Raw genomic sequence first — 56,685 nt, forward strand, 5'->3', positions numbered from 1 at the left:
CCTCGATCTTCGACAAGCGGGCCGGCCGCGAGCTGGTCAACGGCGACGCGGCGGGCGGTTTCGGCCAGTACGTCTACGACCGCTACGCCACCGCCCCGCACTTCAACCACCTGTCGGGACACGTGGGCGCGCACGACCGCACCCTGCTCGGCGACCGCGCGATCGGCACCCACGCCGCCATCAAGGAGGTCAAGCGCACGGCGGTCGGCGAGAAGCTGGTCGTGGAGCTGCGCGGCAAGGGCGTGGACTGGATCCGCACGACGATCGAGCTGCACCACGGCGTGCCCCGGCTGGACCTGACCTACCAGCTCGCCAAGCAGGGCACCCCGGCCAAGGAAGCGGTCTTCCTGTCCTTCCCGTTCGCCGCGGGCAAGCCCGGCGCGTGGGAGCTGACCGGCGGTGTCGGCGGCCCCGACGTGCCCAGGGTGCCGGGCTCGGCCGAGTACATGTTGCCGATCAGGCACTGGATCGCCTTCGAGGACCCCGAGCTGACCATCGCCTGGGCCACGATGGAGGCGCCGCTGGTGCAGCTCGGCACCATCCACATGCCGTACGCGCCGTTCCCGCCCACCCTCGACCAGGAGGACGGCACGGTGTACTCCTGGGCGCTCAACAACATCTGGGACACCAACTTCCCCGCCCAGCAGCAGGGCGAGACCACGTTCCGCTACGCGGTGACCTCGCGGGCGGGCGCCCCTGCCACCAGGCTGGGGGCGGAGCTGGCAGCCGGGCTGACCGAGCCGTTCGTCGGCGCGCTGATCACCGACAGCCCCGAGGTCAGCGAGACGTACGTGTCGGTGGACCATCCCGACGTGCTGATCACCTCGCTGGGCTGGGAGGGGGTGCGGCTGCAGTCGCTGGCCCCCGAGCCGGTCACGGTCAGGGTGTCGGTGAAGGGGAGCGAGAGCACCGAGGTAACGCTGCCCGCGTGCGGGGTGGCCGTCGTCAGGGGGACGCGTCAGTGAAGATCGTCGACATCCGGGCCACGACGGTCGCGGTGCCGCTGGAGGCGCCGCTGCGGCACAGCAACGGCGCCCACTGGGGCCGGTTCGTGCGCACGATCGTCGAGGTCGAGGCCGACAACGGGCTGGTCGGCCTGGGGGAGATGGGCGGCGGCGGAGAGAGCGCCGAGTCGGCCTTCCGCGCGCTCAAGCCGTACCTGGAGGGGCACGACCCGTTCCACCTGGAGGCGCTGCGCTTCAAGATCGCCAATCCGACGGCCTCGCTCTACAACAACCGCACGCAGCTTCTGGCCGCGATCGAGTTCGCCTGCCTCGACCTCGTCGGCCGCCACCTCGGGGTGCCCGTCTGCGACCTGCTCGGCGGGCGGTTGCGCGATGAGGTGCCGTTCGCGTCGTACCTGTTCTTCCGGTACGCCGCCGACGGCCATCCCGAGATCCGCACCCCCGAGCAGCTCGTCGAGCACACCGCCCGGCTCAAGCGGGAGCACGGGTTCACCGTGCACAAGCTCAAGGGCGGGGTGTTCCCGCCGGACTACGAGCTGGAGTGCTACCGGGCGCTGGCCGCCGCGTTCCCGGACGACCGGCTCAGGTACGACCCGAACGCCGTGTTGTCGGTGGCCGAGGGGCTGCGTTTCGGCCGGGCCATCGAGGACCTGAACAACGAGTACCTGGAGGACCCGGTCTGGGGGCTCGAAGGGCTCAGGGCCGTGCGTGAGCAGGTCAGGGTGCCGCTGGCGACCAACACGGTCGTGGTCAACTTCGAGCAGCTCGCCTCGAACGTGTTGCGCAGAGGCGCGGACGTGGTGCTGCTTGACACGACGTTCTGGGGCGGCATCAGGCCGTGCGTGAAGGCGGCGGGGGTGTGCGAGACGTTCCAGCTCGGGGTGGCGGTGCACTCGTCGGGGGAGCTGGGGATCCAGCTCGCGACCATGTTGCACCTGGGCGCGGTGCTGCCGAACCTGACCTATGCCGCCGACGCGCACTATCACCAGCTCACGGACGACGTGATCGAGGGCGGCAAGCTGGCGTACTCGGAGGGCGCCATCGCCGTGCCGTCGGGTCCCGGGCTGGGAGTGGACCTGGACCCGGAGCGGGTCGCCCGCTATGCAGAGCTCTATCGGGAAATAGGGGGCTATCCGTATGATCGCGATCCGGGGCGGCCAGGCTGGTACGCCACGGTCCCCAACGAGCGTTTCGCCGATCCGGAAATATCCATAGAAGTAGGGCCATAATTAACCGATATGTCTGAAGAGTCCAAGCCTGCCGCTCCCGCGGACAACCTGGTCACCACCTCCCACACGCTGCCGTCCGGCCAGTCGTACACGGCCACCACCGGCACCATGGTCCTGCGTGAGGAGGTGATCACCGACGGCAGGTTCGAGGGGCTGCGCCCGAAGGCGGAGATGTTCGTCACCGCGTACACGCTGGACGGGGCCGAGCCGCTGAGCAGGCCCGTCACGTACGCCTTCAACGGCGGGCCCGGCTCGTCGAGCGTGTGGTTGCACCTGGGCGTGCTCGGGCCGCGCCGGGTCGTGATGGGGGACGCGGGAGCGCTGCTGCCGCCCCCGTACGGGCTGGCCGACAACGAGGAGAGCCTGCTCAAGGAGAGCGACCTGGTCTTCATCGACCCGGTCTCCACCGGGTACTCGCGGGCCGCCGAGGGGCAGAAGGCGGAGCCGTACCACGGATTCAAGGGCGACCTGGAGTCGGTCGGCGAGGTGATCAGGCTGTGGACCACCAGGAACGGGCGGTGGATGTCGCCGAAGTTCCTGGCCGGCGAGTCGTACGGGACCCTGCGCGCCGCCGGCCTGGCCGACCACCTGCAGTCGCGTTACGGCATGTTCCTCAACGGCGTGATGCTGATCTCCTCGGTGCTGGACTTCCAGACCATCCGCTTCACCAAGGGCAACGACCTGCCCTACAGCCTTTTCCTGCCGACTTATACGGCCATCGCGCACTATCACGGGCTGCACGGGGACCGGCCGCTGGCCGACGTGTTGCGCGAGGCGGAGCAGTACGCCGAGCGCGAATACCCGTGGGTGCTGGCCCGCGGCTCCCGGCTCACGGCCGAGGAGCGCTCGGCCGCGGTCGCCAGGATCGCCGCGCTGACCGGGCTGAGCGAGGAGTACGTCGACCGGGTCAACCTGCGCATCGAGCACCACCGCTTCTTCACCGAGGTGCTGCGCCCGCGCAGGCGGACCGTCGGCCGCCTCGACGGCCGCTTCACCGGCTCGGACCCGGACGCGGGGGCCGAGCGCTTCCAGGCCGATCCCAGCATGAACGCGATCATGGGCCCCTACAGCGCCGCGCTCAACCACTACCTGCGCACGGAGCTGAACTACAACAACGACCTGCCGTACGAGGTGCTCACCTCGCGCGTGCAGCCGTGGTCGTACAAGGAGTTCGAGGGCGCGCACGTCACCGTCGTGGACAAGCTGGCCAGTGCCATGCGGACCAACCCGCACCTGCGCGTGCACGTGGCCTGCGGATACCACGACGGCGCGACGCCGTACTACGCGGCCGAGCACACCCTGTCCCACCTGCCGGTGCCCGCCGAACTGGCGGCGGGCATCGAGTTCAAGTACTACGAGGCAGGTCACATGATGTACGTCCACGAGCCGAGCCGGCTGCGGCAGTCAGCCGACCTTGCGGCCTTCGTGCTGGGCGAGCAGGTGTGAGGCCCGGCTCAGGCGCTGCCTGAGGTTGGCGCGCAGGGCGCCGAAACGGTCGGGGTTGTCGCGGATGACGGCCCGCTGCAGGTCGGCGTCGGCCGCGTACCAGGCGGTGACCAGGCCCGACGACCACTTGCACACGGTGTCGGCGGTCGCGGTCTGCTTCTCCTCCTCGCTCACGGCCGGCTCGTCGAGATCCCAGCGGCTGTCGGCGATGGCGGCCTCGGGAGCCGGATAGGAGTGGCCCGCCCGGCCCATGCACGACTGCCAGCGCTTGACCGCCCCGGTCACGGAGGGGTCTTTCGCGGCCTGCTCAAGAGTGAGCGAGTCCTGCAGGGCCAGCCACGGCCAGTCGGCCTTGCGCGCCCCCTTGTCCAGGGTGTGCGTGGCACGGTCCAGGCAGCCGCGGTCGGCCGCGGTGCCGTACAGGCGGTGGCGGGCGCGTCTGGGCAGCTTGCCGGCCCAGGCGCCGGTCGTGTCCGGAGAGGGCGGCCTGGCCAGGTGGTATCCGTGGGTCCTGGCCGCCGAGGTGTCGGTGACGCCGTAGCGCCGGGAGTTGCCGGGATCGACCGCGGCGAGCGTGGTCGGGTCCTCGGCGGGTGGGGCGAGGGTGATGCCCAGCTTGCGCATGCACCGTACGACGAGCTGGTTGTGGGCGTTGCCCAGCACGGCCCGCTGCCCGGGAGCGGTCTTGTAGGCGTCGAACGGCAGCACCAGCTCCGAGACGGAGGTGACGCCCCTGGCGGGCGCCGGTGGTGCGGGCTGGTCGGCGCCGCAGGCCGCGGCGGTCGTCATCAGCAGCAGCGTGCTCGCGAGAACAACTCCGCGGCAGCCGGTTTCCGGCGGCCAATCCCGGAAACCGGCACTCCCTTTGTTACTCAGTGGCACCAGATGTCGATCGCGCTGGTGCGGTTGTTGCCGACGGCGTTGTTCGCCAGGAAGCCGTCGTTGGAGTTGTTGGTGAACGTGCTGTGCGCGCCGGTGTAACCCGGGTGCTGCCAGAGCGTGGTGTTGCAGCCCACGCGGTTCCTGATCGAACTGGTCTCGTTGTTCATGCTGTGCCAGGAGTTGCTGAAGTCCCAGTTCAGCCAGTTGTTGTCTTCGAGGTTGGAGTCGTCCTTGACGAAGTCGCGCCAGTGGTCGACCTGGCCGCGGTTGTAGTCGAAGCCGGCGTACAGGCAGACGCGTCCGCCGTAGCAGGTGGAGCGGGGGCTCGCCACGGCGGTGGCGGCGGGGGCCACAGCGGCGAACAGGGCGGCCGCGGCGACGAAGCCGGCGGCCTTCTTGGATAGCCTCACAGGTCTCTCCTCGATCAGTGAGTCATTTCGAGCCGTAACTTAGCGCGCCGAATCGAATACGAGCCGTTATGACTCGCCGATCCATTGAAGAGCTTCGCGCCCGGGTGAGGGTCGCGTGCCCCGGCCCGCACAGTCACTCGTATCAGCGTGATGACGTGCGAGTTCGGCGCATTGACGCAACTCTTGCCAGCTCGGGTGATCGAATGGAGGAACCCGTGGGCCTCCCATTGTTGAAATTGCTATTCGGGAAGTGCGGCGGGGTTCTGCGCGAGCAGGCCGCCGTCCACGCGGTGCTCGGCCCCCGTGATGAACGAGGAACGCGGCCCGGCCAGGAACGCCACCATCTCCGCCACCTCCTCCGGCCGCGCCACGCGGCCCAGCGGATGGGCCCGGCCCCACTGCGCCACCTGCTCCTCCTGCGACAACTCGCCCCGCCAGAGGTCGGCCGCCCAGCGCAACATGGGGGTGTCCACCGAGCCGGGGCAGACCACGTTCGCCCTGATGCCGTCGGCCGCGAGGTCCAGGGCCATGGACCTGGTCAGGCCGTTGAGCGCGGCCTTGCTCGCGGTGTAGGCGGCCACCCGCGCCTGCGAGGAGAACGCCTGCACCGAGGACATGACGACGATCGAGCCGCCGCCGCGCTCGCGCAGCCTGGGGACGGCCGCCCGGCAGGTGAGGTAGACGCCCTTGAGGTTGATGTCCATGACCTCGTCCCAGACGTCCTCGGAGGTGTCCTCGACGCTGCCGTAGCGCTGCACGCCCGCGCAGGTCACCACGATGTCGAGCCCGCCGTACCGGCTCACGGCCAGCTCCACCAGGTCGCGCATCTCCCCGGCCCTGCGCACGTCGGCGATCCTGCCGGTGACGCGCCCGCCGTCCTTGTCGGTATCTGTGTCGGCGTCCTTGTTCACACCACAGAACACCACCGACGCCCCGCCGGCGGCCAGCCGGTCCACCACCGCCCGTCCGATGCCCATCGAACCGCCCGTGACCAGCGCCACCTTGCCGTTGAACTCGCTCATGCCATGACCTCCGCGCGCCACGTCAGCACCTTTGTCTCATGCGGTTCCAGGGTGAGCGCCGTGCCGCCTGCCACGGCGGCCGCCAGGCCGTCGGTCGGCATGCTGGAGAACGGCTCAAGCCCGACCGTGTAGGCCCGTCCCCACCAGGGGTAGCCGGTGGACGCGCCCAGTTCCTGCCACATCCACAGGTACGGCAGCACGGACGCATCCCATTCCACCCGCATACCGATGTGCCCCGAAATTTCGTACCAACCCTCTTGGAAGCCGGTCACGTAGACGATGTCACTCGGCGAGCCGGGCTCCTGCACCACGCTCAGATCCGTCTCGCCGCCTCCGTCCGCGGGCACCGTGGGCCACTTCCACGGCCCGCCGGCCCTGACCCTGCGGGCCGGCGGGTTGATCGCGGTCTCGTGCGGGATCACGCCGACGCCCTGCGGCAGCCGGATCCTGGCTCCCGCGTGCAGGAACGGCCGCCCGTACACGATGTGCTGGCCCCACATGGCGTGCAGCCGCTGCCCCGACTCGTTCGTCGCCCGGCCCTCGACCTCCAGCGCCGCCGTACCGGACCGGAGCCTCATGATCTTCTCCATCCGGTACGGCAGCCGCCGCGTGCGCACGCTGAGCCGTACCGCGACCTCCTGCGGCGAGTCGGCCACGACCTCGCACTCCCACGGCAGCGCGGACACCTCGCCGTGCTGCGCCAGCCGCGCGCCCCGGTACTCGCTGGGCGCGCCGCCGTTGGGGAAGATCTCCTGCCAGCCGCCCTCGTAGTGGTCGATGAACTGGGCGACGTCGTCGGCCGCGCCCTGGAGATGGTCGCGCGGGTCGCGCAACCCCTGCGGCGAGAGCCAGACGAAGTCCGTGTCGGTGGGCTTGTGGAGGAACTCCACCACGTCGCCGCCCTTGCCGGGCAGCACGGTCACGCGCAGCCGTTCGTTCTCCAGCGTGACCGCCCGTATCCCGCCGATCGTGCCCTGCCGCAGCCGGGCCGCCCAATTGCGCCTCACCCGAAGGTCACATCCAGGAATCTCGGCCGGTAGATGGTGACGTCACGGTAGTGGTCGGTGTTGACGAAACTGTTGACGTTGTACGACACCACCAGCCCGTTTCCGGCCACGTCAGGATGGGCGTGGGCGTTGTAGGTGAAGATGTTCCCGCTCGTCTCGGGGGTGGTGTAGACGTGCTGCTTGCCGGTGAACGGCCCGAAGGGTGAGCACGAGGAGTAGGCCACGATCTCCGGGTTCAGCGGCACGGACGTGTCATGCGTGATCAGGACATATCCCGATCCGACCTTGCTGACGCTGTACTCGTTGGCCACCCCGCTCATCACCCGCGCCGAGTCCGCCTCGTTCGCCGACCAGGTGCCGTCGGCCTTCAGGTACTCCCACCGGCCGAGCAGGCTCTGCCCCTTCACCTTGGCGATGTGCATGTACTTGGTCGAGCCGAGGTCCTCGACCCCGTACACGTAGGTGTAACCCCCGTCCTTCAGCGTCGCCGAGGCCCACGCCACCTTGTGTCCCGAGGGCAGGTCGTGCACGCTGATCGGCTGGTTGAGCCGGCCGGGCGCGAACCTGGCCACCACGTTGCGGTGCCAGCGCCAGTCCCACGTGCCGGACCCGAAGCGCTCGTACTCCTGGTAGGTGACCTCGACCATGCCGCCGGCCAGGGTCGCGTCCCCGGCCCAGAACCAGTGGTCCTTGTCGCGCGGCGGCATCACGGCCGTCGGCTTCGCCGTGGTCCCGTCGTGGATGGTGGACAGGCGGCCGTTCTGCTCGACGGCGAAGGAGTTGTTCAGGAAGACCGTCGTCCCGCCCTCCTCGACCACGGGCGGGCGCGACCCGTCGGGGTTGACCCGGCCGAGGAAGGTGTCGGAGAAGATCCACAACTCCCGCCCGCTCGGCAGCCGCAGCGAGTAGGTGCCGTCGGCCCCCGTCCAGTCGTCCAGGCGGCTGTTGTCGTTGCCGTAGTTGGTGAACAGGCTGGTCAGGCGGGCGTTGGTGGTGGCGCCCTTGACGGTGGGCGCGCAGGCCGCGGTCGCCTGCGTCACGGGGGTCTCGGCCCAGACCGGCGGCGGCGCCGCCGTGAGACCGAGCAACGCGATGGCCAGGGGTGCCAGGGCGGAGCGAAGTCGCGTCATCACTTGTCCTATGGGGGGAGGGGATTCCCTACAGTTCTAGTCATTAGATCACTTACTGTCTAGGGCCCATTCGCGCCAACGGACGTGTGGCAGACGGGCCGGAACGTAGACTGACGCCATGAGCGCGATACGCGAGGAGCTCCACTCACTGGTCGACCAGCTTCCCGAAGATCGGGTGCAGCCGGTGATCGCGCTCGTCCGCGAGAACCTTCTGGCGAGCCGCCGTATGGCAGCGGCCGAGGCCCTTGAGCGAATCCGCGACAAGATGCGCGATGTGACGGGCGTCGATGAGGAGTTGGACCGGCTGCGAGAAGGGTCCCGTGGCTGACGCCTCCGACACACCTTGCGCATGTACGACGCCGTTTTCGCGCAGTTGGCACTTGATCGCAGCATCCCGCTCCTCACCACGGATGTGAAACTGTGTCATGCGATCGCGGGTCTGGTGGAGACGGAGCCGTTGCGGGGGGCTGCTCCCTGATCGGCCGGTCGAAATTGGGGTGCCGAGGGGGGAACGGGGCGGCTAGCCTGCGGGGATGGGCCATGTAGAAGTAGGACATCTGACGTACGTGCTGCCCGACGGGCGGCCACTGCTCGATGACGTGTCCTTCAGGATCGGCGAGGGTGTCAAGGCCGCGCTGGTCGGGCCCAACGGCGCGGGCAAGACGACGCTCATGCGCCTGATCGCCGGCGACCTGCAACCCGTCGAGGGCAGTGTGGCGGGCTCCGGCGGGCTGGGTGTGATGCGGCAGTTCATCGGCAGCGTGCGCGACGGCAGCAACGTCCGCGACCTGCTGCTGGGCGTCGCGCCGCCCGCCGTGCGGCAGGCGGCGCAGCGGCTGGACGAGGCCGAGCTGGCGATGATGGAGCGCGACGACGAGAAGACGCAGCTGCGTTACGCGCAGGCCATCAGCGACTACACCGACGCCGGCGGCTACGACATCGAGGTGCTCTGGGACACCTGTACGGTCGCCGCCCTCGGCACCCCCTTTGAAAACGTGAAATATCGGGACGTGTCCACGCTGTCGGGCGGCGAGCAGAAGCGCCTGGTACTCGAAGCCCTGCTGCGCGGCCCCGACCAGACCCTGCTGCTCGACGAGCCCGACAACTACCTCGACGTCCCGGGCAAGGAATGGCTGGAGCGGCAGCTCAAGGAGACGCCCAAGACCGTGCTGCTGGTCAGCCACGACCGCCAGCTCCTGGCCAACGCCGCCGACCGCATCATCACCGTCGAGTCCGGCAACATCTGGATCCACGGTGGCGGCTTCCGTACCTATGCCGAGGCCCGCAAGGCCCGTAACGAGCGCCTCGACGAGTTGCGCAGGCGCTGGGACGAGGAGCACGCCAAGCTCAAGACCCTGGTCAACATGCTCAAGAACAAGGCGCGCTACAACGACGGCATGGCCCCGGCCTACCAGGCGGCCCAGACCAGGTTGCGCAAGTTCGAGGAGGCGGGACCGCCCGAGGCCGCGCCGAACGACCAGAACATCAAGATGCGCCTGCGCGGCGGCCGTACGGGCAAGCGCGCGGTGATCTGTGAGGGGCTGGAGCTGTCCGGCCTCATGCGCCCGTTCGACCTGGAGATCTGGTACGGCGAGCGCGTCGCGGTGCTCGGCTCCAACGGCTCTGGCAAGTCCCACTACCTGCGCCTGCTGGCGGGGGAGCAGGTCGCCCACGAGGGCAGGGCCAGGCTGGGCGCCCGCGTGGTCCCCGGACACTTCGCCCAGACCCACAGCCGGCCCGACCTGCTCGGCCGTACCCCGGTCGAGATCGTCATGACCGAGCACGCCAGGCTCAAGAACGAGGCCATGAAGATCCTGGCCCGCTACGAGCTGGCCGGGCTGATCGCCGACCAGCGCTTCGACACGTTGTCCGGCGGCCAGCAGGCGCGCCTGCAGATCCTGCTGCTGGAGTTGTCGGGCGCCACGCTGCTGCTGCTCGACGAGCCGACCGACAACCTCGACCTGGCCAGCGCGGAGGCGCTGCAGGTGGGCCTGGAGGCGTTCGACGGCACGGTGCTGGCGGTCACCCACGACCGCTGGTTCGCCGCCGACTTCGACCGCTATCTGGTCTTCGGCTCCGACGGCACGGTCTACGAGTCGGCCGAGCCCGTCTGGGACGAGACCAGGGTGGTCCGGCCGCGTTGATCGTCCAAAGAGGTTGAACGTCTAAAGAGTTGGTACGTCCGGCGCGTGTCCCGTGCCAGGCGTACCATGCTCGGGTTATCACGGCAAAGTGATCCCGCGCAGCCGAACCGTCAGCCTCCTCGCACTCGGGGCAATGTGCCTGTCCGCGTGCGCCACGGAGGAGAAGCCCGTACTGGAGCTCAAGCCGCTCTCTCTCAAGGAGCAGGCCTCGAACATCGTCAAGTCCGCCGACGGGTACACCGTCAACTGGTCGGGCGTGCTCGACAACGCCAACCCGTGGCACTTCGGCGAGCACGTGGTGGCCACGATCGTCGGGCACGACGCCAAGGGCGCCGAGGTGCTCAAGATGGACCAGCCGCTCGACGCCGTGCCGCCGGGCGGCTCGCTGCCCTTCACCGGGCAGTCCAGCGTCGCGCAGAAGCCGGAGAAGGTGACGATCCAGTACCGTCCCGCGCGGTGGCGGCCGGCGGCGCGGATCGCCTCGGCCTTCCAGCGGTTCCCGATCACGCGCGTCCAGACAATGCGCCAGAAGGACGGCACATACCTTATTACGGGATATGTCGATAATCCTTATCAAATATCGGCGAGTACGCTCGTGGTGAACGCGCTGCTGCGCGACAAGGCGGGCAAACTCCTCGGCGGCGGCAGCACGTTCGTGGACGAGGTGGAGGCGGGCAGCCCGCCGCGCTTCATCCTCACGGTGAGCGGGCTGCCGAAGGGCACGCAGGTGGCCAAGACCGAGATCGCGGCCAGGACCTGGGGCTCCACCGGCCGGCCTTTCGAGGACCTGGCGCTCGGCGGTGCCGTGCCGATGCACACGGTCAAGCCCACGAGTGAGCCGTTCGCGGTGGACCGGAGTACGGCCATCGTGTCGGAATATAAGCAGTAATCTGTGCAATTAGCGCGATTTATCCGCACAGAATTCTGGTGCGCTCGCCGACAAGCCATGCCATCAGCCTGGAACCGGTAGAACTACAAGTTACCGATCCATTACCTTCGGTAACATGAATGATCGCGTCCTGGTCGAAGCACTTCGCGCCCGTGACCCAGGAGCGCTCACCGCGCTCTATGACGCGTACGCGGGGCACGTCTACCGCTACTGCTGGTCCCTGCTGCTGAGCGCCGACAGCGCCCAGGTGGCGCTCCGCGACACGCTGATCGCCGCCGAGGCGCACGCGAGCGCGCTGGCCGACCCGGACCGGCTGCGTGCCTGGTTGTACGCGCTGGCCCGGGCCGAGTGCCTGCGCCGCAGTGCCGCCGCGCCGCCCGGCGCGGCCGAGGCCCTGGCGGAGGCGCCGGCGCCGGACGACCCCGGGGACGCCGACCTGCGCGTCATGGCCTGGAACGCCGTGCGCGGCCTGCCCATGGCCGACAGGGAGGTGCTGGAGCTCGTCCACCGGCACGAACTGCCCGCCGCCGAGCTGGCCCAGGTGCTCACGATGCCGCCGCGCCAGGTGGAGCTCCTGCTTGAGGGGGCACGCGAGCGGCTGCGGGACGCGATCACCGTCGAGGTCCTGGCCAGGAAGGCGCCGTACGACTGCCCGCGGCGCGCCCGCATCATGGCCGGTTCCGCCGGCGAGCTGACCGACGAGATGCGCGAGCACCTGGTCAGGCACCTACCGCGGTGCGAGATCTGCGCGCCGCACCGCACCCGCGAGGTCTCGCCCGTCAAGGTCTACGAGCTGCTGCCCGCGGCAGTGCTGCCCGAGGCCCTGCGCATCCGGGTGATGAGCTGCTTCCTGGATCCCGAGTTGCTGCCCTACCGGCGTTATGTCGCCAGGCGTACGGGTTTGCTGGGAGCCGCCGGGTTTCCCGTTCCCACCGAGAAACCGGTTCGGAGGTGGCCCCAGGCTGTGGCGGGCGCGGTGGCGGCGGTCGCGACCGTGGTGGCGATAGCGATGATCTTCGACCAGATCGGCAGGGACAACGGCGGGCTCAGCGGCGTGGCCACGGCCGCGTTCCCCGCGACGGGGGAGCCGCCCGGCATCCGGCTGCCATGGGAGGGTGATCCGCAGGACATGCCGCTGACCGTGGTCCCCATCGTCGACGACACCGCGGCGCATCCGCTCATGATGACCGCGCCGCCGACGCAGGGGCCGCCCTCCCTCCTGCCCCCCTACCTGCGGCCACGGCCCACCGCCGGGCCGCCACTCTCGCCCGTCACCGGCGGCCCCGAGCCGGCCCGGCCCTCAGCAGAGCATCCTCCGTCTGGGGAAGGGCCTGGAGAGGGGCCTGGAGAGGGGCCTGGGGAAGATCCGCCTCCGCCGGGAGAGCAGGAGCCACCTGGAGAGGGGCCGCCGCCGAAGCCGACGTCGCCCGAGGAGCCGCCGCCGTCCGGCCCCGCCACCCGTACCCCCTGCCCGACCCCCACCCCCACCCCCGCGCCGACTCCCACCCAGACCCCCACCCCGACGGCCACGCCGACGGAGCCGGCCACCCCCACCCCCACCGAGGCGGCGCCCGGCACGGAGCCCTCCACCAGCCCTGGCCAAAACTGATCAAGCGTTCGGATAATTACGTTACGTGAGGGCATTGCCGGGAACTGTGTGCATAGAGTTACCATTTGCTTTCAGGGGGACCTATGCGCGCATTTCGGGCCGGGCTCCTCGCGGGCTGCGTGCTCGTGACCTGGTGCCCGCCGGTCGAGGCCGACCCCGACCCCACCTCGCGCGACGTCCAGAAGGCCCGCCAGACCGTACACCAGCGCTCGCGGGAGCTGGGCAGGACGACCGCCGAACTGGCCACCGCCCAGTCCCGGCTGGACGAACTGGCGGCCGAGGTGGGACGGCTGGTGGAGGCGTACAACGGGGAGGTCGTCCGGCTGGGCCAGGCCGAACAGGCCCACCAGCAGGCCACGGTACGGCTGGCGGCGGCCGACGCCGAGGTCGAGACGGCCCGGCAGGACGTGGCGCTGCTGGCCACCGAGGGCCACGGCGGGCTGGGCACGGTCGAGCCGGTCGTGGGCATGCTGCTCGACGAGGGCGGCATGGACGGGTTCCTGCACCGGGCGGGCGTGCTGGGCCACCTGAAGGGCGAGCGGTCGGCGATCCTGGCCGGGATGCGCGACGCCCAGGAGGTGGCCGCGATCCTGCGTACCCAGGCGCGGAACGCCTACGCGGCCCGCCAGGCCGCCTCGGAACGCGCCCGGCTGGCCAAGCTCGCCGCCGAGGCCGCGGTGGCCGCGCAGCAGCGCGAGACCAGGCAGCTCACGGCACGCAAGGACGACCTGCAACGCGCGGTGGACGCGGCGCGCAGCCGCGCGGAGCTGCTGGCCAGGCGGCGCGACGCGGCCCTGGCCGGGCTGGTCACCGGCGGCTCCGCGATGGGCGACGTGGCCGCGAACTGGGCGCTCACCCAGCTCGGCAAGCCGTACGTGTGGGCGGCGGACGGCCCGGCGACCTACGACTGCTCGGGGCTGTCGATGCGCGCGTGGGAGCGGGCGGGCGTGCGGCTCGACCACTGGACGGGCACCCAGTGGACCTCCGGGCCGCACGTGCCGCTCAACCAGCTACGCCGCGGGGACCTGCTGTTCTTCGCCCACGCCGCCGCCGACCCGTCGACCATCCACCACGTCGGGATCTACGTCGGGCGCGACCAGATGGTGCACGCCCCGCAGACCGGCGACGTGGTGCGGGTCACCTCGATCTGGAGAGGGGACCTGGTGGGCGCCACCAGGCCCCGATGACGGACGGCCGTCAGTGGTGTCCCTCTTCCTTGGCCCGGCGGAAGGAGCGCTCGATCTCGGCCTCGGCCTCGATGCGGCCCACCCAGTTGGCGCCCTCGACGGACTTGCCGGGCTCCAGGTCCTTGTAGACCTCGAAGAAGTGCTGGATCTCCAGCCGGTCGAACTCCGACACGTGATGGATGTCCTGGATGTGATGCATGCGCGGGTCGGTGGACGGCACGCACAACACCTTGTCGTCCCCGCCCTTCTCGTCCGTCATGCGGAACATCCCCACCGCCCGGCACGTGATGTAACACCCGGGGAAGGTCGGCTCCTGCAGCAGCACCAGGGCGTCCAGCGGGTCACCGTCCTCGCCCAGGGTGTTCTCGATGAAGCCGTAGTCGGCGGGGTACTGCGTGGAGGTGAACAGGAGCCGGTCAAGCCTGATCTTCCCGGTCTCGTGGTCCACTTCGTATTTGTTCCGTTGCCCCTTGGGAATCTCAACGACAACGTCGAACTCCACCGCGGTTCCTCCGCTCAGGCCCCCGGGCACCCCCGGCTGGGCGTTAATGTCTCGTAGGCGAACACAGCAGAGAGGGCGGGCGACGTGGCGCGGCACGACCGGTGGGTGATGCTGACCACGCTCGCCGTGCTCCAAGCCCTCACGATCGTCATCGGCGTTTACGCCATGACGACCGAGCTCAACCTGAGCGCGCTGACGAGCGGGTCTTCACCGACCAAGCCGACGGCGTCCCCGGCGGAAGGTTCTCCCCCCATCCCCGTGGTCACCGCGGGACCAGTGCTGGCCCAGCTTCCGGTGAGGTCAGGAGACGGACCTCTCCCGACTAAGGGTACTTTGACGCGGCAGTTGGCCAGTGCGCTGGGTGACAAAGCACTGGGTGGCCGGGTGGGCGCCGTCGTGATCGACACCGTCACCGGCGAACAGCTCTACGCCGCCAACGCCGACACGGCCGTCACGCCCGCCTCCACCACGAAGATCATCACCTGTGCCGCCGCGCTGGCCGCGCTGGGCCCCGACGCCCGCCTGTCCACCAGGACGGTCCAGGGGGACAAGCCCGGCACCGTCGTCCTGGTCGGCGGCGGCGACCCCCTCCTCGCGGGCCCCGCCGCCAAGCAGGAGGACTACCCGGTGCAGGCCCGCCTGTCCGACCTCGCCGACCGCACCGCCGCCAAGCTGAAGTCGCAGAACGTCCGCAAGGTCACCCTCTCCTACGACTCCACGCTCTTCACCGGCATCACCAAGGCCCGCGGCTGGAAGCCCAACTACATCCCCGACGGCGAGGTCGCCCCCGTCCACGCCCTGACCATGGACGTGGGCCGCGCCGACCCCCGCAACAGGGCCCCGCGCGTCGCCAACCCGGCCCAGTACGCCGCCACCGCCTTCGCCAGGCTCCTGGCCAAGGAGGGCATCACCGTCTCGAAGTCGGTACGCCCCGCCAAGGCCCCGGCCGGCGCCCCCGAACTCGGCAAGGTCGAATCCGCCCCCCTCTACGCCCTTGTCGAGCACACCCTGACCCGCAGCGACAACGACATGGCCGAGGCCCTGCTGCGGCACGTGGCGCTCAAGGAGGGCCAGGAGGCGTCCTTCGCGGGCGGCGCCAAGGCCGTCGCCGCCGTGCTCCAGCGACTCGGGATCGCGCGGGACGTCTCACTCGACGACGGCAGCGGCCTGTCCACCCGCAACCGCATCAGCCCCAACGCCCTGGCCAAGGCCATCGCCCTGGCCGGCTCCGCGAACCAGCCCGGCCTGCGCGCCGTCGCCTCCGGGATGCCGATCGCCGGCTTCTCCGGCACGCTCGGCAACGGCCGGCGTTTCGTCGGGAGCGACAGCAAGGGCCAGGTGGGTCTCGTACGCGCCAAGACCGGCACGCTCAACCACGTCAACACGCTGGCCGGACTGGCCACGACGAAGGACGGGCGGGTGGTCACGTACGCGTTCATGGCCGACCGCGTACCGATCAACGCCGAGCCCGTGCTCGACCGCCTCGCGGCGATTGTGGCGCGCTCGTAGCGAACGACTGGCGCAGCTCCTTCGCAGGCTCGACCCGAACCACGTACGGTGGACGGTATGCAGGTGATCGACTGGGATCTGGCCGTCACGACCGGGACGCGCCTCGTGCGCCCCGGCCCTCAGGTGAGCCGGGAGGAGGCCAGGCAGGCCGTCGCCGAGCTCCGTACCCTGTCGCGCGAGGCCGAGGGCCACGTCCGGCAGTTCACCAAGATTCACACCGAGACCGCGCCGCAACCGGCGACGGTCGTGGACCGGCCCGGCTGGATCAAGGCCAACGTCCAGGGCTTCCGCGTGGTGCTCGAACCGCTGACGCAGCGGATGGGCGCCAGCGCCAACCAGGCGCCGGCCATCGTCTCGGCCGTGGGCTCCCGCATCACGGGCGTCGAGGTCGGGGCCGTGCTGGCCTTCCTCGCCTCACGCGTGCTCGGGCAGTACGAGCTGTTCCTGCCCCCTGACCCGACGGGCCAGGAGCCAGTCGGCCGGCTGACGCTCGTCGCGCCCAACATCGTGCACGCCGAACGCGAGATGGGCGTCAACCCCCGCGACTTCCGCCTGTGGGTGTGCCTGCACGAGGAGACGCACCGGGTGCAGTTCACGGGCGTGCCGTGGCTCCGCGAATACGTGCGCGGGCAGATGACCGAGTTCCTGCTCGCCTCCGACCTCGACCTGCCCACGCTGCTCGAACGCCTGCGCACCGCCGCCGACACGGTGGCCGACGTGGTGCGCGGCGGCGAGGGCAACCTCATCGACGCCATCCAGTCGCCCGGCCAGAAGGAGATCCTCGACCGCCTGACCGCCGTGATGACCCTCGTGGAAGGCCACGGGGACTACGTCATGGACGCGGTGGGCCCGTCGGTGGTGCCCTCGGTCGCCGAGATCCGCGCCGCGTTCGCCCAGCGCCGCGAGGGCGGCTCCCGCCTGGACCGCACGGTGCGGCGACTGCTGGGGATCGAGGTCAAGATGAAGCAGTACGCGGAGGGCTCGGCCTTCGTGCGCAAGGTGGTGGACCGGGTCGGCATGGACGGCTTCAACAAGGTCTGGACCTCGCCGGAAACCCTCCCCACCACCCCGGAGATCGCCGACCCCGACGCCTGGATCAGCCGCGTGATCGGCACCCCGGCCCTCCCCGCCTGACCCCGCGCCGCCCCCGATCCGCGCGGAACCGGGGGCGTCCTGCACCGACCGTCAGGCGCGTGCACCGACCGTCAGGCGCGTGCACCGACCGTCAGGCGCCCGCGTCGACCGTCAGGCGCCTGCGCCGGCCGTCAGGCGCGTGGTGCGACCGGGACGCGCCGTCAGGCGTCGGCGCGTGGTGTGGCGGGGACGCGTCACAATGGCACCCGTGGGCCCACATCCAGCCGTAGCCGACGTTCGCCGAGCCGTTCGTGAGGCGCTTGCCGACGTGGCGCGGGATGCCCTGGTGCTGACCGCCTGCAGCGGCGGCGCCGACTCGCTGGCGCTGGCGGCCGGGCTGGCGTTCGTGGCTCCCCGGATGGGGTTGCGGGCCGGGCTGGTGACGGTGGATCACCAGCTTCAGTCCGGTTCGGCCGAGCGGGCCGGCACGGTGGCAGGCATCGCCGGTGAGCTGGGGCTGACGCCGGTGGAGGTGCTCACCGTCACCGTCGGCACGGAGGGCGGCCCCGAGGCGGCGGCACGGGAGGCCAGGTACGCGGCGTTGCGTGAGGCGGCCGACCGGCTGGGGGCCGAGGCGGTGCTGCTCGGGCACACCAGGGACGACCAGGCGGAGACCGTGCTGCTCGGCCTGGCCAGGGGGAGCGGTCCCCGGTCGTTGTCCGGGATGGCGTCCAGGACCGGCCGCTACCGCCGGCCCCTGCTCCATCTCCCCAGGTCCACCACCGTGACCGCCTGCCGGGAACAGGGCCTCGTCCCGTGGGACGACCCGCACAACGACGATCCCCGCTACACACGGGTCAGGGTCCGTCACAAGGTGCTGCCGGTCCTGGAGGAGGAACTCGGGCCGGGGGTGGCCGAGGCGCTGGCGCGGACGGCGGCGATGGCGCGGGAGGACGCGGACGCGCTCGACGAGTGGGCGGAATCGGCGTACCAGGATTGCGCTCTAAGCGATATTGGCGCGTCGGTGAAGCTGGCTGTGGCGGAGCTGGAGAAGCTGCCCGACGCCGTCAGGCGGCGAGTGTTGCGGCGCGCGGCGATCGCCGCCGGAGCACCGTCCGGAGCCCTGTCGGCGACCCACGTACTGGCGGTGGACCGGCTGGTCACGCGGTGGCGCGGGCAGAAAGCGGTGGATCTGCCGGGAGGTCTGTCCGCCATCCGGCGGTATGGCACCCTGATAATCGCCATCAGTCCCATCGCGTAAGGAACCACAGGTGGACGCTGCCGACATGGGCAATGACCTGGAGAAGGTCCTCATCCCCGAGGACGAGCTCCAGAGCAAGATCAAAGAGCTCGCCGGCCGGATCGACGAGGACTACGCGGGCAAGGACATCCTGCTCGTGGGGGTGTTGAAGGGCGCGGTCATGGTGATGGCCGACCTGGCCAGAGCGTTGCACGTGCCGGTGCAGATGGACTGGATGGCGGTGTCGTCGTACGGGGCGGGCACCAAGTCCTCCGGCGTCGTACGCGTGCTGAAAGACCTCGACACCGACATCCTGAACCGCCATGTGCTGATCGTCGAGGACATCATCGACTCCGGCCTCACCCTGCACTGGCTGCTGGAAAACCTGAAGTCGCGCAATCCGGCCTCGCTGGAGATCTGCGCGGCACTGCGCAAACCAGACGCGGTGAAGGTGCCGATCGAGGTCAAATACGTGGGGTTCGACATTCCCAGCGAGTTCGTCATCGGTTATGGCCTCGACTACGCGGAGCGATACCGGAACCTGCCGTTCATCGGCACCCTGGCGCCGCACGTTTATAAGTAGCGTTTCCGGGTTGGCCGGGAACATCGCGCAACGTGACGTACGTTGATAGGGCAAGACCGGTGTAGCGGGCGGGTCCCTCCGTGTGCTGTCCCGGTGTACCTTCAGACTCCGGGAGGGTGACCACGTGTCCCCTTCGGGTAGTCAGAAGTCGCGGTGTCGGATGCCGCGGCCCCGGGCGTGCCCGGGGTTCCAGGCCATGGTCAGGAAGGGACGGGCCCGCAAGGGGTTCCGCATCGGATGGATCTCAAGCGATTTACACGTGGGCCACTGCTGTGGATCCTGGGCATCGTCGTGCTGCTCCTCCTCGTCACTCAGCTCTGGAGTGGCGGTGGAAATTACAAGACAGCCGACACGTCCTTGGTTCTTCAGCAGATCCGGGCCGGAAACGTCAGCAACGCCAAAATCGTCGACAAGGACAACCGGATCGAGGTGACGCTGGTCAACCCGGTCCCGGTCAAGAAGGGCGACCCACCGGCGAAGCTCATCCAGTCCGACTGGGTCACCGGTTACGGCGCCAAGCTGACCGACGAGCTGCAGGCTCAGGTCGACGCGAAGAAGACCACAAGCTTCACCACCGAGGTGCCCCAGGAGAACATCCTGCTCAGCCTCCTGGTGAGCTTCCTGCCGATCGTCATCATCGTGCTGCTCTTCCTGTTCATCATGAACCAGATGCAGGGCGGCGGCTCGCGGGTGATGAACTTCGGCAAGTCCAAGGCCAAGCTCATCACCAAGGACACCCCGAAGACCACCTTCGCCGACGTCGCGGGCGCCGATGAGGCCATCGAGGAACTCCAGGAGATCAAGGAGTTCCTGCAGGCCCCGGCCAAGTTCCAGGCGATCGGCGCCAAGATCCCCAAGGGCGTGCTGCTGTACGGCCCGCCCGGCACCGGCAAGACGCTGCTGGCCCGCGCGGTCGCCGGCGAGGCGGGCGTGCCGTTCTACTCGATCTCCGGTTCCGACTTCGTCGAGATGTTCGTCGGTGTCGGCGCCTCGCGGGTGCGCGACCTGTTCGAGCAGGCCAAGGCCAACGCCCCGGCGATCATCTTCATCGACGAGATCGACGCCGTCGGCCGCCACCGCGGCGCCGGCCTGGGCGGCGGTCACGACGAGCGCGAGCAGACGCTCAACCAGCTGCTCGTCGAGATGGACGGCTTCGACGTCAAGGGCGGCGTGATCCTCATCGCCGCGACCAACCGGCCCGACATCCTCGACCCGGCGCTGCTGCGTCCCGGCCGGTTCGACCGGCAGGTCACCGTGGACCGTCCCGACCTGGAGGGCCGCAAGGGCATCCTCAAGGTGCACGGCCGCGGCAAGCCGTTCTCGCCCGACGTCGACCTCGACGTCATCGCGCGGCGCACCCCCGGCTTCACCGGCGCCGACCTGGCCAACGTGATCAACGAGGCGGCCCTGCTCACCGCGCGGGCCGACCAGAAGCTGATCACGATGGACACCCTCGAAGAGGCGATCGACCGTGTCATGGCAGGACCCGAGCGCAAGACGCGGGTCATGTCCGACAAGGAAAAGAAGATGATCGCCTACCACGAGGGCGGTCACGCGCTGGTGGCGCACGCGCTGCCCAACTCCGACCCGGTCCACAAGATCACGATCCTGTCCCGCGGCCGCGCGCTCGGTTACACGATGACGCTGCCGATGGAGGACAAGTTCCTGGCCACCAGGTCGGAGATGATGGACCAGCTCGCGATGCTGCTCGGCGGCCGCGCGGCGGAGGAGCTCGTCTTCCACGAGCCCACCACCGGTGCCTCCAACGACATCGAGAAGGCCACGGCCGTCGCCCGCCGCATGGTGACCGAATACGGCATGAGCGAGCAGCTCGGCGCCCGTAAGTTCGGCTCCGGCCAGGCGGAGGTGTTCCTCGGCCGCGAGATGGGCCACGAGCGCGACTACTCCGAGAAGATCGCCTCGTCGATCGACGAGGAGGTCCGCCGGATGATCGAGACGGCGCACGACCAGGCGTGGGACATCCTGGTCGAATACCGCGACGTGCTCGACAACCTGGTGCTGGAGCTCATGGAGAAGGAGACCCTCTCCCGCGAGATGGTGCTGCAGATCTTCGCCCCGGTGATCGTCAAGGAGCACCGTCCGTCCTATGCGGGTTACGGCAAGCGGCTCCCCTCGGACCGCCCGCCGATCCTGACGCCCAAGGAGCAGTCGACCAACGGCTCGCTCACCGCGGGGCACCAGGACGCCCTGCCGTCAGGGGACAGTGCGTGACCCAGCACGACGTCGACCTCGGGCGGATCGAGAAGGCCGTACGCGAGATCCTCTACGCCATCGGCGAGGATCCTGAGCGTGACGGCCTCCTCGAGACGCCCGCCCGGGTCGCCCGCGCCATGGCCGAGCAGTATTCGGGGCTCGGCCAGACGCCTGAAGAGGTGCTGAACAAGGTCTTCGACGTCGACCACGACGAGATGGTGCTCGTGCGCGACATCGAGGTCTACTCCACCTGTGAGCACCACCTCGTGCCCTTCCACGGCCTGGCCCACGTGGGCTACATCCCCAACGAGCGGGGCCAGGTCACGGGCCTGTCGAAGCTGGCCCGCCTGGTGGACGTGTTCGCCCGCCGCCCGCAGGTGCAGGAGCGCATGACCTCCCAGATCGCCGACGCGCTCATGCGCGTGCTGGAGCCGCGCGGGGCCATCGTGATCGTCGAGGCCGAGCACCTGTGCATGACGATGCGGGGCGTACGCAAACCGGGTGCCAAGACCGTGACCTCGGCCGTTCGCGGCGATTTCCGCACCAGCGACAAAACTAGGTCCGAAGCCATGGCGCTGATCCTGGGCCGCTGAGGAAGCGAACGGGGTACCCACGATGTCAGCAGGTGTGGGGAAGCGCCTAGGCTTGGCCCATGACTAGCGTGCCCATCAGCGTGCCGGGAGGTGCGGACCGGTGCCTTGTCATGGGTGTGGTCAATGTGACGCCTGATTCGTTCTCCGACGGCGGCATGTGGTTCGACGAGGCGGTCGCCATCGAGCACGGCCTCGATCTGGTCCGGCAGGGCGCCGACATCGTGGATGTGGGCGGCGAGTCCACCCGTCCGGGCGCGGCGCGGGTCTCCCTGGAGGAGGAGCTCGTCCGGGTCGTACCGGTGATCAGGGCGCTGAGCTCCGAGGGGATCGCGGTCAGCGTCGACACGATGCGCGCCGAGGTCGCCAGGGCCGCGGTCGAGGCGGGCGCGCAACTGGTCAACGACGTGAGCGGCGGCCTGGCGGATCCGGAGATGCCGCGCGTGGTGGCCGCCACCGGAGTGCGGTACGTCGTGATGCACTGGCGCAACCACAGCCATGACATGTACGCCCGAGCCGTCTACGCCGACGTCGTGACGGAGGTGCGTGAGGAGTTGAGCAAACGGGTGGATCTGGTGCTGGCCGAAGGCGTCACGGAGGAGCAGATCGTGCTCGATCCGGGCCTCGGCTTCGCCAAGAACGCCGAGCACAACTGGGCGGTACTCGCCGGCCTTCCGCAGCTGGCAGAGCTGGGCTTCCCGCTGCTGGTCGGGGCATCGCGCAAGCGGTTCCTCGGGCGGCTGCTCGCCGATCCTGACGGCACGCCCAGGCCGTTCAGCCGCAGTGATGATGCCACGCTGGCCGTGACGGCGCTGGCCGCGCAGGCCGGCGCGTGGTGCGTGCGCGTGCACGAGGTAGGTCCCAATGCCGATGCCGTGCGCGTGGCGGCCGCATGGAAGAGAGCCGGAGCAGGCACATGAGCGTCGACACCGCCGCGATCGAAACGGTCAACCAGGAGTTCTACACCGCGATCGAGAGCGCGGACCTGGACAAGATGACCGAGGTCTGGGCCGAGGACACCGCCGATGACCAGGTGAGTTGCGTGCACCCCGGGTGGACGCTGCTGACCGGCCGCTCGGAGGTGCTGCGGTCGTGGGCCCTGATCATGGCGAACACCACTTACATACAGTTCGTGCTGACCGACGTCAACACGACCGTCCTCGGTGACGTGGCCGTCCTGACCTGCGTGGAGAACATCCTGACCGCGGGGGAGGAGGGCGAGTCCAGCTTCGCCGCGGGCAAGGTGGTGGCCAGCAACGTCTACCTCCGCACCCCGCAGGGCTGGCGGTTGTGGATGCACCACGGCTCGCCCGTCCTGCAGGGCGACGATGACGAGGAGGAGGACGGCGAGCTTGAACGCTGATCGCATCACCCTCAAGGGCCTGCGGGCCCGGGGGAGACACGGCGTGCTCGCTGCCGAGCGGGAGCTCGGGCAGGAGTTCGTGGTGGACGCGACGCTGTTCCTCGACACCGCGCCGGCCGCGGCCGGCGACGACCTCACCAAGACCGTTCACTACGGCGAGCTGGCGCAGGCGCTGACCGAGGTGGTGGAGGGCGAGCCGGTCGAGCTGATCGAGACGCTCGCGCAGCGCCTGGCCGAGGTCTGCCTGGCCAGCGAGCTGGTGCGCAGGGCCGAGGTGAGTGTGCACAAGCCGGCGGCGCCGATCCCGCTGCCGTTCGACGACGTGATCGTGACGATCGAACGGAGCCGCGCATGACCCACCCCTTCAGGAAGAACCACGCCTGCAAGAAGAGCGACCCGAGTCGGCGGAGGCGCGGATGAAGGTCGTGCTCTCACTCGGCAGCAACCTGGGGCGCCGGTTCACGACGCTGCAGGGCGCCGTGGACACCCTGTTCGACGCCCCCGGCCTGGAGTTCATCGAGGCCTCCCCCGTCTACGAGACCGACCCCGTCGGCGGCCCCGGCGGTCAGCGGCCCTACCTCAACGCGATCGTGGTCGCCGAGACCACGCTGGAGCCGCGCACGCTGCTGGAGCGGGCGCAGGGCGTGGAGAACGCCTTCGGCCGCGAACGCCTGGAGCGCTGGGGGCCGCGTACCCTCGACATCGACCTGATCGTGGTGGGCGAGACCGTCTGCGACGACCCCGACCTCACGCTGCCGCACCCGCGGGCCCATGAGCGTGCCTTCGTGCTCGTGCCCTGGTCGAAGGCGGACCCGGGAGCCGTGGTGCCCGGTCGCGGGCCGGTGAGTGAGCTGCTGGAAGGGGTCGGGGAGCAGGGCGTACGCCTGCGTGAGGACCTGAGACTGCAGAGGCCCGATTGAAGCCCACCCGCCCCGGCCCGCTGGTCGGCATCCTCGTCGTCGTGGCTCTGCTCACGTGGGCGGTGATCAGGCCGATCTACTCCGGCATGGCGCTCCTGCCGTGGACCGCGATCCCCACGATGTTGCTGCTGGCCCTCGGCGAGGGCTACAGCGCCTGGGCGGTCAAGGCCAGGATCGCCAGGAAGCCGGGCACCAAGCCGGTGGAGCCGATGGCGGTGGCCAGGCTGGCGGCGCTGGCGAAGGCGTCGGCGTACGCGGGGGCGGCCTTCGGCGGGATCTTCGCCGGTTTCGCGCTGCACACGTCGCAACTCCTCGACCGGGAGACGCCGCGCGGGGAGTTCTTCATCGCGACGGGCTCGGTCGTCTCGTGCGTCGTGCTGGTCTGTGCCGCCCTCTATCTGGAGCACGCCTGCCGCATCCCGAAGGATCCGCAGGAGCGGGAGCACCCCGCGCGGGACTAACGTTCGTCGGGCAACTCGATGCCCGGCAGGTCGCCGGCGAACATGCGCTCGTACCACATGTCGCGCTGGAGCAGGCGTAGCGCGCGGCGCAGGACGTCGCTCGGCTGCTCACCCTCCCGCAGGGCTTTGCGGATGATCCGCTCGTCTTCTGCGTTGGCCCGGAAGGCGATGTCAGCCATGCTCAAGAGCTTATGGAGCCGTGCGCGCCCTTGTCCTGCGTTTGCCTGACAGGACCGCGCCCGCGGCCGAAGAGGTAGATGACCGGGGTCGTGCAGATGAGGGGCCCGATGATGGCCATCGGCCGCTCCAGCCACCACACGGAGTCCGGTGGGATCCGGTCTCCCAGGGAGCCGAAGAACCACCACGACAGGCCCAGCGAGATGGCCATCCCAGTGGTGTGGAACAGGAACAGCGGCAACGAGTACCGGTTGATGAACTCGTTCAGCCGCTGCCAGCGCGGCCGCTCCAGCACGCGCTCCATGGCCGGCCTGAGCACCTCGACCAGCCCGATCTGGAACAGCAGCAGCGCCACGATCACGAACGTGGGCGGCGCCATGTTGGAGAACTTGTCGCCGGGCACCCCCACCATCGAGCCCGGGTAGATGCCCGAGTACACCAGCCCGACCAGGGCGAACAGCCCGGTCCAGAGCACCGCGATGTCGTAGCGCCTGGGCAGGGCCACGACCCTGTCGTAGAAGAAGCCCGCCTGGTGTGCCAGGCCCCAGACGATGAGCATGTTGAGCCAGGCCACCCATTCGAGCCCGTACCGGAAGCGCAGCACGTCCACCACCAGCGCCGCGCCGCCGAGCCAGATGAGGATCAGCACGTCGTAGTGCTTGTGCAGCCAGAGCGAGATCGGCAGCAGCGCGATCAGCACCAGGTAGACGCCCAGGAACCACAGCGGGCTGAGCACCAGCAGCACCACCCGCCACATCCAGTCCACCTCGAACGTGTACGTCACGGCCGCGCCGATGACGATCCACACGCCCGACAGGGACAGCGCAGGTAAGGCCAGCGCCCGGATGCGTCGCCAGACGAACGCCCCGATGCCGGTGCCGCGCGTCTTGGCCCGGTTCCAGGACAGCAGGTGCACGTGCCCGCCGACGTAGAAGAAGAGCGGCAGCACCTGCAGCAGCCAGGTGAGGATCCACAGGCCGGAGGTGAAGCCCAGGGGGCTGGTGGGCTCTGGGCCGTTCGGCTTCCACTCCAGGATCGTGAAGGCCCAGTGCCACACCACCACGACGATCAGGCTGAGCGCGCGCAACCAGTCGACGTACTTGTCGCGTTCCGGCTTGTCGGGTTCTGGCTTGTCGCGTTGTGGGGCGGTCACTTGTCGATGTCACCCACTACGAAGAACATGGAGCCGAGGATCGCGACCATGTCGGCGACGAGATGTCCCGGCAACATCTCGCGCAGCACCTGGATGTTGCTGTAGGAGGCCGAGCGCAGCTTGAGCCGCCATGGCGTCTTGTCTCCCTTGGAGACCAGGTAGTAGCCGTTGATGCCGAGCGGGTTCTCCGTCCACGCGTACGTGTGCCCCTCCGGCACCTTGAGCACCTTGGGCAGCCGCTGATTGATCGGCCCCTGGGGCAGCGAGCGCAGCCTCTCGACGCAGGCGTCGGCCAGGTCGAGCGAGACCTTGAGCTGGTTGAGCAGGACCTCGAAGCGGGCGTGGCAGTCGCCGGCGTCACGGGTGACGACCTTGACGGGCAGTTCGGGGTAGGCCAGGTACGGCTCGTCGCGGCGCAGGTCGAAGTCCACCCCGGAGGCGCGGGCGATGGGGCCGCTGACGCCGTACTGCATGATCTGCTCCTCCGTCAGCACCCCCACCCCCTTGGTACGGGCGATGAAGATCTCGTTGTGCAGGATGAGGTTCTCGATGTCGGGCACGCGGCGGCGGGTCTCCGCGACGGCCACCGAGACCCGGTCGAGCCAGCCGAGCGGCAGGTCCTCCTTCAGCCCGCCGACGCGGTTGAACATGTAGTGCATGCGCCCGCCGGAGATCTCCTCCATGACGGCCTGGATGCGCTCGCGCTCGTTGAAGGAGTAGAACAGCGGCGTCATCGCGCCCAGCTCAAGCGGGTAGGAGCCGAGGAACATCAGGTGGTTGAGCGCCCGGTTGAGCTCGGCCAGCAGCGTACGCGCCCACACGGCCCGCACCGGCGGCTCCATGCCCAGCAGGCGTTCGGCGGCTATCACCACGCCGAGCTCGTTCGCGAAGCCCGACAACCAGTCGTGCCTGTTGGCGAGCATGATGATCTGACGGTAGTCACGCACCTCGAACAACTTCTCCGCGCCCCGGTGCATGTATCCGATGATCGGCTCGGCGGTGGCGATGCGCTCGCCGTCGAGGGTCAGCCTGAGCCTGAGCACGCCGTGGGTGGACGGGTGCTGGGGGCCGATGTTGAGGATCATGTCCTCCGTGGCCAGCTCTTTCGCGCCCGCGCCGATTCCGACCACACGTTCCGTCATATGGCAATGCTGCCACCGTCGCCGTTGTTGATCCAGCTTGGGGGATGGTCAAGACCTGGTCAGGAAACGCATCGCTAAGCCGGACACGGGGAGGAATAACGGGAACGGGGGAGAAAACACCATGAAGAGAGTTCTCTTTGATGTCGCGGCCCTGATCGCCCGGATCGTGACCGGCGTGATCTTTGTGGCGCACGGCTGGCAGAAGTGGCAGAGCGGGCTCGGCGCCACGACCCAGGGTTTCAGGGAGATGGGGATCCCGATGCCCGAGCTGGCCGCCGGGTTCACGAGCGTCGTCGAGACCGTCGGGGGTATCTTCCTGATCCTTGGCCTGCTGGTACGTCCGGTGGCGCTGCTGCTGCTGATCAACATGCTGGGCGCGATCGCGTTCGTGCACGGCGGGAACGGCATCCTGTCCGCCGACAACGGCTGGGAGCTGCCGGGCTCGCTCGGCGCGCTGAGCCTGCTGTTCCTGGCGCTGGGCGGCGGGCGGATCGGGTTGGACGGCATCTTCCACTCGATGTTCCGCAGGCGTTCCGAGCGGCGCGCGGCCGAGGAGGACCTGGCCGCGCACACCCCGGGCCGCCACGGCGCGACCACCGCCGGTACGACTGGAGGTGTGACAGGCGGGCCCACGACGCCCGCGCAGGGCTCGGCCGAGCATCCCGACGTGCCCAGGCAGCCCGCCGCGCCCGCCTCGGGCAGGCTCAACGACGAGGACATGCGCGACATAGACGCGCTGGTCTCGGACGAGCCGCCCCAACGCCGCGAGCCGCCGGCCCGCGACTGAGGCACGTTGAGCTGACGACCGCGACGGCGCGGTTCAAGCGCTTCGGCTCAGCGGGCAGCCAGGTCCCGTACGGCCTCGATGAGGCGGTCCACGTGCTCCTGCGTGGTCCCGATCCCGATCGAGGCCCGCACCGCCGAAGCCGTGTCGTCCTCACATCCGCCGTCGGCGGTGCCCAGCAGGTGCCGCACGAACGGATGCGCGCAGAACTTCCCGTCACGCACCCCGATGCCGTACTCGCCGGACAACACCTCGGCCACCTCCCGGGCCGAGTGCCCGGCCACGGTGAAGGACACGATGCCCACCCGCGGGTGATCGTCCCCCCAGAGCGACAGCTCCCGCACTCCCGCGATCGACTTCAGCCCCGTACGCAGCCGCGAGATCAGCCGCTCCTCCTCCCGCACCAGCTCGGTCCACCCGGTGGCGGTCAACGCGTCGCAGGCGGCGGCCAGCGCGATGGCGCCCAGCACGTTCGGGGTGCCCGCCTCGTGCCGCGGCTCGGGGTCGTCGTGCCACTCGGTGCCGTCGCCCGCGAAGCCGACCGAGCGCACCGCGCCCCCACCCTTGAGGTACGGCTCGCCCTCGGCCAGCCAGTCCCGCCGCCCGATCAGCACGCCCGCGCCGAAGGGCGCGTACAACTTGTGCCCGGAGAAGGCCACGTAGTCAAGGTCGAGCGCGGTCAGGTTGATCCTGCGATGCGGTACGAGCTGCGCCGCGTCCACCAGGATGCGGGCCCCGTGCCGGTGCGCGATGTGCGCCAGGGCCGCGACGGGCCACAACTCGCCGGTGACGTTCGAGGCGGCGGTGACCACGAGCAGCTTCGGCCCCTCGATCCCGGCCAGCGCCTCGTCGGCGGCGCGCACGGCCTCGCCGGGGAAGGCGGGCGGCGCCAGCCGTACCGAGGAGGCCCACGGCAGCAGCGAGGCGTGGTGCTCGGTGTCGAAGACCACGGCCGTCGTGCCGGCGGGCAGGCAGCCTGCCAGCAGGTTCGTGGCGTCGGTGGTGTTGCGGGTGAAGATCACGGCGTCGTCGGGCCTGGCGCCGGCGAACGCCCTGACCGTGTGGCGGGCCTGCTCGTACCGGGCGGTGGTGAGCTGTGAGGCGTAGCCGGCGCCGCGGTGGACGCTGGAGTAGGCCGGGAGCGCGGCGGTGACGGCGGCGCTGACCGGCTCCAGACAGGGCGCGCTGGCGGCGTAGTCCAGGTTGGCGTACCCCACCAGCCTGCCGCCCTTGACCGGCACTTCGAGATCGGCGCCGAGCACGGCGGGGATCGGCCGGCTCGTCGTGGCGGGACCGGTCCCGGTCTCGGCGGCGGAGCGGGCGGAGAAGATCGTCAGCGTGGACACGGCGTACCTCCAGGGCTCTCGGACCCCTGGGAACAGCCATGGAGCCCGCGCTTGCCCGCCACACCCCGTGGCGGACCAGGTCCTCACCCGGGGCACCCCGCCGCGGACGCGAGGGTTGCCGGCCAGCTAGCCGGGGCTTGTCGCTGGCACTCATGACCTACGTCCGGCACTATAACCGACACCAGGGCACATTACGCAAGTCGCGAACTTATGTGACACCTGAGTCGTTGCTACCGGGAAACCCCCGTCAGCCAATGATTCATGGAGGTGTGTCCGATGTTGGATTGGGTGACCGACCCGAACATCTGGATCGGCTTCTTCACCCTTGTCGCCCTGGAGATCGTGCTGGGGATCGACAACATCATCTTCATCTCCATCCTCGCCGGGAAACTGCCTCCCGAGCAACGCGACCGGGCCCGCGTGCTCGGCCTCGCGGCGGCCCTGATCAGCCGGTTGCTCCTGCTGCTCGGCCTGTCGTGGGTGGTGCAGCTCACCGAGCCACTGTTCGCCGTCTGGGGGCACGAGATATCGGGACGTGACCTGATCCTCCTGCTCGGCGGCCTGTTCCTGCTGGGCAAGAGCGTCACGGAGATCCACCACCAAATGGAGGGGCACGGTAAGGACGGCAAGAACGCCGCGGCCGCCTCCTTCGCCTCGGTGATCATCCAGATCATGATCCTGGACGTCGTGTTCTCGCTGGACTCGGTCATCACCGCCGTCGGCATGGTGGACGAGATCGGCGTGATGATCGCGGCCGTCATCGTGTCGGTCCTGGTGATGTTGTTCGCCTCCGGGCCGATCAGCCGGTTCGTGGACCAGCACCCGACGGTCAAGATGCTGGCGCTGTCGTTCCTGGTGCTGATCGGCGTGGTGCTCGTGGCCGAGGGCTTCGAGCAGCACATCCCGAAGGGCTACATCTACTTCGCCATGGCGTTCTCGGTCATCGTGGAGCTGCTCAACATCCGGGTGCGCAGCAGGAACCTCAAGAAGAGGGAGGCCGCCGCTCCTAAACTGGACTAGTGCGCTTCGATCCCTGGAATCCCGATTTCGTCGCCCATCCCTACCGGGTCTATGACGAGCTGAGGCGGCAGGCGCCCGTCAGTTACTTCGAGCCGACGGGCCAGTGGCTCATCGCGCGGCACGCCGACGTGAACGCGCTGCTCAGGGACCGTCGGCTGGGCCGCTCGTACCTGCACGTGGCAGGTCACGAGGAGTTCGGCAGGCCGCCGGAGCCGGAGTTCCAGGAGCCGTTCTGGCGCGTGATCAGGGCGGGCATGCTCGACGTGGAGCCGCCGGTGCACACCAGGTTGCGCCGGCTGGTCTCCAGGGCATTCACGCCGCGCATGGTCGAGTCGCTGCGCCCCCAGGTCAAGGCCATCGCCGCGGGCCTGGTGGCGGCGTACGTGGAAAAGGGCGGCGGGGATCTGATCGCGGAGGTGGCCGAGCCGCTTCCGGTCACCGTGATCGCGGAGATGCTCGGCATCCCCGACCAGGACCGCCACCTGCTGCGGCCCTGGTCGGCCGACATCTGCGGGATGTACGAGCTCAATCCCACCCCGCAGGCCCAGCACACCGCGGTCCGCGCGGCCTCGGAGTTCGCCGGCTACCTCAAGTCCCTGGCCGCCGTCCGCCGCGCGGACCCCGGCGACGACCTGGTCAGCGCGCTCACCCAGATCGACGAGCTGACCGAGGACGAACTGGTCGGCACCTGCGTCCTGCTGCTCAACGCAGGCCACGAGGCCACCGTGAACGTGACGGGCAACGGCTGGTGGTCCCTGTTCAGGAACCCGGAGGAGCTGGCCAGGCTGCGCGCCGACCGTTCGCTGCTGCCCACGGCCGTGGAGGAGCTGATGCGCTGGGACACGCCGCTGCAGATGTTCGAGCGCTGGGTGCTGGAGGACATCGAGGTGCACGGCGTACGCATCCCGCGCGGCTCGGAGGTGGCGCTGCTGTTCGGCTCGGCGAACCGGGATCCTGCGGTGTTCGACGACCCGGACCGCCTCGACGTGGGCCGCGCCGACAACCCGCACATCTCCTTCGGCGCCGGGATCCACTTCTGCCTGGGCGCGCCGCTGGCCCGCATCGAGCTGGCCGAGTCGTTCGGCGCGCTGCTGGACCGGGCCGCCAAGCTGGAGCTGCGGCGGGAGCCCACCTGGAAGCCCGGCTACATCATCAGGGGCCTGGAGTCCCTGGATCTCACTGCCGCCTGAGCCGAGAGGTTCAGCGGCGTTGGCAGAGCCAGCCGAACCCGCCGAGCCCCGACGCGTCGATCAGCTCGCCCTCCTCGGAGGCTCTGGCCAGAGCCCTGAGATAACCGCGCGGATCGGTGCGGGCCAGGTCGAGCGGCGGCCGCGCGCCCGTGAGCCCCAGCTCCCGCAACGCCTCCCGCTGTGTGGACAAGGTTGTGGATATCGCACCGGCCCGCCGCCCGGCCTCCGCGCACGCGTCCAGCGCGACGTGAGCGGTGATGTCGCAGGTCCCGTCGGGTACGGGGGCGACGACCGCGCCGTCGCGATACCCGGTCAGCGTGCCATGCGACGGCCGGTTGTCCACAGGGTGTGCATAATCGATGGCGACCGCACGGCCCCTGGTGAGGCGTACGAGCACCGAGGCCCATGCCTCGTCACGCGGGCGTCCGATCTCGCACCGCGCGCCCACCCGGGTCAGCGGCCACCACCGATCCAGCCAGTCCCGGTCGGCGGGCCGCAGCGGGCCGCCGAGCCGCTCCTCGCCCGTACGCGCGTTGACCATGACCAGCCGCGGCCCTTCGGCCGTCTGCTCGACCACGTCGATCGGCACGTTGTCCAGCCACTCGTTGGCGATCGCCAGCCCGGAGATCTCGGTCGGCAGGCCTCTGGACCAGGCCACGCGCTCGGGCAGCCCCTCCGGTCTGGGCGAGAGGTCCACGGCGGTGACGCGCAGCCGCTCGCGCAGGCGTGGCTCGGCGCTCTCCAGCACCTGGGAGACCAGCACGCCCTCGCCCGCGCCGATGTCGACCAGGTCGAGCACGTCAGGTTCGCCCAGTTCGGCGTCCACTTCCGCGAGCAGCGCGAGCACCGCCTCCGCGAAGGCCGCGGAGGCGCTGACCGAGGTGCGGAAGTGGCCCGAAGGGCGCTCCAGGAGGTAAAAACCCTCCTCGCCGTACAGCGCGCGCTCGGTGGCGACGCGCCAGGTGAGCCACATGCCCAGGACTATCTCATGACTTTCCTGGGATACGCATCGTCATGAAGTGACTACTCAAGGTCGCGAACTTGCGGTAATGTTTACTCGCTGTCATCGAGCGAATGCGTTCAGCCAACCCCCAATTGGTGCGGCCATTTTGCTCTCCTAGCCAAAAGCATCCGCGGCCTCATGCCGCGAAATGAGAGGAGCACCACGTGCTGAAGAAGGTCATCGTCCTCGCCGGCGCCGCTGCCATGCTGTCCCTGGCCGCCCCGGCCGCCTACGCCGACGTCACCAGCGGCAACGGCAGCGTGCTCGGCGGCAACCAGCTGCACCTCCCCGTCTCCGTCCCGGTCAACGTCTGCGGCAACGCCGTGGCCGTCATCGGCGGCGCGACCGCGGGCTGCAAGGGTGGCGCGGGCGTTCACTCCCACGGTCACTGATACGGAAAGAGCCCGGGCCGACGCAGGTCGGCCCGGGCTCGTCCCCGGTCGGCCAGTCGGCGGCTGGCCGGGCGGCGCACCTTCAAGAGGTCGCATCGTGCGGGCGTCGAGTCTCGATCCGGGATTCGGCGCCCGCTGTCATGCGGTGGACCCCTCTCCTCATCTCTTCCGACAGAGGGTGCACGTTTTGTATGCCCTTGTCGGTTTTGTCGTTAACTCAACGCGCGGCAAAACAGCGGTCACGCCAGCCACTCGACGAGGCCGTTACGCTGGTCGGCAGTGCCATCACGGTCGACAGGGGTGAGACTTCATGGACGCAGGGGATCGCCCGGCCCGGCTGACCGTCGGCGTGCTCGGGGCGGGCAAGGTCGGCTCCGCTCTCGGAGCCGCGCTGGCGCAGGCGGGACACCGGGTAGTGGCCGCGAGCGGGGTGTCGGACAACTCACGGCGACGGGCCGCCGATCGGCTCGGCGTCACCCCGTCCAGGCCGGACGAGGTCGTCTCCGCCGCGCAACTCGTCCTGCTCACCGTGCCCGACGACACGCTGCCCGACCTCGTCAGCGGCCTGGCCGGCACCGGCGCCGACCTGCGGGGCAAGATGCTCGCGCACACCAGCGGGGCGTACGGGCTGTCGGTGCTCGACCCGGCGGCCGAAGCCGGCGCGCTGCCGCTCGCGCTGCACCCGGTGATGACGTTCACGGGCAGGGACGACGACCTCAACAAGCTCACCGGCATCTCCTACGGCGTCACCGCCCCCGAGATGCTGCGGCCCGTCGCCGAGGCCCTGGTGATCGAGATGGGCGGCGAGCCGGTGTGGATCGCCGACGCCGACCGCCCGCTCTACCACGCGGCCCTGGCCGGGGCGGCCAACCACATGGTCACGCTGATCGCGGAGTCCTCCGACCTCCTGCGCGGCATCGGCGTGGAACATCCGGGCCGGATGCTCGGCCCGCTGCTGGGCGCGGCGCTGGACAACGTGCTGCGGCTGGGCATCGCCGGTCTGACGGGCCCGGTCGTACGCGGCGACGCCGGCACCGTGCGCAAGCACGTGGACGCGCTGATCCTGGCGGCCCCCGAGGCGGCCGACGCCTACATCGCGCTGGCCCGGCTCACCGCGGACCGGGCTCTAGCTGCGGGATTGCTCAAACCGGAGGAGGCGGAGCGGCTGCTCGACGCGCTGGGGGGCAATATATGGACCTGACCGTCGCGCGTTCGGAGGGCAGTTGTGGAGCTGATCGTCGCCAGGAACCGGGAAGATCTGGTCAAGGCGCGCCATACGGGAACGGTGGCCTTGGTGCCGACCATGGGCGCGCTGCACGAGGGGCACAGGTCGCTGATCAGGCAGGCCCGGGTACGCGCCGACCAGGTCGTGGTGAGCGTCTTCGTCAATCCCCTCCAATTCAGTCCTAACGAGGATTTTTCGCGTTATCCCCGTACATTTGACGCCGATCTGGACGTGTGCCGGGCCGAGGGCGTGGACGTGGTGTTCCACCCGTCGGCCGAGGACATGTACGCCCCCGACCGTCAGGTGAGCGTCTCCGCGGGCCAGATGGGCCAGGTCGTCGAGGGCGCGTTCAGGCCGGGCCACTTCGACGGCATGCTCACGGTCGTGCTCAAGCTGTTCCACCTGGTACAGCCCGACCTCGCGGTCTTCGGCCAGAAGGACGCCCAGCAACTGGCCCTCATCCGCCGTATGGTGGCCGACCTCGACCTGCCGATCGAGATCCTGGGCGCGCCGACCGTACGCGAGCCCGACGGCCTGGCCCTGTCCAGCCGCAACCGCTACCTGTCCGACGACGACCGGCGGGTCGCGCTGGCGCTGTCGCGGGCCCTGCGGACCGGCGCGGCCGAGCTCACCCCGGCCAGGATCCGGCAGGCGGCGCGGGCGGTGCTCGACGAGGCGGGACCCGCGCTTGAGGTGGACTATCTGGCCCTGGTCGACCCGGCCACGTTCGCCGAAGTGAGCGAGGACTACTCGGGCATGGCCGTGCTCGCGGTGGCGGCGAAGGCCGGTTCCACGAGGCTGATCGACAACGTCACCCTCACCTTGAATCCCGCCTGAGGCGGTCTACCGTCGGGGCATGACGGATGAGGAGCTGAAGGCGGAGCTGCTGCGGCGCATGGAGATGGACCAGGCGATGCGCGACCCGGCCAAGGGCTTTCCCGGTGACCGGCGGCTGGCCCGTTTACAGCGACTGGACGACGGCAACACCGCCTGGCTCTACTCCGTCGTAGCCACCCGCGGCTGGCCGCTGATCTCCCAGGTGGGGGAGCGGGCGGCGCGGGCGGCCTGGCTGCTGGCCCAGCACGCCACCTCGCGCGCGGTGCAGCGGCTGTTCCACCAGGTGATGGCCGACGCCGTGGAGTCGGACGAGGCATCGCCGCGCGACCTGGCCTACCTGGAGGACCGCGTACGCGTGCGCTCGGGCCGCCCCCAGCTCTATGGCACCCAGTTTCACGACGGCGAGAACGGCCTGGAGCCCATGCCGATCGAGGAGCCGGCCCTGCTGGACGAGCGCCGCAGGGCCGTGGGCCTCGAACCGTTCGCCGAGTATGAGGCGTTCATCAGGAAGACCGAGGCCCACTGACAGGGCACCCCCGGGGCGCGTTCACCTCATTCCAGGCGTTATCGTCATAGTGACGAAATCGCCTCAGTGAGGAGATCCCTAATGAGCGCACCGGCGATTCCCCTGCGTCTGACCGCCCCAGAACCCGGCTGGACCACCGAGGCCGACGTGGTCGTCGTGGGCTCGGGCATCGCGGGCCTGACCGTGGCCCTGCATTACGCCGAGCTGGAGCCCCGGGCCAAGGTCCTGGTCGTCACCAAGGACGTGTTGTCATCGGGCTCCACCCGCTGGGCCCAGGGCGGGATCGCGGCCGTGCTCGACCCCCGCGACACCCCCGACGAACATCTCAACGACACGTTGCTGGCCGGGGTCGGGCTGTGTGACGTACGAGCCGTGCGCACGCTGGTGACCGAGGGGCCCGGCGCGCTGCGGCGGCTCATGGCGCGCGGCGCCCGCTTCGACCGCACGCCCGACGGGCAACTCCAGCTCACCAGGGAAGGCGGCCACCGGCGGCGCAGGATCGTGCACGCCGGCGGCGACGCCACGGGCGCGGAGGTGCAGCGGGCGCTGGCCGAGGCGGTGCGCGCCGGCGAGATCGAGGTGATCGAGCACGCTCTGGTGCTCGACCTGCTCAAGGACGCCAACGGCCGGGCCAGGGGCGTGACCCTGCACGTCATGGGCGAGGGCGCGCGCGACGGAGTGGGCGCGGTGCGTGCCAGGGCGGTGGTGCTGGCCACCGGCGGCATGGGCCAGGTCTACGCGGCCACCACCAACCCCGCGGTCTCCACCGGCGACGGCGTGGCCCTGGCGCTGCGGGCCGGGGCGGTGGTGCGCGACCTGGAGTTCGTGCAGTTCCACCCGACCGTGCTCTGGCTCGGCGAGGGCTCGACCGGCCAGCAGCCGCTGATCTCGGAGGCGGTCAGGGGCGAGGGGGCCTTCCTGACCGACCACGAGGGCAACCGGTTCATGGCCGACGTGCACGAACTGGCCGACCTGGCGCCGCGCGACGTCGTGGCCAAGGCCATCATGCGCACGATGATCGCGACCGGGCGCGAACACGTGTACCTGGACGGGCGGCACTTCGGCCGCGACCGGTGGCAGGAGCGTTTCCCCACCATCTACGCCATCTGCCGGGAGCACGGCATCGACCCGGCCGCGCAGCCGATCCCGGTCGCGCCCGCGGCCCACTACGCCAGCGGCGGAGTCCGTACGGACCTGCGCGGCCGTACCTCCATCGAGGGCCTGTACGCCTGCGGCGAGGTCGCCTGCACCGGCGTGCACGGCGCGAACCGGCTGGCCTCCAACTCGCTGCTCGAAGGGCTCGTCTTCGCCGAGCGCATCGCCGCGGACATTCACGCCGAACGCCCGTCGCCCGGTGAGCCGGTCGCGGGCGAGGCCGCGCACGGGCTGGTGGACCCGAGGGTCAGGGCCAGGATCCAGGCCCACATGAGCACCGGCGCGAGCGTGCTGCGCAGCCGCGAGACGCTGGTCGCCACCGCCAGGGCACTGCGCGACGCCCGCTGGACCCCGGTCGCGGTGCCGGCCTGCACCGAGTCATGGGAGGCGACGAACCTGCTGACCGTCGCCACCGTGCTCACCGGCGCGGCCGCCGCCCGGCTGGAGACGCGCGGCTCACACTGGCGCGAGGACCACGACACCCGCGACGACGACGAATGGCTGGGCCACCTGGACGTGAGCCTGGCGGAGGAGGGCCTTCGCATGACCTACACACCGCACGCCGACGCGATGCCGCCGCGCCTGGCGCAGGAGCTCACGGCCGCGGGGCTGGACCCGGCCGAGGTGGACGCGCTGATCGACCGCGCGCTCGGCGAGGACCTCGACGAGGCGGGTGACGTGACGAGCCTGGCCACCATCCCCGCCGGGCAGCGCTCCACCGCCGACGTGGTGGCCCGCAAGGACGGTGTGGTGGCGGGGCTGGCCGTGGCCGAGGCGGTCTTCCTGCGGCTGGGCGCGTCCCGTGCCGAGCGCGGGGCCAAGGACGGCGAGCGGGTCAGGGAGGGCGACGTGCTGATGACCGTCGAGGGCCCGGTGCGGGCCCTGCTGACCGCCGAGCGCACCGCGCTCAACCTGCTCACGCACCTGTCCGGCATCGCCACGCTGACCGGCCGATGGGTCGAGGCGATCAGCGGCACCGGCGCCCGGGTGCGCGACAGCCGCAAGACGCTGCCGGGGCTGCGGGCGCTGGAGAAGTACGCGGTACGCTGCGGCGGCGGCGTCAATCATCGGATGTCGCTGTCGGACGCCGCCCTGATCAAGGACAATCACGTGGTGGCCGCAGGGGGTGTGGCCGAGGCGTTCAGGGCGGTCCGGGACCGCTATCCCGAACTGCCGATAGAGGTGGAGATCGACCGGCTTGACCAGCTCGATCCCGTCCTGAAGGAGGGGGCCGAACTGATCCTGCTGGACAACTTCACTATCGAAGACACGGCACATGCCGTACATGTCGTGAAAAATCGGGCGAAAAACAGGGTTGCGCTTGAGGCCAGCGGGGGATTGACCTTGGAATCGGCCCGCCACGTGGCGGAAACTGGCGTTGACTACCTTGCGGTGGGAGCGCTGACGCACTCAGCGCCGGCCCTTGACATCGCACTGGATCTGCGGGGGTAATTGATGCTGCTCACGATCGACGTCGGCAACACGCACACAGTGCTGGGGCTGTTCGAGGGCGAGGACGTCATCGAGCACTGGCGGCTGGCCACCGACGCCCGCCGCACCGCCGACGAGATCGCGGTCATCCTCCAAGGTCTGCTGGCCCAGTCGCCGCTGCTCAAGGGGGCCGACATTGACGGCATCGCCATCTGCTCCACCGTGCCGAGCGTGCTCAACGAGATGCGCGAGATGTGCCGGCGCTACTACGGCGACGTGACCGCCGTGATCGTGGAACCGGGCATCCGCACCGGGGTGCCCGTACGCATGGACAACCCCAAAGAGGTCGGCAGCGACCGCATCGTGAACGCGCTGGCCGCCATCGACCAGTACGGCGGCCCCTGCGTCATCGTCGACTTCGGCACCGCCACCTCGTTCGACGCGGTCTCCGCCAAGGGCGAGTACGTCGGCGCGGTCACCGCCCCCGGCATCGAGATCTCCGTGGACGCGCTGGCCGCCGCCGGGGCCCAACTGCACAAGGTCGAACTGGTCAGGCCGCGCTCGGTGATCGCCAAGAACACCGTCGAGGCGCTCCAGGCCGGCATCATCTACGGCTTCGCCGGCCAGGTGGACGGCATCGTCGAACGCATGGCCGCCGAACTGGCCGACGATCCCGACGAGGTGACCGTGGTGGCCACCGGCGGGCACGCGGCGCTGGTCGTGGGCGAGTCACGCTCGATCGACGTACACGAGCCGTGGCTCACCCTGATCGGGCTGAGGCTGATCTACCACCGGAACGTGACCTGAGGCTTCACGTGAAACGAGCGGCGTTCCGCCCGAACGCCGCTCGTCGCTCATGGGTGTGTCACTCGCTCTCGGCGGTGTAGAGGTACTCCCAGGGACCGCACTTCTTGGCGTGCCCGCCGTGCGGGGCGACCTGGCAGACCTTCGCCCGCAGGCTGTAGACGTCGTGCTCCGTGAAGCCGAACGACTTGTAGCCGGGGTAGCCGCAGTACTTCTTGTAGTGGACCGGGGACCAGTCGTGGTCGAAGTCACTGGCCTCGAACTTCACGAAAGCGCACTTGCCGCCCTCGTCGTAGGTGCGGTTGTCCAGGTCGAACAGCTTGCCCCTGACCGTGACCCTGTTGGACTCGCCCTCGTGGTCCCACTTGACACCGATCCAGCCCTCGGCCTTGGCCAGGTCGTACCTGGAGTAGACGGGGCCCCAGCCCTCTCCGTACGAGCTGGCGTGGGCCGCCGCGGGAAGCGACAGGGCCACCGCGGAGGTCGCGGCGACGGCGAGGACGCCGGTCGCGATCTTCTTGAACATCTTGTCTCCCTGAGCCCTCCCTGGGCCGGTTCCCTACCGGCTCCCCCCTGAGCTCATGACACATTGGTACGAGAGGGCTCTTGCAGAGGTCCTGCATGGAGCCGACGAGCCCTTGCAGTTCGCCATATCCCCTACCCTTTGATGTTGTGAGCGACGAACTTCCCGAGCAGATGCGCATCCGGAGGGAGAAGCTCGACCGCCTTCGCAGTGAGGGCGTCGATCCTTACCCGGTGAACTTCCCACGCACGGCGACGAACGCCGAGGTCAGGGAGAAATACCAGGGCCTCGACCCTGACACCGCCACCGGTGAGACCGTCGCCGTGGTCGGGCGCGTCATGCTCAACCGGGTGGGCGGCAAGCTCTGCTTCGCCACCCTCCGCGACGGCGGCGCCGACCTTCAGGTCATGATCTCGCTGGACAAGGTGGGCGAGGAGTCCCTGGCCGCCTGGAAGCGCGACGTCGACCTCGGCGACCACGTCGGCGTGACGGGCGAGGTCATCACCTCGCGCAGGGGTGAGTTGTCGATCCTGGCTGACAGCTGGCAGATCACCTCCAAGTGCCTGCGCCCGCTGCCGGAGAAGCACGTCGGCCTCACCGACCCGGAGGCCCGGGTCCGCCAGCGCTACGTCGACCTGATCGTCAACGACGAGTCCAGGAAGATGGCCCGCGTCCGCAGCGCCACGGTGCGCGCGGTGCGGGACTTCTGGCACGAGGAGGGCTACCTCGAGGTCGAGACGCCGATGTTGCAGCCGATCCACGGCGGAGCGGCGGCCCGGCCGTTCAAGACGCACATCAACGCCTACGACATGGAGCTCTACCTTCGCATCGCGATCGAGCTCTACCTCAAGCGGCTCGTGGTGGGCGGCATCGAGAAGTGCTTCGAGATCAGCAGGACCTTCCGCAACGAGGGCGCGGACTCCACGCACAACCCCGAGTTCACGATGCTTGAGGCGTACGGGACCTACCTCGACTATCACGACATGGCCGATCTGACCCAGCGGATGTACCAGAAGGCCGTCGTGGCCGCGCTGGACACCTCGGTGGTCGTGCACGACGGCCAGGAGGTCGACCTCGGCTTGGTGGAGTGGCCCCGCGTCCGGCTCTACGATCTGGTGTCGCAGGCCGTGGGCGAGGAGATCACCACCTCCACCACCCTGGAGGAGCTGCGCAAGCTGGCCGACCGCCGCGAGATCCACTGGGATCCGAAGTGGGGCGCGGGCAAGCTCGTGCAGGAGCTGTTCGAGGAGTTGGTGGAGCACACGCTGATCCAGCCCACGTTCGTCATGGACTATCCGCTGGAGACCTCGCCGCTGGCCCGCAACCACCGCGACGACCCGCTGCTGACCGAGAAGTGGGATCTGATCGGCTTCGGCACCGAGCTGGGTACCGCCTTCTCCGAGCTCATCGACCCGATCGAGCAGCGCCGCCGCCTGGTCGAGCAGTCCCTGCTGGCCGCCGGGGGTGACGTGGAGGCCATGCAGCTCGATGAGGACTTCCTGCAGTCCCTTGAGTACGCGATGCCGCCCACGGGCGGCATGGGTGCCGGCATCGACCGGATGATCATGGCGTTCACCGGCAGGAACATTCGCGAGACCATCCTGTTCCCGCTGGTCAAGCCCACTCACTGACGGGTTTGCGGCCGCCCAGCCGTACCGGCAGGGCGGCCGGCCCGCGCAACACCACATTCTCCTTGTACGGCGGTGCCGCATCGGCGAGTTCCAGCCCCGGCGCCGCCCCGGCCAGAGCCGACAGCGCGATCTCGCCCTCCATCCTGCTCAGCGTCGCCCCCAGGCAGAAGTGGATCCCGAGCCCGAAGGCGAGGTGCCGGCCCGGCTCCCGGGTCACGTCGAAGCGGTCGGGGTCGGGGAAGACGGCCGGGTCGCGATTGGCCGCGCCTATCACCGCCATCACGAGCGTGCCCTTGGGCACCGGCACGCCGCCGAGTGTGGCGTCCTCCAGCGCGAGCCTGGAGGTGAGCTGGACCGGCGGGTCGTACCTGAGCACCTCCTCGACCACCTCCTTGGGCCGCTCCGCGGCGTGCCGCAGCAGGCCGCGCCGGGCGAGCTGGAGCACCCCGTTGGCGATGAGGTTGACGGTCGTCTCGTGGCCGGCCACGAGCAGCAGCACGCAGGTGGCCAGCAGTTCCGACTCGGTCAGCTCCGGGACGCGGGTCAGAGCGCTCAGGAGGTCGTCTCCCGGCCGCGCCCGCCTGAGCGCGGCCAGTTCGCGGAAGTAGTCGCGAAACTCCGTTCTGGCCCGGCCGGTTTCCGATTGGAGGTCCGCTGTAAGCATCGGGTCAAGGCCGCGAGCAAGCTTCTCGCTCCAGTCGCGGAAGCGTACGTGGTCCTCTGGAGGCACCCCGAGCATCTCGCTGATCACCATGACCGGAAGTGGGTAGGCCAAACCGGACACCAGGTCGGTCTCCTCCTCCAGCCCGGCGATCAGCTCGGTGGTGATGGCCCGTACGCGCGGGCGCAGGCGTTCCACCATGCGCGGGGTGAAGGCCCTGCTCACCAGGGCGCGCAGCCTGGTGTGGTCGGGCGGGTCCAGGAACAGGAACGAGGCGACGGGCTGACCTGGGTCTTCGCCGTTCGGCAGGGTGGTGCCGCGGCCGAAGCGGGGGTCGCGGAGCAGCGCCGTACAGAGTTCGTGCGTGGTGGCGACGAACAGTCCGCCGGGTGTGCGGAACAGCGCGCCGCGTGAGCTCATCTCGCGGTAGCGGGCATAAGGATCACGCAGAAATTCACGATCGAATGGATCAAAACCCAGTACGTCGGCCGCGCTCATCGCCGCCGGATCCGGCGTGCTGGAGGAGGCGATGTGATCGTTCATCGCGCGGTGATCAGGTCCGACATATCGCGAGTACGCCATATATATCGGATCATGTCAATAGCGCTCGTCAAGTACGTCGATTGTCACGCTTGACGACCTTTCCACGATGCGTTTACCGTCTGCGAGGAGCGACTTTGGCCCGGTTGAGAGGCCCAAGTTCACTGTTGGGGGGGAGGGCTCCCGATGGATGTGCTCACTGAAGGTGTTGAGTTGAGCCATGCGGATCTTGCGTTGCTGGCGGAGCTGGCAAAGGGAGTCACGGTCGACCGGGTAGGCAGACGGCTGGATATCAGCGGAAGAACGGTACGCCGTAGATTGCGGGGCATCTGCGATCGCATCGGTGTGGCCACGGCCATCGAGGCCGTGGCGTGGGCGGCCCGCCGCCAGTTGATCTAGCAGCGGCGGGCGTGGAACGTGCCCGGGTCCTGATGAGCGGTGCTTGGTCGTGCTGGGTCGCCTCAGTCGGCGATGCGCACCGCTCCCACGAAGGGCCGGTTGCCGATGGCGGCGATCCGTACGACGTCACCGGTCTGCGGGGCGTGCACCATCATGCCGCCCCCGAGGTAGATGCCCACGTGATGCAGGTCGTTGTAGAAGAAGACCAGGTCACCGGGGCGCATCTCGGAGCGGTCGATGTGCCTGCCCGCGGTCCACTGGCTGCCGGTGTAGTGCGGCAGTGAGATGCCCACCCGCTGGTAGGCCGCCATGACCAGGCCGGAGCAGTCGTAGCCGCTCGGGCCCTCGGCGCCCCAGACGTACGGCTTGAGCTGCTGCGTGAGCGCCCACCGCGCGGCCTGGGCGGCCTTGCCGTCGCCGGCGATCGGCAGGTTGACTCGCGTGGCCCGGGTGCCGGGCCGGCCGGCCTCACCCAGCGCCCGCTTGAACAGGTTGCTCTCGACCTTGGTGACCAGCTTGGTGATCTTGTCCCGCTTGGTGCCGAGCTCGTCCACGAGCTCCTGGACCTCTTCGATGCGCTCCTTGGCGCCGGCCCTGGCGCGCTCGGCGGCCTCCCTGGCCTTGGCGACCTGGTTGACCTCCTCGCCCTGCTCCTGTTCGAGTACGTACGTGGTGGCCGCCCGGTCGAGGAAGGATTCGGGGTCCTGGCCGACCGTGAACGCCAGCATCCTGCCCAGGCCGCCCGTCATATAGGCGTTCTGGGCCAGCAGCGCGGCCTTGGAGCGCTTGGCCTCGAGATCGGCCTCACTGGTCGCCAGCACCTTCTGCGCGGCGTCGGAGGACTTCTTGGCGGTCTTGAGCTTCTCGCGCTGGCCGTTGTACTGCTCGGACAGCGTCTCGATCTCGGTGTGCATCTTCTCGACCTGCTTGGCGAGATTCTGCAACGAGGGCTTCGGGTCGGCGGACGCGGAACCGAAAGGGGAGGCGATCAGGAGCGCGGCGACTGTGACACTTATTACACCCAGACGGTATGGCCGCCGGGCCCGTTCGCCGGAGCGGGCGTGCTCGCCCGCCGACTTTCCCCCACGGTTGTGCGTGCGCTTCACCAACCAAGCTCCTCTCATAGACGCCGACCGGGTTAGCTGACGGGTTCGGGCCGGAGCAGCCCTACCGAACGGATTCGGATTCACCCCATTGGTGGCGGCGGGAGGTCGTCACCTGCGGTTCCCCGGCTCCTCTTGCGAGAATTGGGCGTGTTCCCCGCGCGCGACACGCGGGGAACATCGTCGCTGGACACTAATGCACTCCGGGTTCGTGCTCAACCGGAACTGCCGAGTCTGTAGAGGTTTCACAACCGAAGGGTCACAAGGTGATCTCGTGCCACGGCGGGCAGAACGGTGCGTGTGTCCTCTTTGTCCCCGCTTCCACCGGGCACTCGGCGTGTGTGCCCAAATGGCCACGAGATGTAACAGGATGGGCCGAGACGTGGGAGTTAGGGCCGAGCCGTAATGACATCTGTACTCTGGAGTGCCATGGAGCAGGTGGCCGAACAACTGACAGCGCCCGAGACCGCGGTGGTGGTCCGGCGTGCCCGCACGCTCGATGTGCGGGCCGTCAAGCGGCTGATGGACATCGACGCGGGCGCGGGGCCGCGGCTCCTCAAGAAGGCCACTGTGACGCTGTACGAGGACGTACAGGAGTTCTGGGTGGCCGAACGGGGCGGGCAGGTCGTCGGCTGTGGCGCGCTCCACGTGCTCTGGGAGGACCTCGCAGAGGTCCGCACCGTGGCCGTGGATCCCGGGTGCCGTGGCATGGGTGTCGGCCATCGGATCGTCTCAGCGCTGATACAGCACGCGAAGGATCTGGGTCTGCGACGTGTATTCTGTCTGACTTTTGAGGTCGACTTCTTCGCGAGGCATGGCTTTAGCCCGATTCAGGGCACACCGGTGTCACCCGAGGTGTACGCCGAACTGCTGGCCTCGTACGACGAGGGCGTGGCGGAGTTCCTTGACCTGGAACACGTCAAACCGAACACCCTCGGCAACACCCGCATGCTGCTCCATCTGCCATCGGGTGACGCGGACCTCGACCCGATGGAAAGGTGATTGTTGATACCTATGTCGATACGTTGGGCAGCACAGGCATGTGTCCTGACACGTGCCACATGCGCACTCGAAGCGAGGTGACACGGTGAGCACCGGACAGCCGCCGTATCCACAGGACGAATCCGGCGAGAATTCTGCGCCTGGCACCTACGGACAGCAGAACGCGGGCCGCCACCCCGGCGAGCCCGACCCCGACGTCACTGTGGTCGGCTACCGGGCGGACGATGCCTACGGGCAACAGCCCCAGTACGGACAGCAGCAGGGCTATGGCCAGCAACAACCCCAATACGGCCAGCAGCCCCAGTACGGACAGCAGCAGGGCCAGCCCGACTACGGTCAGCAGGGCTACGGCCAGCAGCCTCAGTACGGCCAGCAGCAGGGCCAGCAGCAAAGCCAGCCCGGCTATGGCCAGCAGGGTTATGGGCAGCAGCAGCAGTCCCAGCCCGGCTACGGCCAGCAGGACCAATACGGCCAGCAGGACCAGTACGGCCAGCAGCAGGGCTACGGCCAGCAGCAACAGGGCTATGGCCAGCAGGACCAGTACGGTCAGCAGGGCTACGGTCAACAGCAGCAGCAGGGTTACGGCCAGCAGCAGCAGTCGCAGCCGGACTATGGCCAGCAGGGCTACGGCCAGCAGCCGCAGTCCGGCCAGCAGCCCCAGTACGGGCAGCAGCCCCAGTCGCAGCCCGGCTACGGCCAGCAGGACCAGTACGGCCAGCAGGGCTACGGTCAGCAACAGCAGTCGCAGCCCGGTTATGGCCAGCAGGACCAGTACGGCCAGCAGCAGGGCTACGGCCAGCAGCAGGGTTATGGACAGCAGCAGCAGTCCCAGCCCGACTACGGCCAGCAGCAGCAGGGCTATGGGCAGCAGCAGCAGTCCCAGCCCGGCTACGCCCAGCCCGGTTACGGTCAGCAGCAGCCCGGCTATGACCAGCAGCAGTACGGTCAGCAGGGCTACGGCCAGCAGCCGCAGCAGTACGGGCAGGGCGGCTACGGCCAGCAGCCCGGCTACGGTCAGCCCTACGGCAAGCCGGTCGGCGTGCAGCCGCCCGGGGCGCCGGCGCCGCTGGCGGAGTGGTGGCAGCGCCTGGTGGCCAGGATCATCGACGGTGTCATCTTCGGCATCGTGATGTTCGTGGTGCAGCTCGCCCTCACGCCGCTGTACCCGTCCTACAGCTCGATCACGGGGCTGACCACCGGTCTGACCTTCGGGCTCCTGTACTACCTGGTCGTCTCGATCGTCGTGACCATCGTCTACATCGCCTACGACTTCCTGCTGGTCAAGATGAAGGGCCAGACGGTCGGCAAGATGGTGATGGGCATCAAGGTCGTCCAGGTGGGCGGCCACGTGCAGCCCGACGGCCTGGCGACCGACGTGTCGCTCAAGCGCGCGCTCGTGACGGTGGGCGGCTACATCTTCTACTGGGTCCCCCTCGTCGGAACCCTGATCGCGGGCGTCGCCTACGCGCTCAACGGCGCCTCCCAGCTCTGGGACAAGCCGCTGCAGCAGACCTTCGCGGACAAGTTCGCGAAGACCGTGGTGGTGAAGATCAAGTAGTCTTCTCCGGGCAAAACAGGGGCCGGCTTCCCGCCGGCCCCTGTGTTATGTCCGCGGGTTCTGTAGAAATGGTTAGAGACCCGAGCCGCCGATGACGCGAGGTGGGAGTTATGGCCGGGACGGCGCCGTGGTCCGGCCCGCAGCCCGCGGAATGGTGGGAACGGCTGGCCGCCAGGCTGATTGAAGCGCTCGTCTTCGGGGTCTTCTATTACATTCTGTTCATCGCGCTGTGGGGCTTCTTCCGAACTGTCGGGATGGCGGAGGTGTTCGGCGGGCGCCTGCCGGGCGTCTTCGCGTGGTTGGCGGCAGGGCTGGCTTATGCGGGCTACGACTGGTGGGCGCATTCCAGGCACGGGCGGACGTTCGGTAAGGCGATCATGAGGATTCGTCTGGCGCCGGGGGACCATCCGCCCCGTGTTCTGCTCAAACGCACGCTCGTCTATCCCGCTCCCGTGATGCTGATGGGCATTCCGGTGGTCAATCTGCTGGCCGGAATGCTGCTGTTCGGCGTGGGGCTGCTCATCCTGATGGACAAGCCGCTCGAGCGCGGTCCACACGACCGGCTGGGCGGAACGCGCGTCGTAAAAGATCTTCGCTGAGCCATCCGCCTGGGGCGATGCCTTTACGCAAAATTTTCGCTTGATCCGGTAAGGAGCCTGGAGAGACTGGCATTAGGCTGTGGGGCGTCCGGGTTGCCGGATGTTGGCGCCCCTGCGACACGCAGGGCATCTGTGTGCCGCTATGGTCGGGTACGGGTGGTTGTCGCCTGCGTGTCATGCGGGGGCCCGCCCACCGGGTCACGCTCAGCGCTTAATGAGCCCCCGGAAACCCCGTCAGCCGTGGAGGCGAGGCCGAATGGAAGCCCTAACAGACGTATTGTCAGCGCTCATCCCCCCTGCTGTGGTGGGTGGCGCCTTCATCTTTGGCGTAGTGAAGCTGCTCCGATCCGAGGCCGTGGCGGGCCGTCGAAACCGCGAGGATCAGCCCGAGGCGCAGAACTGATCGGCTAGTCAGCCGAATCCCCGTAGCGCTGAATTGTCTCCACGCCTTTCCGGGTATATGTTTGGGCAGGCGAATGAAACAATGCTCCGCGAAAGGATTGCGTACATGGCCAAGCAGATCCAGGAGATTCTCATCGATGACCTCGATGGGGGCGAGGCCAATGAGACGGTCAGCTTCGCTATTGACGGCTCCTCCTATGAGATTGACCTCAGCGACCTTAACGCGAAGAAGCTGAGGGACGCTCTCACGCCTTTCGTGCAGTCCGCGCGCAGGGCAGGCGCCGTGACCACGCGTCGCCGCGGCCGTGGCGGCAACCGTGCGATGAGCCGCGAGAAGAGCTCCGAGATCCGGCAGTGGGCCAAGGCTCACGGCCTGCCGGTCAGCGAGCGCGGCCGCATCGCCTCCACCGTCGTGGAGAAGTACGAAGCCGCACACTAAGGGGCCGTCCCCGACCATGCGCTTATGATGTTCGCCTTGGACCCCGGCGGCCGCCATAAGCGCATGATCGTTTCTGTGGCGTTCCCGAATGCGGGGAGCCGCGGAAGATGATCTCCTGAGGCGCCGCCCATATGCGGGCGTTTTGGGGCGCACGTCCCGGCTCATCAGCGGCGCCGATTCCTCCGGGCCGGTGTCACATATGTGATGGCGTCGCGCTCTGTGCGCGGAATGCCGTGTGTGGCGGCCATGCCCCATTCAACGTACGCTCGGCCCGTACGACAGGGCGGCCGCCCACATTGCCCTTGCGGCACGGGCTTTTGTGACTTCACCGACGCCTCCCCGTACCCCGTGGAACGGGCCATGGCGAAATCCGGCAAGCGGTTAACCCCGCGCCGCCCTTCACACGCTGTAACAGTTAAGCCGGGATCCCGACTGGCGCTAAGCCCGATCCCGACTGGCGCGCCGCCCATGAAACCCGCTGAAACCCGCGCCCGATCGACGCGAAACCCGTTCCCGGCGGGCGCGCCACCCTCGAAACGCCGGCGCCGTACGGTTCCGCCGGTGCCGGAAAACCTCGGCCGAGCGGATGCGACAAGCCGGGCATAAGCGGCAAGTGTGAGCACCTCTCCCACAAAGGGCGCTTCTACCGTGCATCCACGCACAATGCCGACGCCGCTTGTGTGCGCCGGTTTGAGATTCCCGTGCACGTGCAAGTGCGCGAATGCGAGGCGGGCTCGTGGAGACAGCGTCTCATAGCGCGAAACGGGTCCGGTAACCCGGCTGACCGGATGGTGAGATTGCCGATTACCGTCCGTACGGGATGGGGGGCTCGGCGGTATGTATCGTCATGGCGCCGCTCACGCACCCGAAGATCACGCAATCCGCGGCCACTAGCATGCGCGAGGACGAAATCGGGTTCACCCGGACCGATCGACCGCTGTGTGAGGAGCAAGGGGATGTTTGAGAAGTTCACCAACCGGGCGAGGCGGGTCGTCATCCTGGCCCAGGAGGAGACCAGGGCGCTCAACCACAGCCGCATCGGCACCGAGCACGTTCTCCTCGGCCTGATTCGTGAGGGCGAGGGCATCGGCGCGCAGATTCTCGGGAGCGTGGGCGTCACCCTTGAGAGCGCGCGCCGGCAGGCCGTGGAGATCGTCGGCCCGGGGCAGACCGCCCCGGCGGGGCACCTTCCGTTCAGTCCGCGGGCCAACCAGGCACTGCTGGGGTCGTACGAGGAGGCCGTGCAGCGGGGTGTGGACTACATCGGCACCGAGCACCTTCTGCTCGGGCTGCTGCGCGAGGGGGAGAGCGGGGAGGGGGAGAGCGGGGAGGGGGAGAGCGGGGCGGTCCGGGTGCTGACCGGGCACGGAGCCGACGTCGCCCGGGTCAGGCAACTCCCCGACGAACTCATCGCCCGCTACCAGGCCCCTCGCGGCTGACCCCGCCGCGAGATTTCGACGTTCAGGACGCTGCGACGTTGAGAGACGCTGCGACGTTCAGGGACGCTGGGACGTTCAGGGACGCTGAGACGTTCACGGACGTTCGAAGCTCGGGGACGTTCGACGTTCACGGACGGGGATTTCTCATTGCCGTCTGTACGTTCTGGTAGGGGTGACCTGGAGGCAGTGCGGTGCGTGCCCTGTTGTGCTCAAGGCGTAGCGCGCTCGCTTGGCCCCGGCGTCGCCGCCGACATAAGATGATTACGCAACAGATACTGACAGTGGCATGTGAGATGCACAGGCGAAGTGGCGTCCCCGCGCCGGCTCCACGCCTGGCGTCCGAAGGCAGATCCGTGTGGGATCCGCTACGCCGTGGGGGGCAATTTACAGCCGCTTCCGTGAAGCGCCCTAAACATCGTTCGCTTGCGGCGTATCGGGAACACGTCACCCCCGAACAGTAGTTGGATGGAGGGTGAACGCCCTGCTCTCGGGGAACGTCTCTGATATAGAGCGTGTCAGCGGCAGTGGGCACGGGTTGCCGAGCCAGGGCTAGCATGCGGGAGGACGGGACCGGATTTACCGGCCTGACTGACCGCTCTGTGAGGAGCGACGAGATGTTCGAGAGGTTCACCGACCGAGCGAGGCGTGTTGTCGTCTTGGCCCAAGAAGAGGCCAGGATGCTCAACCACAACTACATCGGCACTGAGCACATTCTTCTTGGTTTGATCCATGAAGGTGAGGGCGTAGCCGCCAAGGCTCTGGAGAGCCTCGGCATCAGCCTTGAGGGTGTGCGCCAGCAGGTCGAGGAGATCATCGGCCAGGGCCAGTCGGCTCCGTCGGGGCACATTCCGTTCACCCCGCGGGCCAAGAAGGTCCTCGAGCTGTCGCTCCGTGAGGCTTTGCAGCTGGGTCACAACTACATCGGCACCGAGCACATCCTGCTCGGGCTCATCCGTGAGGGTGAAGGTGTGGCGGCCCAGGTGCTGGTCAAGCTTGGAGCTGATCTCAACCGTGTGAGGCAGCAGGTCATCCAGTTGCTCCACGGTTACCAGGGCAAGGAGCCGGCCGCGGCGGGCGGTCCGCAGGAGTCGGCCCCGTCGACCTCCCTGGTGCTCGACCAGTTCGGCCGCAACCTGACCCAGGCCGCCCGCGAGGGCAAGCTGGATCCGGTCATCGGCCGTGAGAAGGAGATCGAGCGGGTCATGCAGGTCCTCTCCAGGAGGACCAAGAACAACCCCGTTCTCATCGGCGAGCCCGGCGTCGGCAAGACCGCCGTCGTCGAGGGCCTGTCGCAGAAGATCGTCAGGGGCGAGGTGCCCGAGACGCTGAAGGACAAGCAGCTCTACACGCTTGACCTCGGCGCCCTGGTCGCCGGCTCCCGCTACCGCGGTGACTTCGAAGAGCGCCTGAAGAAGGTGCTCAAGGAGATCCGCACGCGTGGCGACATCATCCTGTTCATCGACGAGTTGCACACGCTCGTCGGCGCGGGTGCGGCCGAAGGCGCAATAGACGCCGCCAGCATCCTCAAGCCCATGCTGGCCCGCGGCGAGCTGCAGACGATCGGCGCGACCACGCTGGACGAATACCGCAAGTACCTGGAGAAGGACGCGGCGCTGGAGCGGCGCTTCCAGCCGATTCAGGTGGCCGAGCCCTCGCTCAGCCACACGATCGAGATCCTCAAGGGCCTGCGCGACCGCTACGAGGCGCACCACCGCGTGTCCATCACCGACGACGCGCTGGTGGCCGCCGCGCAGCTGGCCGACCGCTACATCAGCGACCGCTACCTGCCCGATAAGGCGATCGACCTCATCGACGAGGCCGGCTCCAGGATGCGCATCCGCAGGATGACCGCCCCGCCGGACCTGCGCGAGTACGACGAGAAGATCGCCAACGTCCGTCGCGACAAGGAGTCCGCGATCGACGCGCAGGACTTCGAGAAGGCCGCTGCTCTCCGCGACCAGGAGAAGCAGCTGCAGCTCAAGCGCGAGCGGCGGGAGAAGGAGTGGAAGGCCGGCGACATGGACGTCGTGGCCGAGGTCACTCAGGAGCTCATCGCCGAGGTCCTGGCGACCGCCACCGGCATCCCGGTCTTCAAGCTGACCGAGGAGGAGTCGGCGCGCCTGCTCCGCATGGAGGACGAGCTCCACAAGCGGATCATCGGTCAGGACGACGCCATCAAGGGCCTGTCGCGCTCCATCCGGCGTACCCGCGCCGGTCTGAAGGACCCGCGCCGTCCCGGTGGCTCGTTCATCTTCGCCGGCCCCTCGGGTGTCGGTAAGACCGAGCTGTCCAAGGCTCTGGCTGAGTTCCTCTTCGGCGACGAAGACGCTCTGATCAGCCTGGACATGTCGGAGTTCATGGAGAAGCACACCGTCTCCAGGCTGTTCGGCTCGCCTCCCGGCTACGTCGGCTACGAGGAGGGCGGCCAGCTCACCGAGAAGGTGCGGCGCAAGCCGTTCTCCGTGGTCCTGTTCGACGAGATCGAGAAGGCCCACCCCGACATCTTCAACTCGCTGCTGCAGATCCTGGAAGACGGTCGCCTGACCGACGCCCAGGGCCGGGTGGTCGACTTCAAGAACACGGTCATCATCATGACCACCAACCTCGGCACCCGCGACATCTCCAAGGGCATCGGGGTCGGGTTCGCGAAGTCCAACGACGCCGACTCCAACTACGACCGGATGAAGTCCAAGGTGCAGGAGGAGCTCAAGCAGCACTTCCGGCCCGAGTTCCTCAACCGTGTCGACGACATCGTGGTCTTCCACCAGCTCACGCCCAACGAGATCATCAAGATCGTGGATCTGATGCTCAACCAGGTGGACGCCAGGCTGAAGGACCGCGACATGGGGCTCGACGTCTCACCCGACGCCAAGCAGCTGCTCGCCGACCGCGGCTACGACCCGGTCATGGGCGCTCGGCCGCTGCGCCGTACGATCCAGCGGGAGCTGGAAGACTCGCTGTCGGAGAAGATCCTCTACGGCGAGCTCCGGCCCGGCCAGGTCGTTAAGGTGACGATCGAGGGCGAAGGCGACAACGCCAAGTTCATCTTCAAGGGCGAAACGGCCTCGAAGGTACCCGACTCGGCCGCCGCCATCGCCGCCCCGATCCAGAACTAACCCAGACCCCCGGGTCTGACGGGTCCAACGAAGGCCCCCGCGTGAGACATCCACGCGGGGGCCTTTCACATGCCACCACTACCACCACCTCCGTCGGGGCCCGGTGGCGTCGGCTTTTCTGGGGTGTGGTGGTGCTGGCGCTGTCGGGGTTCGGTGGCACCGGCTTCTCTGGGGTGCGGTGGTGCTTGGCTCGGTCGGGGTCCGAAGGCGTCGGTTTCTCTGGCGTGTGGTGGTGCCGGTCCAGTCGGGTCCGAAGGCACCAGCTCCTCCGGTATCTGGCGCCTCCGACTCCGTCGGGGTCCGGTGGCACCGGCTTCTAGGGCCCCCGGTAGACACTGGCTCCTCCAGACGCCGGTGGCTTGGGCGAGCCTGGGCGCGGCGTGTTCCGGGCGTGGTGTGGGCTGGGGCGGTGTGGCCTGTTCGGGCGTGCTGTGGGGTTGGCGGGTTGGGGCTCCAGCGGCGCTGAGATCCTTCCTGCGGGCTCCATGGGAGCGCTCGCATGCCTTCCTTTGGGGAGGTCCCGGCCGGGGGACGTGGTGCGTGCGTGCTGCGCGTGCGATGTGGTGGGCACGCTGGGAGGTGCCACGCGCTGCGATGTACAGGGCACGCTGAAAGGTGTCACGCACTCGGATGTGCTGCGTCGCGCTGGGCTGGGGTGCGCTTGTGCCGTGCTGTGGCGCACCGTGCCGTGCTCCTACGTTGCCGTGTTGCGACGCGCCCTGGTCCACGTGCTGTGCTGCGTCGTGCCGTTCGGGGCCCGATCTATCCATCCGACGGACATAACCCGTAACCCCGCGGCAAGACACGGTGTGGTCCGTTCGGTGGGTGGTGCTTGCGGTGTCTGTGGGGGGCCTGTGGAGGTTGCTGACTGAGTGAGGGGGACGGTGGGAGGCCGTACGCGTGGGTGGGTTTCTTGATCTTCTGCCTCTTAGGGGGTGGAGAAGTCAGTAATCTGTCACAACTCGTGCCGCTGCGCCGTCAGATGGGTGTGCGAGAACTTGGGTGGGCGAATCGCCGAGGCGGGCGGGTAAACGCGGTGGGTTGCGTCGTTGCGGAATTGTTGGGTGAGCGGGTATACCACCACCGCGAGTAGTACTACACTGTGTAGAGCTTCGCCAAGTTAGAGCCGAGCGAGCCGCAAGGCCGCGTTCCGAAGCTGAGGGCTGCTCCCACGGGAGTAGTGCGAAATCAACTCAGGGTGGACGCGCGTGCCACCCGTAATCAGGCATGCTCGCATGGTTCGCACGTCCGAGGCGGGCGACGGGAACACTAAAGCAAGCCGTGGAGGAAACCGATGCGCCTGCGTCACGATGACGGAACGCTCGTTCACCTCGCCTACAACGCAGGCGTCCACCCCGCTGAGGACCTGGAGAACCTCATCGCCCACCTGACCCGCTACGCGGTCCCGGTCCGTAAGCGGCTGGGTGTGGAGCGGATGGGCGTCGGGCTGTGGTTGTCGCCGAGCGTCGCCGACCATCTCACGGCCGACCGCATCGAGCTCGTACGCCTGCGCCGCTCCCTGGAGGAGCGCGGCCTGGAGGTCGTCAGCCTCAACGGCACCGGCGGCCGCAACCAGGAGGTTCCCGGACCTGACTGGGCCAAGCCCGAGCGGTACCGGTACACGATGGCGCTGGCCAAGATCCTGGCGTTCCTGCTGCCCGAGGACGTACGGTTCGGCAGCATCTCGACGATCCCGATCGGCTGGCGTCGCGACTGGCCCGCCGACCTGCACGCGATCGCCACCCGCCGGCTGGAGCGGCTGGCCCGCGAACTGCGCGGCATCTACAGCACGTCCGGCAAGACGATCAGGGTCGGCTTCGAGCCGTGGCCCGGGTGCGTGCTGGAGACGACCGAGCAGGCGCTTGAGCGGGTGTGCGGCATCGACTCCGAGCACCTGGGTGTGGCCCTGGACGCCTGCAACCTCGCCTGCGGCGAGGAGGAGCCGGGTGCGGCGCTGAAGGGCCTGGCCGAGGCCGGCGCGCCCGTCGTCAAGGTCGGTCACGTGCACAGCCACACGGGGGAGACGCCGAGCCCGGGGGTCGTGCTGCACGACACGCTGGCGGCCATGTTGTCGGGCGCGGTGAGCGGCAGCGCGCACATCGAGGTCGAGACGCACAACCTGACTGTTCCCGGGCGGGCCAAGGGGCCGGGGGCGCTGGTGTCGCTGCTGGCGGAGGAACTGGACTGGGCGCGCACCAACCTGACCGGCCTGGGTCTCCAGCTGGCCGCCTGAGGTCTCTGCCCTTTCTCATTGTTTTTGCCCGCACTGAGAAGACGGCGTTAGAGTCTGTCGGTGCGGGAGGGTCCCGTGAGCACTCCACGGTGGGGGGTTGATGAATATGGCTGCCAGCAGCCCTGTTCAGCATGCCCTCAACCGAGCCGCGTGGATGTACGTACGAACGTACGCCGCGGCCGGTCATTCACCGAAACCAGGAGTGTTCACGTGCGTTCTTTTCTTTCACCGAACGACACCGATCTGACCACCGACCGCCTCCTCCTGCGGGTCTGGACCCTTGACGAGGCGGACGCCGTCGTGGCGGGTACCCGTTCCGTGCACTGGGCCGAAGATTTCCCGAGCGAAGGCGACCAGGTCATCGCCGGCCTGTTCGGGGAGCATCCCGCGTGGCTGGGGGAGTACGGCCACCGTCTGGTCATCGAGCGCGACAGCGGTCTGGTGGTCGGCTCGATCGGCCTGTTCTGGCCGCCCGGCGACGGCGCCCTCGAGATCGGCTACGGGATCGTCGCCTCCCGCCGTGGCCGCGGCTACGCTCCCGAGGCCACCCGGGCGCTGACGGAGTTCGCCCTCACCGCGCCAGGTGTCCACACGGTGTTCGCCAACGTGGAACTGGCGAACCCGCCGTCGATCCGCGTCCTCGAAAAGGCCGGTTTCCGGCGACTGAGCGGCGACGATGAAACGGCCCGGTACGGCGCCTCGACGCCCTATCCGCCCTCGTCGTGAGGATGAGCCTGCGCTCGCGACTCTGTCGTGACCATGGGCTTGTGTCCGCGACTCTGTCGTGAGCGTGGGTGTGTGTTCGGCCTTGTGCTGGGCGTGAGGTTGTGTGTCTGGGGTCGGCGGCGGCGGTGTACCGTTGCCGGCCCCAGACCGTCTTAGACTCCAGGTCGTCGTCTTCGGGGGCTTAGAGGCTGCCGAACCAGCCGGGTGTGTCCAGGCGCCAGGGGTTGCCCGGCGTCATCCTGCGCAGGTCGGACTCCAGGGCGCTCAGGCGGTCCTCGCCGAGTTCGTCGGCCCAGCGGGCGCGCAGGGCGTCGAAGATGCGGGCCGATCGGTCAAGGGCGTCCAGCCCGTACGGGGTCAGCCGGACGATCTTGGCTCTGCTGTCCCGGGGATCGGTGGTGCGCTCGACGTAGCCGGCGCGCTCAAGCGTGTCTATGGTCTTGCCGGCGGCCTGTTTGGAAACGCCCAGCCTGCGCCCCAGCTCGACGGCCGTGGTGCCGTCCGCGCCGATCGCCTGCATGACGAATCCGTGCATGGGTCTCATGTCCGGATGGCCCTGCCGCGCGAGTTCGACATGCAACTCATCGATGAGCAGCCTGAACGCGAGGAGCAAGCGCAACGGAAGTTCAAAGCCCGGTACGTAAGTTGACACGATAGACAACCTGGTTAACTATATGGACAACATGGTTACCTAACTCTAGGAGATAAGTGACGTGACCGTCATACGTAACGCCGAGACACGACGCTCGGAAACCCCCGGCGGAATCATGACCACCTTCGCCTCACCCACCCAGGGAGGATCATCCGGATCCCTGTGGAAGGTAGAGGCCAAACCGGGTGCCGCGGGCCCCGTGCACGATTTCGACTGCGAACAAGTGTGGAACTGGCTGGCCGGCGCGGCGACCGTGAAACTGGACGGCGAGACACACGAGGTCACCGCCGGCGACACCATCGTCATGCCCGCCCACACGGTACGACAGGTCCTGGCTGACGCCATCACCGGTTACACCGCCATCGTCACCGCACCAGGCAGCGCACGCGCCTTCGGGCCAGATGGCGCCGAGTTCGGCGTCCCGCCGTGGATCGCCTGAGACGCCTCAAGCAGTGACCAGGAAGCCGGTCAACTTGGGCTCGCGTAACGGCGGGCCACCGGTGACGGGTTCAGAGGCCGTTTCCTGGAGGGCCATCAGCCGAAGTGCGGCGGGTGGAAAGCCACGGCAACGCGTAAAAAAATAATGATGTTCATGTCTGAGGAAGGCGAAACATGCCGTCGTCGAGGGCTTCGGCGAGGCCGTCGGAGACGAGCCCGTCCAGGGCGCGTTCGCGTTGGATGGGGTCGTTCCACACCACGTCCAGTGCCGTCTTGGGCACCGGCCCGTGCGCTGAGCGCAGCACCTCCAGCAGCCGGCCGCGACACTGGCGGTCGGTGCCCGCGTACGTCTGGCCCTTGCGCGCGGGCCCGGCGTGCGGCGGCTTGCCCGCCAGGCGCCAGGCACAAAGGTGCGTGATCGGGCAGTCGGCGCAGCGCGGGGCGCGCGCCGTGCACACCAGCGCCCCCAGCTCCATCACCGCCACCCCCCAGCGGGCCGCGCCCAGCTCGGGCAGCAGTGCCTCCGCCAGTCGCCGCTCGGCCGCCGAGGTGGCGGTCGGCGGGTACTCCTCACCGCGGACCGACCTGGCGAAGACCCGGCGGACGTTGGTGTCCAGCACGGCGTGCCGTCCGCCGTAAGCGAAGCTGGCGACCGCGGCGGCG

At 68.8% G+C, this 56,685-nt stretch carries 54 protein-coding genes, 1 pseudogene and 2 riboswitches (2 of these 57 running past the window's edge); of the genes and pseudogenes, 39 read left to right on the forward strand and 16 right to left on the reverse strand.

Going from position 1 to position 56,685, the window contains the following annotated elements; genetic code table 11:
- The 3 genes in view from AB0I81_RS40405 to AB0I81_RS40415 are tightly spaced (at most 9 nt apart) and all read left to right on the forward strand, a layout consistent with a single transcriptional unit that may run on beyond the window.
- Positions 1-965 carry the end of a glycoside hydrolase family 38 C-terminal domain-containing protein gene (locus AB0I81_RS40405; RefSeq protein ID WP_360668669.1) on the forward strand. It extends 1,969 nt beyond the left edge of the window, so the window shows 965 of its 2,934 coding nt (coding positions 1,970-2,934); the start codon falls outside the window, past its left edge; the stop codon is at positions 963-965.
- Positions 962-2,194, forward strand: a complete 1,233-nt coding sequence (locus AB0I81_RS40410; protein ID WP_360668672.1) for an enolase C-terminal domain-like protein — start codon at positions 962-964, stop codon at positions 2,192-2,194. The genes AB0I81_RS40405 and AB0I81_RS40410 overlap by 4 nt, the downstream gene beginning before the upstream one ends.
- A 9-nt stretch (positions 2,195-2,203) precedes the next feature.
- Entirely contained in the window at positions 2,204-3,640 is a 1,437-nt protein-coding gene (locus tag AB0I81_RS40415) for a peptidase S10 (protein ID WP_360668675.1), read from the forward strand.
- On the opposite strand, the gene AB0I81_RS40420 is transcribed toward AB0I81_RS40415, so the two are convergent.
- The 5 genes from AB0I81_RS40420 to AB0I81_RS40440 all read right to left on the reverse strand — a co-directional run bounded on the left by AB0I81_RS40420 (position 3,599) and on the right by AB0I81_RS40440 (position 8,091).
- Entirely contained in the window at positions 3,599-4,429 is an 831-nt protein-coding gene (locus AB0I81_RS40420) for a hypothetical protein (RefSeq protein WP_360668678.1), read from the reverse strand. The genes AB0I81_RS40415 and AB0I81_RS40420 overlap by 42 nt on opposite strands.
- 83 nt (positions 4,430-4,512) lie before the next feature.
- Entirely contained in the window at positions 4,513-4,932 is a 420-nt protein-coding gene (locus AB0I81_RS40425) for a peptidase inhibitor family I36 protein (protein ID WP_360668681.1), read from the reverse strand.
- A gap of 239 nt (positions 4,933-5,171) precedes the next feature.
- The gene (locus AB0I81_RS40430) at positions 5,172-5,954 is read right to left on the reverse strand and encodes a glucose 1-dehydrogenase (protein WP_360668684.1); all 783 of its coding nucleotides are present in this window, start codon (positions 5,952-5,954) and stop codon (positions 5,172-5,174) included.
- The gene (locus tag AB0I81_RS40435) at positions 5,951-6,961 is read right to left on the reverse strand and encodes a DUF4432 family protein (RefSeq protein ID WP_360668687.1); all 1,011 of its coding nucleotides are present in this window, start codon (positions 6,959-6,961) and stop codon (positions 5,951-5,953) included. Before AB0I81_RS40435 ends, AB0I81_RS40430 begins: the two co-directional genes overlap by 4 nt.
- The gene (locus tag AB0I81_RS40440; RefSeq protein WP_360668690.1) at positions 6,958-8,091 is read right to left on the reverse strand and encodes a DUF4185 domain-containing protein; all 1,134 of its coding nucleotides are present in this window, start codon (positions 8,089-8,091) and stop codon (positions 6,958-6,960) included. Before AB0I81_RS40440 ends, AB0I81_RS40435 begins: the two co-directional genes overlap by 4 nt.
- Before the next feature lie 118 nt (positions 8,092-8,209).
- Here AB0I81_RS40440 and AB0I81_RS40445 point away from each other — a divergent pair, with 118 nt between their 5' ends.
- The 5 genes from AB0I81_RS40445 to AB0I81_RS40465 all read left to right on the forward strand — a co-directional run bounded on the left by AB0I81_RS40445 (position 8,210) and on the right by AB0I81_RS40465 (position 13,920).
- The gene (locus tag AB0I81_RS40445) at positions 8,210-8,419 is read left to right on the forward strand and encodes a hypothetical protein (protein WP_360668693.1); all 210 of its coding nucleotides are present in this window, start codon (positions 8,210-8,212) and stop codon (positions 8,417-8,419) included.
- A 205-nt stretch (positions 8,420-8,624) separates the two neighbouring features.
- On the forward strand, positions 8,625-10,235 hold the full coding sequence (locus tag AB0I81_RS40450; RefSeq protein WP_360668696.1) for an ATP-binding cassette domain-containing protein: 1,611 nt from the start codon (positions 8,625-8,627) through the stop codon (positions 10,233-10,235).
- Positions 10,236-10,323: 88 nt separating this feature from the next.
- Entirely contained in the window at positions 10,324-11,124 is an 801-nt protein-coding gene (locus tag AB0I81_RS40455) for a hypothetical protein (protein WP_360668699.1), read from the forward strand.
- Positions 11,125-11,239: 115 nt separating this feature from the next.
- On the forward strand, positions 11,240-12,733 hold the full coding sequence (locus AB0I81_RS40460) for a sigma-70 family RNA polymerase sigma factor (protein ID WP_360668701.1): 1,494 nt from the start codon (positions 11,240-11,242) through the stop codon (positions 12,731-12,733).
- 83 nt (positions 12,734-12,816) lie between these two features.
- Positions 12,817-13,920 (forward strand): C40 family peptidase, encoded by a 1,104-nt coding sequence (locus AB0I81_RS40465; protein ID WP_360668704.1) that lies wholly within the window; start codon positions 12,817-12,819, stop codon positions 13,918-13,920.
- A 10-nt stretch (positions 13,921-13,930) separates the two neighbouring features.
- Here AB0I81_RS40465 and AB0I81_RS40470 read toward each other — a convergent pair whose 3' ends face one another.
- Positions 13,931-14,422: an inorganic diphosphatase gene (locus AB0I81_RS40470; RefSeq protein WP_043615308.1), complete on the reverse strand. Its 492-nt coding sequence runs from the start codon at positions 14,420-14,422 to the stop codon at positions 13,931-13,933.
- Between the two features lie 84 nt (positions 14,423-14,506).
- On the opposite strand from AB0I81_RS40470, the gene dacB reads away from it, so the two are divergent.
- The 11 genes from dacB to AB0I81_RS40525 all read left to right on the forward strand — a co-directional run bounded on the left by dacB (position 14,507) and on the right by AB0I81_RS40525 (position 24,376).
- Positions 14,507-15,931 (forward strand): D-alanyl-D-alanine carboxypeptidase/D-alanyl-D-alanine-endopeptidase, encoded by a 1,425-nt coding sequence (gene dacB, locus AB0I81_RS40475; protein ID WP_360668707.1) that lies wholly within the window; start codon positions 14,507-14,509, stop codon positions 15,929-15,931.
- A 57-nt stretch (positions 15,932-15,988) separates the two neighbouring features.
- Positions 15,989-17,065, forward strand: coding sequence for a zinc-dependent metalloprotease (locus tag AB0I81_RS40480; protein ID WP_360668710.1), 1,077 nt, complete (start codon positions 15,989-15,991; stop codon positions 17,063-17,065).
- Between the two features lie 199 nt (positions 17,066-17,264).
- Complete coding sequence (tilS, locus tag AB0I81_RS40485) at positions 17,265-18,266, forward strand: tRNA lysidine(34) synthetase TilS (RefSeq protein ID WP_360668713.1); 1,002 nt, start codon at positions 17,265-17,267, stop codon at positions 18,264-18,266.
- 10 nt (positions 18,267-18,276) lie between these two features.
- Entirely contained in the window at positions 18,277-18,828 is a 552-nt protein-coding gene (gene hpt, locus AB0I81_RS40490; protein ID WP_360668716.1) for a hypoxanthine phosphoribosyltransferase, read from the forward strand.
- Positions 18,829-19,065: 237 nt separating this feature from the next.
- A complete protein-coding gene (gene ftsH, locus AB0I81_RS40495; RefSeq protein WP_360668719.1) occupies positions 19,066-21,060 on the forward strand; it encodes an ATP-dependent zinc metalloprotease FtsH in 1,995 nt (664 codons plus the stop codon).
- Positions 21,057-21,635 (forward strand): GTP cyclohydrolase I FolE, encoded by a 579-nt coding sequence (folE, locus tag AB0I81_RS40500; protein WP_360668722.1) that lies wholly within the window; start codon positions 21,057-21,059, stop codon positions 21,633-21,635. The genes ftsH and folE overlap by 4 nt, the downstream gene beginning before the upstream one ends.
- Before the next feature lie 110 nt (positions 21,636-21,745).
- Positions 21,746-22,552: a dihydropteroate synthase gene (folP, locus tag AB0I81_RS40505; protein ID WP_360669098.1), complete on the forward strand. Its 807-nt coding sequence runs from the start codon at positions 21,746-21,748 to the stop codon at positions 22,550-22,552.
- On the forward strand, positions 22,549-22,995 hold the full coding sequence (locus tag AB0I81_RS40510) for a nuclear transport factor 2 family protein (protein ID WP_360668724.1): 447 nt from the start codon (positions 22,549-22,551) through the stop codon (positions 22,993-22,995). The genes folP and AB0I81_RS40510 overlap by 4 nt, the downstream gene beginning before the upstream one ends.
- Positions 22,961-23,350 (forward strand): dihydroneopterin aldolase, encoded by a 390-nt coding sequence (gene folB / locus AB0I81_RS40515; protein WP_360668726.1) that lies wholly within the window; start codon positions 22,961-22,963, stop codon positions 23,348-23,350. The genes AB0I81_RS40510 and folB overlap by 35 nt, the downstream gene beginning before the upstream one ends.
- A 61-nt stretch (positions 23,351-23,411) precedes the next feature.
- The gene (folK, locus tag AB0I81_RS40520) at positions 23,412-23,915 is read left to right on the forward strand and encodes a 2-amino-4-hydroxy-6-hydroxymethyldihydropteridine diphosphokinase (protein WP_360668728.1); all 504 of its coding nucleotides are present in this window, start codon (positions 23,412-23,414) and stop codon (positions 23,913-23,915) included.
- Entirely contained in the window at positions 23,912-24,376 is a 465-nt protein-coding gene (locus AB0I81_RS40525; RefSeq protein ID WP_360668730.1) for a DUF3180 domain-containing protein, read from the forward strand. Before folK ends, AB0I81_RS40525 begins: the two co-directional genes overlap by 4 nt.
- Here AB0I81_RS40525 and AB0I81_RS40530 read toward each other — a convergent pair.
- Genes AB0I81_RS40530 through AB0I81_RS40540 form a run of 3 tightly spaced genes read right to left on the reverse strand, consistent with a single transcriptional unit; the run spans position 24,373 to position 26,848 of the window.
- A complete protein-coding gene (locus AB0I81_RS40530; RefSeq protein ID WP_360668732.1) occupies positions 24,373-24,555 on the reverse strand; it encodes a hypothetical protein in 183 nt (60 codons plus the stop codon). The genes AB0I81_RS40525 and AB0I81_RS40530 overlap by 4 nt on opposite strands.
- Before the next feature lie 2 nt (positions 24,556-24,557).
- Positions 24,558-25,706, reverse strand: coding sequence for an acyltransferase (locus tag AB0I81_RS40535; RefSeq protein ID WP_360668735.1), 1,149 nt, complete (start codon positions 25,704-25,706; stop codon positions 24,558-24,560).
- Positions 25,703-26,848 carry an NADH-quinone oxidoreductase subunit D gene (locus AB0I81_RS40540; protein ID WP_360668738.1) on the reverse strand — a complete coding sequence of 382 codons (1,146 nt, stop codon included), beginning with the start codon at positions 26,846-26,848 and terminating at the stop codon, positions 25,703-25,705. The genes AB0I81_RS40535 and AB0I81_RS40540 overlap by 4 nt, the downstream gene beginning before the upstream one ends.
- A 121-nt stretch (positions 26,849-26,969) precedes the next feature.
- On the opposite strand from AB0I81_RS40540, the gene AB0I81_RS40545 reads away from it, so the two are divergent.
- Positions 26,970-27,635 (forward strand): DoxX family protein, encoded by a 666-nt coding sequence (locus AB0I81_RS40545; RefSeq protein WP_360668740.1) that lies wholly within the window; start codon positions 26,970-26,972, stop codon positions 27,633-27,635.
- Between the two features lie 47 nt (positions 27,636-27,682).
- On the opposite strand, the gene AB0I81_RS40550 is transcribed toward AB0I81_RS40545, so the two are convergent.
- On the reverse strand, positions 27,683-28,978 hold the full coding sequence (locus AB0I81_RS40550) for an aminotransferase class V-fold PLP-dependent enzyme (protein WP_360668743.1): 1,296 nt from the start codon (positions 28,976-28,978) through the stop codon (positions 27,683-27,685).
- 42 nt (positions 28,979-29,020) lie between these two features.
- Positions 29,021-29,136: riboswitch (SAM riboswitch) on the reverse strand.
- 118 nt (positions 29,137-29,254) lie between these two features.
- Here AB0I81_RS40550 and AB0I81_RS40555 point away from each other — a divergent pair.
- Positions 29,255-29,998, forward strand: coding sequence for a TerC family protein (locus AB0I81_RS40555; RefSeq protein ID WP_360668746.1), 744 nt, complete (start codon positions 29,255-29,257; stop codon positions 29,996-29,998).
- Positions 29,998-31,188: a cytochrome P450 gene (locus AB0I81_RS40560; protein ID WP_360668749.1), complete on the forward strand. Its 1,191-nt coding sequence runs from the start codon at positions 29,998-30,000 to the stop codon at positions 31,186-31,188. The genes AB0I81_RS40555 and AB0I81_RS40560 overlap by 1 nt, the downstream gene beginning before the upstream one ends.
- Before the next feature lie 10 nt (positions 31,189-31,198).
- On the opposite strand, the gene AB0I81_RS40565 is transcribed toward AB0I81_RS40560, so the two are convergent.
- Complete coding sequence (locus AB0I81_RS40565) at positions 31,199-32,161, reverse strand: SAM-dependent methyltransferase (protein ID WP_360668751.1); 963 nt, start codon at positions 32,159-32,161, stop codon at positions 31,199-31,201.
- Positions 32,162-32,355: 194 nt separating this feature from the next.
- Here AB0I81_RS40565 and AB0I81_RS40570 point away from each other — a divergent pair, with 194 nt between their 5' ends.
- From AB0I81_RS40570 to AB0I81_RS40595, 6 genes are all read left to right on the forward strand, one after another.
- Positions 32,356-32,583, forward strand: coding sequence for a chaplin family protein (locus tag AB0I81_RS40570; protein ID WP_360668754.1), 228 nt, complete (start codon positions 32,356-32,358; stop codon positions 32,581-32,583).
- Between the two features lie 310 nt (positions 32,584-32,893).
- Positions 32,894-33,784 (forward strand): DUF2520 domain-containing protein, encoded by an 891-nt coding sequence (locus AB0I81_RS40575; protein ID WP_360668757.1) that lies wholly within the window; start codon positions 32,894-32,896, stop codon positions 33,782-33,784.
- Positions 33,785-33,808: 24 nt separating this feature from the next.
- Complete coding sequence (panC, locus tag AB0I81_RS40580) at positions 33,809-34,645, forward strand: pantoate--beta-alanine ligase (protein ID WP_360668760.1); 837 nt, start codon at positions 33,809-33,811, stop codon at positions 34,643-34,645.
- Between the two features lie 19 nt (positions 34,646-34,664).
- Positions 34,665-35,171 (forward strand): DUF6624 domain-containing protein, encoded by a 507-nt coding sequence (locus AB0I81_RS40585; RefSeq protein WP_360668763.1) that lies wholly within the window; start codon positions 34,665-34,667, stop codon positions 35,169-35,171.
- Between the two features lie 81 nt (positions 35,172-35,252).
- Positions 35,253-37,778, forward strand: a complete 2,526-nt coding sequence (locus AB0I81_RS40590; RefSeq protein WP_360668766.1) for an L-aspartate oxidase — start codon at positions 35,253-35,255, stop codon at positions 37,776-37,778.
- 3 nt (positions 37,779-37,781) lie between these two features.
- Entirely contained in the window at positions 37,782-38,564 is a 783-nt protein-coding gene (locus AB0I81_RS40595; protein ID WP_360668769.1) for a type III pantothenate kinase, read from the forward strand.
- Positions 38,565-38,622: 58 nt separating this feature from the next.
- Here the strand turns inward: AB0I81_RS40595 and AB0I81_RS40600 are convergent, their stop codons facing one another.
- The gene (locus tag AB0I81_RS40600) at positions 38,623-39,087 is read right to left on the reverse strand and encodes a hypothetical protein (RefSeq protein WP_360668772.1); all 465 of its coding nucleotides are present in this window, start codon (positions 39,085-39,087) and stop codon (positions 38,623-38,625) included.
- A 170-nt stretch (positions 39,088-39,257) separates the two neighbouring features.
- Between AB0I81_RS40600 and lysX the strand changes: the two genes are divergently transcribed.
- Positions 39,258-40,715 carry a bifunctional lysylphosphatidylglycerol synthetase/lysine--tRNA ligase LysX gene (gene lysX / locus AB0I81_RS40605; RefSeq protein ID WP_360669100.1) on the forward strand — a complete coding sequence of 486 codons (1,458 nt, stop codon included), beginning with the start codon at positions 39,258-39,260 and terminating at the stop codon, positions 40,713-40,715.
- Here the strand turns inward: lysX and AB0I81_RS40610 are convergent.
- Positions 40,699-41,919, reverse strand: a complete 1,221-nt coding sequence (locus tag AB0I81_RS40610; protein WP_360668775.1) for a cytochrome P450 — start codon at positions 41,917-41,919, stop codon at positions 40,699-40,701. The genes lysX and AB0I81_RS40610 overlap by 17 nt on opposite strands.
- Before the next feature lie 183 nt (positions 41,920-42,102).
- Here AB0I81_RS40610 and AB0I81_RS40615 point away from each other — a divergent pair, with 183 nt between their 5' ends.
- The gene (locus AB0I81_RS40615; RefSeq protein WP_043615366.1) at positions 42,103-42,315 is read left to right on the forward strand and encodes a LuxR C-terminal-related transcriptional regulator; all 213 of its coding nucleotides are present in this window, start codon (positions 42,103-42,105) and stop codon (positions 42,313-42,315) included.
- Positions 42,316-42,377: 62 nt separating this feature from the next.
- On the opposite strand, the gene AB0I81_RS40620 is transcribed toward AB0I81_RS40615, so the two are convergent.
- Positions 42,378-43,421 carry an NlpC/P60 family protein gene (locus AB0I81_RS40620; RefSeq protein WP_360668777.1) on the reverse strand — a complete coding sequence of 348 codons (1,044 nt, stop codon included), beginning with the start codon at positions 43,419-43,421 and terminating at the stop codon, positions 42,378-42,380.
- 6 nt (positions 43,422-43,427) lie between these two features.
- Positions 43,428-43,579, reverse strand: a riboswitch (cyclic di-AMP (ydaO/yuaA leader).
- Between the two features lie 268 nt (positions 43,580-43,847).
- On the opposite strand from AB0I81_RS40620, the gene AB0I81_RS40625 reads away from it, so the two are divergent.
- The 8 genes and pseudogenes from AB0I81_RS40625 (at position 43,848) to AB0I81_RS40660 (ending at position 54,932) form a co-directional block, all read left to right on the forward strand.
- Positions 43,848-44,420: an amino-acid N-acetyltransferase gene (locus AB0I81_RS40625; protein WP_360668780.1), complete on the forward strand. Its 573-nt coding sequence runs from the start codon at positions 43,848-43,850 to the stop codon at positions 44,418-44,420.
- 85 nt (positions 44,421-44,505) lie between these two features.
- The gene (locus tag AB0I81_RS40630) at positions 44,506-45,978 is read left to right on the forward strand and encodes an RDD family protein (RefSeq protein ID WP_360668783.1); all 1,473 of its coding nucleotides are present in this window, start codon (positions 44,506-44,508) and stop codon (positions 45,976-45,978) included.
- 110 nt (positions 45,979-46,088) lie between these two features.
- Complete coding sequence (locus AB0I81_RS40635) at positions 46,089-46,577, forward strand: RDD family protein (protein ID WP_360668786.1); 489 nt, start codon at positions 46,089-46,091, stop codon at positions 46,575-46,577.
- A gap of 508 nt (positions 46,578-47,085) precedes the next feature.
- Complete coding sequence (locus tag AB0I81_RS40640) at positions 47,086-47,418, forward strand: Lsr2 family protein (RefSeq protein ID WP_360668788.1); 333 nt, start codon at positions 47,086-47,088, stop codon at positions 47,416-47,418.
- A gap of 956 nt (positions 47,419-48,374) precedes the next feature.
- Positions 48,375-48,842: pseudogene (locus AB0I81_RS40645) on the forward strand (Clp protease N-terminal domain-containing protein); the annotation flags it as partial.
- 629 nt (positions 48,843-49,471) lie between these two features.
- Entirely contained in the window at positions 49,472-51,973 is a 2,502-nt protein-coding gene (locus AB0I81_RS40650; RefSeq protein WP_360668790.1) for an ATP-dependent Clp protease ATP-binding subunit, read from the forward strand.
- A 1,294-nt stretch (positions 51,974-53,267) separates the two neighbouring features.
- Complete coding sequence (locus AB0I81_RS40655) at positions 53,268-54,206, forward strand: TIM barrel protein (RefSeq protein ID WP_360668793.1); 939 nt, start codon at positions 53,268-53,270, stop codon at positions 54,204-54,206.
- A 210-nt stretch (positions 54,207-54,416) separates the two neighbouring features.
- A complete protein-coding gene (locus AB0I81_RS40660; RefSeq protein ID WP_360668796.1) occupies positions 54,417-54,932 on the forward strand; it encodes a GNAT family N-acetyltransferase in 516 nt (171 codons plus the stop codon).
- A gap of 181 nt (positions 54,933-55,113) precedes the next feature.
- On the opposite strand, the gene AB0I81_RS40665 is transcribed toward AB0I81_RS40660, so the two are convergent.
- Positions 55,114-55,551 (reverse strand): MarR family winged helix-turn-helix transcriptional regulator, encoded by a 438-nt coding sequence (locus tag AB0I81_RS40665; RefSeq protein ID WP_360668799.1) that lies wholly within the window; start codon positions 55,549-55,551, stop codon positions 55,114-55,116.
- Between the two features lie 94 nt (positions 55,552-55,645).
- Here AB0I81_RS40665 and AB0I81_RS40670 point away from each other — a divergent pair, with 94 nt between their 5' ends.
- The gene (locus AB0I81_RS40670; protein ID WP_360668802.1) at positions 55,646-56,023 is read left to right on the forward strand and encodes a cupin domain-containing protein; all 378 of its coding nucleotides are present in this window, start codon (positions 55,646-55,648) and stop codon (positions 56,021-56,023) included.
- A 151-nt stretch (positions 56,024-56,174) separates the two neighbouring features.
- On the opposite strand, the gene AB0I81_RS40675 is transcribed toward AB0I81_RS40670, so the two are convergent.
- Positions 56,175-56,685 carry the 3' portion of an A/G-specific adenine glycosylase gene (locus AB0I81_RS40675; RefSeq protein WP_360668805.1) on the reverse strand. The gene runs 365 nt beyond the window's last position, so the window shows 511 of its 876 coding nt (coding positions 366-876); the start codon falls outside the window, past its right edge — the gene reads right to left on this strand; its stop codon occupies positions 56,175-56,177.

This window comes from Nonomuraea sp. NPDC050404 (assembly GCF_040655495.1).
GTDB lineage: Bacteria > Actinomycetota > Actinomycetes > Streptosporangiales > Streptosporangiaceae > Nonomuraea.

Excerpts from the sequence above, each read along its gene's own strand:
- AB0I81_RS40415 (WP_360668675.1), top strand. The coding sequence starts at position 2,204 with ATGTCTGAAGAGTCCAAGCCTGCCGCTCCCGCGGACAACCTGGTCACC.
- AB0I81_RS40420 (WP_360668678.1), bottom strand. The coding sequence starts at position 4,429 with ATGACGACCGCCGCGGCCTGCGGCGCCGACCAGCCCGCACCACCGGCG.
- AB0I81_RS40430 (WP_360668684.1), bottom strand. The coding sequence starts at position 5,954 with ATGAGCGAGTTCAACGGCAAGGTGGCGCTGGTCACGGGCGGTTCGATG.
- AB0I81_RS40440 (WP_360668690.1), bottom strand. The coding sequence starts at position 8,091 with ATGACGCGACTTCGCTCCGCCCTGGCACCCCTGGCCATCGCGTTGCTC.
- AB0I81_RS40445 (WP_360668693.1), top strand. The coding sequence starts at position 8,210 with ATGAGCGCGATACGCGAGGAGCTCCACTCACTGGTCGACCAGCTTCCC.
- AB0I81_RS40450 (WP_360668696.1), top strand. The coding sequence starts at position 8,625 with ATGGGCCATGTAGAAGTAGGACATCTGACGTACGTGCTGCCCGACGGG.
- AB0I81_RS40460 (WP_360668701.1), top strand. The coding sequence starts at position 11,240 with ATGAATGATCGCGTCCTGGTCGAAGCACTTCGCGCCCGTGACCCAGGA.
- AB0I81_RS40465 (WP_360668704.1), top strand. The coding sequence starts at position 12,817 with ATGCGCGCATTTCGGGCCGGGCTCCTCGCGGGCTGCGTGCTCGTGACC.
- AB0I81_RS40480 (WP_360668710.1), top strand. The coding sequence starts at position 15,989 with ATGCAGGTGATCGACTGGGATCTGGCCGTCACGACCGGGACGCGCCTC.
- tilS (WP_360668713.1), top strand. The coding sequence starts at position 17,265 with ATGGCACCCGTGGGCCCACATCCAGCCGTAGCCGACGTTCGCCGAGCC.
- ftsH (WP_360668719.1), top strand. The coding sequence starts at position 19,066 with ATGGATCTCAAGCGATTTACACGTGGGCCACTGCTGTGGATCCTGGGC.
- folP (WP_360669098.1), top strand. The coding sequence starts at position 21,746 with ATGGGTGTGGTCAATGTGACGCCTGATTCGTTCTCCGACGGCGGCATG.
- AB0I81_RS40510 (WP_360668724.1), top strand. The coding sequence starts at position 22,549 with ATGAGCGTCGACACCGCCGCGATCGAAACGGTCAACCAGGAGTTCTAC.
- folB (WP_360668726.1), top strand. The coding sequence starts at position 22,961 with ATGACGAGGAGGAGGACGGCGAGCTTGAACGCTGATCGCATCACCCTC.
- folK (WP_360668728.1), top strand. The coding sequence starts at position 23,412 with ATGAAGGTCGTGCTCTCACTCGGCAGCAACCTGGGGCGCCGGTTCACG.
- AB0I81_RS40530 (WP_360668732.1), bottom strand. The coding sequence starts at position 24,555 with ATGGCTGACATCGCCTTCCGGGCCAACGCAGAAGACGAGCGGATCATC.
- AB0I81_RS40540 (WP_360668738.1), bottom strand. The coding sequence starts at position 26,848 with ATGACGGAACGTGTGGTCGGAATCGGCGCGGGCGCGAAAGAGCTGGCC.
- AB0I81_RS40545 (WP_360668740.1), top strand. The coding sequence starts at position 26,970 with ATGAAGAGAGTTCTCTTTGATGTCGCGGCCCTGATCGCCCGGATCGTG.
- AB0I81_RS40555 (WP_360668746.1), top strand. The coding sequence starts at position 29,255 with ATGTTGGATTGGGTGACCGACCCGAACATCTGGATCGGCTTCTTCACC.
- AB0I81_RS40565 (WP_360668751.1), bottom strand. The coding sequence starts at position 32,161 with ATGTGGCTCACCTGGCGCGTCGCCACCGAGCGCGCGCTGTACGGCGAG.
- AB0I81_RS40575 (WP_360668757.1), top strand. The coding sequence starts at position 32,894 with ATGGACGCAGGGGATCGCCCGGCCCGGCTGACCGTCGGCGTGCTCGGG.
- AB0I81_RS40585 (WP_360668763.1), top strand. The coding sequence starts at position 34,665 with ATGACGGATGAGGAGCTGAAGGCGGAGCTGCTGCGGCGCATGGAGATG.
- AB0I81_RS40590 (WP_360668766.1), top strand. The coding sequence starts at position 35,253 with ATGAGCGCACCGGCGATTCCCCTGCGTCTGACCGCCCCAGAACCCGGC.
- AB0I81_RS40595 (WP_360668769.1), top strand. The coding sequence starts at position 37,782 with ATGCTGCTCACGATCGACGTCGGCAACACGCACACAGTGCTGGGGCTG.
- AB0I81_RS40600 (WP_360668772.1), bottom strand. The coding sequence starts at position 39,087 with ATGTTCAAGAAGATCGCGACCGGCGTCCTCGCCGTCGCCGCGACCTCC.
- lysX (WP_360669100.1), top strand. The coding sequence starts at position 39,258 with ATGCGCATCCGGAGGGAGAAGCTCGACCGCCTTCGCAGTGAGGGCGTC.
- AB0I81_RS40610 (WP_360668775.1), bottom strand. The coding sequence starts at position 41,919 with ATGAACGATCACATCGCCTCCTCCAGCACGCCGGATCCGGCGGCGATG.
- AB0I81_RS40615 (WP_043615366.1), top strand. The coding sequence starts at position 42,103 with ATGGATGTGCTCACTGAAGGTGTTGAGTTGAGCCATGCGGATCTTGCG.
- AB0I81_RS40625 (WP_360668780.1), top strand. The coding sequence starts at position 43,848 with ATGGAGCAGGTGGCCGAACAACTGACAGCGCCCGAGACCGCGGTGGTG.
- AB0I81_RS40635 (WP_360668786.1), top strand. The coding sequence starts at position 46,089 with ATGGCCGGGACGGCGCCGTGGTCCGGCCCGCAGCCCGCGGAATGGTGG.
- AB0I81_RS40640 (WP_360668788.1), top strand. The coding sequence starts at position 47,086 with ATGGCCAAGCAGATCCAGGAGATTCTCATCGATGACCTCGATGGGGGC.
- AB0I81_RS40650 (WP_360668790.1), top strand. The coding sequence starts at position 49,472 with ATGTTCGAGAGGTTCACCGACCGAGCGAGGCGTGTTGTCGTCTTGGCC.
- AB0I81_RS40655 (WP_360668793.1), top strand. The coding sequence starts at position 53,268 with ATGCGCCTGCGTCACGATGACGGAACGCTCGTTCACCTCGCCTACAAC.